Source organism: Micromonospora inaquosa (genome assembly GCF_003857055.1).
Classification (GTDB): domain Bacteria; phylum Actinomycetota; class Actinomycetes; order Mycobacteriales; family Micromonosporaceae; genus Micromonospora; species Micromonospora inaquosa.
Genome location: NZ_QGSZ01000245.1, coordinates 1 through 45,515 on the forward strand (window position 1 = coordinate 1; position 45,515 = coordinate 45,515).

The 45,515-nt window shown below is 71.1% G+C and carries 39 protein-coding genes; 22 read left to right on the forward strand and 17 right to left on the reverse strand.

The window, feature by feature from the left end; translation table 11 throughout:
- Positions 1-9: 9 nt before the first annotated feature.
- Positions 10-1,593, reverse strand: coding sequence for a citramalate synthase (gene cimA, locus DLJ59_RS21550; RefSeq protein ID WP_124774440.1), 1,584 nt, complete (start codon positions 1,591-1,593; stop codon positions 10-12).
- A gap of 303 nt (positions 1,594-1,896) precedes the next feature.
- Between cimA and DLJ59_RS36405 the strand changes: the two genes are divergently transcribed.
- The 4 genes from DLJ59_RS36405 (at position 1,897) to DLJ59_RS21565 (ending at position 3,961) form a co-directional block, all read left to right on the forward strand.
- Complete coding sequence (locus DLJ59_RS36405; protein WP_158630885.1) at positions 1,897-2,073, forward strand: hypothetical protein; 177 nt, start codon at positions 1,897-1,899, stop codon at positions 2,071-2,073.
- Between the two features lie 2 nt (positions 2,074-2,075).
- Positions 2,076-2,606, forward strand: a complete 531-nt coding sequence (gene ahpD / locus DLJ59_RS21555; protein WP_124774441.1) for an alkylhydroperoxidase, AhpD family — start codon at positions 2,076-2,078, stop codon at positions 2,604-2,606.
- Positions 2,607-2,691: 85 nt separating this feature from the next.
- The gene (locus DLJ59_RS21560) at positions 2,692-3,150 is read left to right on the forward strand and encodes a PRC-barrel domain containing protein (protein WP_124774442.1); all 459 of its coding nucleotides are present in this window, start codon (positions 2,692-2,694) and stop codon (positions 3,148-3,150) included.
- A 19-nt stretch (positions 3,151-3,169) separates the two neighbouring features.
- Complete coding sequence (locus tag DLJ59_RS21565) at positions 3,170-3,961, forward strand: tyrosine-protein phosphatase (RefSeq protein ID WP_124774443.1); 792 nt, start codon at positions 3,170-3,172, stop codon at positions 3,959-3,961.
- A 67-nt stretch (positions 3,962-4,028) separates the two neighbouring features.
- On the opposite strand, the gene DLJ59_RS21570 is transcribed toward DLJ59_RS21565, so the two are convergent.
- Entirely contained in the window at positions 4,029-5,126 is a 1,098-nt protein-coding gene (locus tag DLJ59_RS21570) for a branched-chain amino acid aminotransferase (protein WP_124774444.1), read from the reverse strand.
- 163 nt (positions 5,127-5,289) lie between these two features.
- A complete protein-coding gene (locus tag DLJ59_RS21575) occupies positions 5,290-6,321 on the reverse strand; it encodes a 3-isopropylmalate dehydrogenase (RefSeq protein ID WP_124774445.1) in 1,032 nt (343 codons plus the stop codon).
- A gap of 227 nt (positions 6,322-6,548) precedes the next feature.
- Between DLJ59_RS21575 and DLJ59_RS21580 the strand changes: the two genes are divergently transcribed.
- Positions 6,549-7,391: an FAD:protein FMN transferase gene (locus DLJ59_RS21580; protein WP_124774446.1), complete on the forward strand. Its 843-nt coding sequence runs from the start codon at positions 6,549-6,551 to the stop codon at positions 7,389-7,391.
- 309 nt (positions 7,392-7,700) lie between these two features.
- Positions 7,701-8,057: a hypothetical protein gene (locus tag DLJ59_RS21585; protein ID WP_124774447.1), complete on the forward strand. Its 357-nt coding sequence runs from the start codon at positions 7,701-7,703 to the stop codon at positions 8,055-8,057.
- A gap of 75 nt (positions 8,058-8,132) precedes the next feature.
- On the opposite strand, the gene serA is transcribed toward DLJ59_RS21585, so the two are convergent.
- From serA to DLJ59_RS21610, 5 genes are all read right to left on the reverse strand, one after another.
- The gene (serA, locus tag DLJ59_RS21590) at positions 8,133-9,731 is read right to left on the reverse strand and encodes a phosphoglycerate dehydrogenase (protein ID WP_124774448.1); all 1,599 of its coding nucleotides are present in this window, start codon (positions 9,729-9,731) and stop codon (positions 8,133-8,135) included.
- A 400-nt stretch (positions 9,732-10,131) separates the two neighbouring features.
- Positions 10,132-11,145 carry a ketol-acid reductoisomerase gene (gene ilvC / locus DLJ59_RS21595; RefSeq protein ID WP_112582057.1) on the reverse strand — a complete coding sequence of 338 codons (1,014 nt, stop codon included), beginning with the start codon at positions 11,143-11,145 and terminating at the stop codon, positions 10,132-10,134.
- Between the two features lie 93 nt (positions 11,146-11,238).
- Positions 11,239-11,754: an acetolactate synthase small subunit gene (gene ilvN, locus DLJ59_RS21600; RefSeq protein ID WP_124774449.1), complete on the reverse strand. Its 516-nt coding sequence runs from the start codon at positions 11,752-11,754 to the stop codon at positions 11,239-11,241.
- 81 nt (positions 11,755-11,835) lie between these two features.
- Positions 11,836-13,716 carry an acetolactate synthase large subunit gene (locus DLJ59_RS21605; RefSeq protein ID WP_124774450.1) on the reverse strand — a complete coding sequence of 627 codons (1,881 nt, stop codon included), beginning with the start codon at positions 13,714-13,716 and terminating at the stop codon, positions 11,836-11,838.
- Positions 13,717-13,904: 188 nt separating this feature from the next.
- The gene (locus DLJ59_RS21610) at positions 13,905-16,259 is read right to left on the reverse strand and encodes a putative bifunctional diguanylate cyclase/phosphodiesterase (RefSeq protein ID WP_124774471.1); all 2,355 of its coding nucleotides are present in this window, start codon (positions 16,257-16,259) and stop codon (positions 13,905-13,907) included.
- A gap of 129 nt (positions 16,260-16,388) precedes the next feature.
- Here DLJ59_RS21610 and ilvD point away from each other — a divergent pair, with 129 nt between their 5' ends.
- Positions 16,389-18,236 (forward strand): dihydroxy-acid dehydratase, encoded by a 1,848-nt coding sequence (ilvD, locus tag DLJ59_RS21615; RefSeq protein ID WP_124774451.1) that lies wholly within the window; start codon positions 16,389-16,391, stop codon positions 18,234-18,236.
- A 184-nt stretch (positions 18,237-18,420) separates the two neighbouring features.
- Here the strand turns inward: ilvD and DLJ59_RS21620 are convergent, their stop codons facing one another.
- The gene (locus tag DLJ59_RS21620) at positions 18,421-19,248 is read right to left on the reverse strand and encodes a DUF3152 domain-containing protein (RefSeq protein WP_158630886.1); all 828 of its coding nucleotides are present in this window, start codon (positions 19,246-19,248) and stop codon (positions 18,421-18,423) included.
- 176 nt (positions 19,249-19,424) lie between these two features.
- Positions 19,425-20,636 carry an ROK family transcriptional regulator gene (locus tag DLJ59_RS21625; protein ID WP_208648786.1) on the reverse strand — a complete coding sequence of 404 codons (1,212 nt, stop codon included), beginning with the start codon at positions 20,634-20,636 and terminating at the stop codon, positions 19,425-19,427.
- Positions 20,637-20,799: 163 nt separating this feature from the next.
- Here DLJ59_RS21625 and DLJ59_RS21630 point away from each other — a divergent pair, with 163 nt between their 5' ends.
- Genes DLJ59_RS21630 through DLJ59_RS21655 form a run of 6 tightly spaced genes read left to right on the forward strand, consistent with a single transcriptional unit; the run spans position 20,800 to position 25,800 of the window.
- Positions 20,800-21,528: an amino acid ABC transporter ATP-binding protein gene (locus DLJ59_RS21630; RefSeq protein WP_124774453.1), complete on the forward strand. Its 729-nt coding sequence runs from the start codon at positions 20,800-20,802 to the stop codon at positions 21,526-21,528.
- 20 nt (positions 21,529-21,548) lie between these two features.
- Positions 21,549-22,517, forward strand: a complete 969-nt coding sequence (locus DLJ59_RS21635; RefSeq protein ID WP_208648787.1) for a glutamate ABC transporter substrate-binding protein — start codon at positions 21,549-21,551, stop codon at positions 22,515-22,517.
- A gap of 16 nt (positions 22,518-22,533) precedes the next feature.
- Positions 22,534-23,178, forward strand: a complete 645-nt coding sequence (locus DLJ59_RS21640) for an amino acid ABC transporter permease (RefSeq protein WP_030337216.1) — start codon at positions 22,534-22,536, stop codon at positions 23,176-23,178.
- A complete protein-coding gene (locus tag DLJ59_RS21645) occupies positions 23,175-24,044 on the forward strand; it encodes an amino acid ABC transporter permease (protein WP_124774454.1) in 870 nt (289 codons plus the stop codon). Before DLJ59_RS21640 ends, DLJ59_RS21645 begins: the two co-directional genes overlap by 4 nt.
- Positions 24,041-25,000 carry an asparaginase gene (locus DLJ59_RS21650; protein WP_124774455.1) on the forward strand — a complete coding sequence of 320 codons (960 nt, stop codon included), beginning with the start codon at positions 24,041-24,043 and terminating at the stop codon, positions 24,998-25,000. Before DLJ59_RS21645 ends, DLJ59_RS21650 begins: the two co-directional genes overlap by 4 nt.
- A 56-nt stretch (positions 25,001-25,056) precedes the next feature.
- Positions 25,057-25,800, forward strand: a complete 744-nt coding sequence (locus DLJ59_RS21655) for a copper homeostasis protein CutC (RefSeq protein ID WP_124774456.1) — start codon at positions 25,057-25,059, stop codon at positions 25,798-25,800.
- A gap of 102 nt (positions 25,801-25,902) precedes the next feature.
- On the opposite strand, the gene DLJ59_RS21660 is transcribed toward DLJ59_RS21655, so the two are convergent.
- Both DLJ59_RS21660 and DLJ59_RS21665 read right to left on the reverse strand, forming a co-directional pair.
- Positions 25,903-26,430 carry a hypothetical protein gene (locus tag DLJ59_RS21660; protein WP_124774457.1) on the reverse strand — a complete coding sequence of 176 codons (528 nt, stop codon included), beginning with the start codon at positions 26,428-26,430 and terminating at the stop codon, positions 25,903-25,905.
- Positions 26,431-26,571: 141 nt separating this feature from the next.
- Entirely contained in the window at positions 26,572-27,108 is a 537-nt protein-coding gene (locus DLJ59_RS21665; protein ID WP_124774458.1) for a hypothetical protein, read from the reverse strand.
- Positions 27,109-27,524: 416 nt separating this feature from the next.
- On the opposite strand from DLJ59_RS21665, the gene DLJ59_RS21670 reads away from it, so the two are divergent.
- The 4 genes from DLJ59_RS21670 (at position 27,525) to DLJ59_RS21685 (ending at position 30,916) form a co-directional block, all read left to right on the forward strand.
- Positions 27,525-27,785 (forward strand): hypothetical protein, encoded by a 261-nt coding sequence (locus DLJ59_RS21670; protein ID WP_124774459.1) that lies wholly within the window; start codon positions 27,525-27,527, stop codon positions 27,783-27,785.
- A 654-nt stretch (positions 27,786-28,439) separates the two neighbouring features.
- Positions 28,440-28,871 (forward strand): hypothetical protein, encoded by a 432-nt coding sequence (locus DLJ59_RS21675; RefSeq protein ID WP_244236160.1) that lies wholly within the window; start codon positions 28,440-28,442, stop codon positions 28,869-28,871.
- 91 nt (positions 28,872-28,962) lie between these two features.
- Positions 28,963-29,226 carry a hypothetical protein gene (locus DLJ59_RS21680; protein ID WP_124774460.1) on the forward strand — a complete coding sequence of 88 codons (264 nt, stop codon included), beginning with the start codon at positions 28,963-28,965 and terminating at the stop codon, positions 29,224-29,226.
- Positions 29,227-29,518: 292 nt separating this feature from the next.
- Positions 29,519-30,916: a stress response protein gene (locus tag DLJ59_RS21685; protein WP_124774461.1), complete on the forward strand. Its 1,398-nt coding sequence runs from the start codon at positions 29,519-29,521 to the stop codon at positions 30,914-30,916.
- A 71-nt stretch (positions 30,917-30,987) separates the two neighbouring features.
- On the opposite strand, the gene DLJ59_RS21690 is transcribed toward DLJ59_RS21685, so the two are convergent.
- The 3 genes from DLJ59_RS21690 to DLJ59_RS21700 all read right to left on the reverse strand — a co-directional run bounded on the left by DLJ59_RS21690 (position 30,988) and on the right by DLJ59_RS21700 (position 35,563).
- The gene (locus tag DLJ59_RS21690; protein WP_124774462.1) at positions 30,988-32,679 is read right to left on the reverse strand and encodes a SulP family inorganic anion transporter; all 1,692 of its coding nucleotides are present in this window, start codon (positions 32,677-32,679) and stop codon (positions 30,988-30,990) included.
- Positions 32,676-33,014, reverse strand: a complete 339-nt coding sequence (locus tag DLJ59_RS21695; RefSeq protein WP_112604395.1) for an ArsR/SmtB family transcription factor — start codon at positions 33,012-33,014, stop codon at positions 32,676-32,678. The genes DLJ59_RS21690 and DLJ59_RS21695 overlap by 4 nt, the downstream gene beginning before the upstream one ends.
- 107 nt (positions 33,015-33,121) lie before the next feature.
- Positions 33,122-35,563: a glycoside hydrolase family 2 protein gene (locus tag DLJ59_RS21700; RefSeq protein ID WP_124774463.1), complete on the reverse strand. Its 2,442-nt coding sequence runs from the start codon at positions 35,561-35,563 to the stop codon at positions 33,122-33,124.
- 152 nt (positions 35,564-35,715) lie between these two features.
- Between DLJ59_RS21700 and DLJ59_RS21705 the strand changes: the two genes are divergently transcribed.
- Positions 35,716-36,735, forward strand: coding sequence for a LacI family DNA-binding transcriptional regulator (locus DLJ59_RS21705; RefSeq protein WP_124774464.1), 1,020 nt, complete (start codon positions 35,716-35,718; stop codon positions 36,733-36,735).
- 19 nt (positions 36,736-36,754) lie between these two features.
- Here DLJ59_RS21705 and DLJ59_RS21710 read toward each other — a convergent pair whose 3' ends face one another.
- The gene (locus tag DLJ59_RS21710) at positions 36,755-39,127 is read right to left on the reverse strand and encodes a GGDEF domain-containing phosphodiesterase (RefSeq protein ID WP_244236161.1); all 2,373 of its coding nucleotides are present in this window, start codon (positions 39,125-39,127) and stop codon (positions 36,755-36,757) included.
- A 217-nt stretch (positions 39,128-39,344) separates the two neighbouring features.
- On the opposite strand from DLJ59_RS21710, the gene DLJ59_RS21715 reads away from it, so the two are divergent.
- The gene (locus tag DLJ59_RS21715; protein ID WP_124774466.1) at positions 39,345-39,737 is read left to right on the forward strand and encodes a PH domain-containing protein; all 393 of its coding nucleotides are present in this window, start codon (positions 39,345-39,347) and stop codon (positions 39,735-39,737) included.
- Here DLJ59_RS21715 and DLJ59_RS21720 read toward each other — a convergent pair.
- Positions 39,731-40,657, reverse strand: coding sequence for a 2-hydroxyacid dehydrogenase (locus DLJ59_RS21720; RefSeq protein ID WP_124774467.1), 927 nt, complete (start codon positions 40,655-40,657; stop codon positions 39,731-39,733). The genes DLJ59_RS21715 and DLJ59_RS21720 overlap by 7 nt on opposite strands.
- Before the next feature lie 185 nt (positions 40,658-40,842).
- Here DLJ59_RS21720 and DLJ59_RS21725 point away from each other — a divergent pair, with 185 nt between their 5' ends.
- The 3 genes from DLJ59_RS21725 to DLJ59_RS21735 all read left to right on the forward strand — a co-directional run.
- Complete coding sequence (locus tag DLJ59_RS21725; protein WP_124774468.1) at positions 40,843-42,660, forward strand: SpoIIE family protein phosphatase; 1,818 nt, start codon at positions 40,843-40,845, stop codon at positions 42,658-42,660.
- Positions 42,661-42,752: 92 nt separating this feature from the next.
- Positions 42,753-43,925, forward strand: a complete 1,173-nt coding sequence (locus DLJ59_RS21730; RefSeq protein WP_124774469.1) for a PQQ-dependent sugar dehydrogenase — start codon at positions 42,753-42,755, stop codon at positions 43,923-43,925.
- A 60-nt stretch (positions 43,926-43,985) separates the two neighbouring features.
- Positions 43,986-45,515 (forward strand): metallophosphoesterase (locus tag DLJ59_RS21735; RefSeq protein WP_124774470.1); only part of this gene is annotated, 1,530 nt, incomplete at its 3' end.

Genomic DNA, 45,515 nt, shown 5'->3' on the forward strand with positions numbered 1-45,515 from the left:
TGGATGGGGTTAGACGGAGGTGGGGGCTAGGCCGTAGGTCAGGGCGTCTACCAGGGCGTGCCAGCTCGCCTCGACGACGTTCGGGTGCACGCCCACAGTGGTCCAGTCTCGGCCGCTGCTGCCGGAGGTCTCCAGCAGGACCCGGGTGACCGCGCCGGTGCCGTGGCTGCCCTCCAGGATGCGCACCTTGTAGTCGGCCAACTCGAAGTCGCGCAGCTGCGGGTAGTGCCGGGTGAGGCCCACCCGCAGCGCCTCATCGAGGGCGTTGACCGGGCCGTTGCCCTCGGCGGTGGCGATCACCCGCTCACCACGAACCCGGATCTTGACGGTGGCCTCGGAAACCACAGCCCCGTCCTCGCGGTGCTCGACCAACACCCGGTACGACTCCAGGGTGAACGGTCGGGCCGGGCTGCCCTCCGGCAGCTCGGAGCGGACCAGCAACTCGAAGGACGCGTCGGCCGCCTCGAAGGACCAGCCACCCGCTTCCAACTCCTTGACCCGCTTGGTGACCCGGGTCAGGGCCTCCGGGCTGTCGGCCAGGTCCAGGCCGAGCTCGCGACTCTTGAGCTCGACGCTGGCCCGACCGGCCATCTCGGTGATCAGGATCCGCATGTCGTTGCCCACCACCGACGGGTCCACGTGGTTGTAGAGCAACGGGTCGACCTTGATCGCGCTCGCGTGCAACCCCGCCTTGTGGGCGAAGGCGGCGGCCCCGGCGTACGCCTGGTGGGTGTCGGGGGCGATGTTGGCGATCTCGGCGATGGCGTGCGAGACCCGCACCATCTGCGCCAGGCAGCCCTCCGGTAGGACCGGCATACCCAGCTTGAGTTGGAGGTTGGCGACGACCGCGAAGATGTCGGCGTTGCCCGGACGTTCGCCGTACCCGTTGGCGGTGCCCTGCACGTGACGGACGCCGGCCTCCACGGCGGCGATCGTGTTGGCCACGGCGCAGGCGGTGTCGTTCTGGGCGTGTATGCCGAACAGCCCGGGGTCGATCCCCAGCCTTTCGGTCAGGTCGAGGATCACGGCGGTCACCTGGGATGGCAGCATGCCGCCGTTGGTGTCGCAGAGCACCATCCGCTCGGCGCCGGCGGCGAGCGCGGTCTGCACGACGGCCGCGCCGTACGCGGGGTCGTGCCGGTAGCCGTCGAAGAAGTGTTCGCCGTCGACGAAGACCCGCCGGCCCTCGCGGACGAGGTGGTCGACGGTGTCGTGGATCATCGCCAGGTTCTCCGCGCCGGTGGTGCGCAGCGCGCGCTCCACGTGCCGGGTGTCGGCCTTGGCGACCAGGGCCACTGCCGGGGTCTGCGCGTCCAGCAGGGCGCGCACCTGGGGGTCGTCCGCGACCGGAACACCGGCCTTGCGGGTGGAGCCGAAGGCGACGAGTACGGCGTGCCGCAGTTCCAGTTCGGTGCGGGCGCGCCGGAAGAACTCGGTGTCCTTGGGTACGGCGCCCGGCCAGCCGCCCTCGATGAAGCCGACGCCGAACTCGTCGAGCAGCCGGGCCACGGCCAGCTTGTCGACCACCGAGTAGGTGAGCCCCTCGCGCTGGGCGCCGTCGCGCAACGTGGTGTCGAAGACCTGGAACGTCATCAGGATCCTTTCTCGGAGCAACAAAAAGACCTCCCGCGGATGCGGGAGGTCTGCGCGCTCGGCAGAGGGGAGAGCCGGCGCGCTAGGTCGCAATAATCAGGGAGGTGCTGGTCACGACGACCACTCTGCCACCCCGCCGTGGTTTTGGGAGGAACAATCCACATGGCGAGACGATTACTGAGGGTTCGTTCAGCCCGAACCGTCGCTCGTGATCGGCTTCACAAGCCACCAGGGCGCTCACCGGCGGAAACAGCGGTGCGGAAACATCTGGAACTGGCCATGTGCCATTTGCAAGGAGGACCTGTGCTCACCGTCAGTGACCGCTTACCTGAGCACAGACTCACCGCCTGCGCATCGCTGGGCGCCACCAACGCGTCCAAGACGATCAACCACGCGTCCCACGAGGGCAAGTGGCGTGTGGTTTCCGTCGGGCCGAGCGACGTCACCGTCATCGGCCCGACGGAGACCGCTGGCGGCTGACCATGAGCCTCGACGCGATCACTTCAGCCCTGCCGGCGTACGCCAGGGACATCGCCCACAACCTCGGCTCCACCATCGGCACCTCGACGTTGACCCCGGCACAGACCTGGGGCACCGCGCTGGCCTCTGCCGTGGCCGCCCGTAACCCGCTGGTGCTCCGGGAGATCGCTGCCGAAGCACGCGGGCACCTCGGGCCGGAGGGGATCGAGGCGGCCAAGGCCGCCGCGGCGATCATGGCGATGACCAACATCTACTACCGGGCCAAGCACCACATCGGTGACGAGCGGTACGCCTCGATGCCGGCCCGACTGCGGATGCAGATCGTCGCGAGGCCGGGAGTGGACAAGGGCGACTTCAAGCTCTGGTGCCTCGCCGTGTCGGCAATCAACGGCTGCGACGTGTGCGTGGAGTCGCACGAGAAGACGCTGCGCGGCCGGGGTTTCAGCCGCGAACAGGTGCACGATGCCCTACGGATCTCCGCCGTGGTGCACGCCGCGGCGGTCACCCTGGACGCCGAGGCCGCACTCGCCTGAGCACGTACGCCGTTTCCGGCCCCCGACGGCCGGGTAGCTCCTGCCACAGACATGAGTTGATCGGTGACAGGCAGGAGTGAACGGCATGGACAGGATCGATCCGCACGCCACCCACGCCGGGCCGGACCCGCTTCGCGGCGGCGACCAGGGCGCGGTGCCCGGCGGCGCGCCGGCCGGCACCTTCGACCCCTGGCGCTACCGGGACCAGGCCGGGGTGGCCGACGCCGACCTGGTCGGCTACAAGGTCGAGGCCAGCGACGGTGGCGTCGGCAAAATCGACAGCGCCAGCCACGAGGTGGGCGGCAGCTACCTGGTCGTGGACACCGGGCCCTGGATCTTCGGCAAGAAGGTGATGCTGCCGGCCGGCACCGTCAACCAGGTCGACCACGACCAGCGCACCGTCTCCGTCGACCGGACCCGGGACCAGATCAAGGCCGCCCCGGAGTACGACGAGACCAGCCACAGCGACCCGGGCTACCGGGATCAGCTGGGTGGCTACTACGACGAGACGTACGGTGCGCTCCCGCCCGGCACCGCACGCTGACTGTTCGGCCCGACGGCCGGTGGGGCACGATCCCACCGGCCGTTACCGTGTGAACGTGGATGCCACCGAGGAAAACCCCCAGCTCTCGCTCCCCGCCACCTTCAACTTCCGCGATGTCGGTGGCTACCTCGGCCACGACGGCCGATCCGTGCGCCGAGGCCGGCTCTACCGCTCCGACTCGCTGCACCGCCTCACCGAACAGGACCAGGACGCGTTCGCGGCGATCGGGATCCGCACCGTCATCGACCTGCGCCGCCCCACCGAGGTGGAGCGGGACGGCCGGGTGCCCGCGTACCAGGGGCTGGCCTACCGGCACATCCACCCGGAGCACGCCGACTGGTCGGGTACGCCGCACGAGGAGGGCGCGAACCTGGCCCGATACCTCGCGGACCGGTACGCCGACCTGGCCCAGACCGGCACCGCCGGGCTGGCCGAGGCGGTCGGGCTGATCGCCGACTCCGCCAACGCCCCGGCGGTGGTGCACTGCGTCGCCGGCAAGGACCGCACCGGCATCGTCTGCGCGTTGACCCTCGCCGCGCTCGGCGTCGACGACGCGGACATCACCGCGGACTACGCGTTGAGCAGCGAGGCGTCCGCGCGGTACAGCGCCTGGCTGGCCTCTGTGACCCCGGGCGGCGTGGACGTGCCGGCACCGTTCTTGAGCTCACCCGCCGAAGCGATGCAGATCTTCCTGGACGAGCTGCGGGAGGGGCATGGCTCGGTCGAGGCGTACCTGCGCCACGCCGGGGTGACCGACGAGCAGCTCGCCGCGCTCCGCGACCACCTGCTCGACGAGCCCACCGAGGCGTAGGCCGGCGTCGCGCAGGGCCGACTGTGCCGGCCCGTCCCGGTGGACGGGCCGGCACAGCGACGAAAGGTCAGAAGACCCGCTGCACCCAGCCGTGCGGGTCGGCCGCCTCGCCACGCTGGATGTCGACCAACTGCTGACGCAGGGCCATGGTGACCCGGCCGGGCTCGCCGCCACCGATCAGGAACTCGCCGTCCGGGAAGCGGACCCCACCGATCGGGGTGACCACCGCGGCGGTGCCGCAGGCGAACACCTCCTTCAGGCGTCCGCTGGCGGCGTCGGCCTGCCAGTCGGCGAAGCTGATCGGCCGCTCCTCGACCTGGTGTCCGGCCGCGCCGGCCAGCGTGATTACCGCGTCGCGGGTGATGCCCGGCAGGATCGTGCCGGTCAACGGTGGGGTGACCACCGTGCCGTCGTCGTAGACGAAGAAGACGTTCATGCCGCCCAGTTCGTCGACGAACCGGCGCTCCACCGCGTCCAGGAAGACGACCTGGTCGCAGCCGGCCTCAATGGCCTCCGCCTGGGCCGCCAACGACGCGGCATAGTTGCCGCCGCACTTGGCCGCACCGGTGCCACCGGGCGCGGCCCGGGTGTAGTCCGGCGAGACCCAGACGGTGACCGGCTTGACGCCACCGGTGAAGTACGCCCCGACCGGTGAGGCGATCACCATGTAGAGGTACTCGTTGGCCGGGCGGACGCCGAGGAAGACCTCGCTGGCGAACATGAACGGCCGCAGGTAGAGGCTGCCGTCCGCGCCGGTGGGGATCCACTCCCGGTCGATCTCGATGAGCTTGTGCAACGAGTCGACGAACACCTCCGGCGGCAGCACCGGCATCGCCATCCGCTGCGCGGAGGTGGCGAAGCGGGCCGCGTTGGCGTCCGGCCGGAACATCGTCACGCCACCGTCGGCCGTGCGGTACGCCTTGAGCCCTTCGAAGATCTCCTGCGCGTAGTGCAGCACCGCGCTGGCCGGGTCCATCGGGATCGGCCCACGGGCCTCCACCCGGGCGTCGTACCAGCCCTTGCCGTCGGCGTAGCGGACGGTGACCATGTGGTCGGTGAAGACGCGGCCGAACCCGGGGTTGGCCAGCAGGGCGGCCCGATCGGCAGCGGATACCGGCGCGGCATTCGGACGGATCTCGAAGTCGAGCTTGTCACCACCGCTCATCGCGTTGACCTCCCTGCGGAACAACGGCGTGCGGGACCGCACACCGACATGGCTGTGCCAAAAACCTACCCCGAACGGTCGTTCAGCGGGTAGCGCCGGTCGGGCCGGACAGGACTGCCCGGGCAGACCGACGCCCTGCCGGTCGCCGTTCGGGCCGGGACGGTCAGGCTACGACGTGGGCGGCGAGTCGGTCGCCGACCTCTTCGGTACGCAGCGTCACGCCCGGAACCCGGCTGGCCAGCTCGGCGGCGACCGCCGCGTTGACCCGGGCGGCGGACTCGCTGTGCCCGAGCTGGTCCAGCAGCAACGCCGCGGAGAGCACCGCGGCCACCGGGTCGGCGATGCCCTGGCCGGCGATGTCCGGCGCCGAGCCGTGTACCGGCTCGAACATCGAGGGGTACGCCCCCTCGGGGTTGATGCAGCCGCTGGCGGCCAGCCCGATGCCACCGGTGACGGCCGCGGCGATGTCGGTGAGGATGTCGCCGAAGAGGTTGTCGGTGACCACCACGTCGTAGCGCTGCGGCTGGGTGACCAGGAACATGGCCGCCGCGTCGACGTGCTGGTACTCGGTGGCGACGTCCGGGTGCTCGGCGGCGACCGCGTCGAACGTGCGGGCCCAGAGCGACCCGGCGTGGGTGAGCACGTTGGTCTTGTGCACGAGGGTGACCTTGCGCCGCTCCCGGCGGCCGGCGCGGGCGAACGCGTCGCGGATCACCCGCTCCACGCCGTGCCGGGTGTTCAGGCTCTCCTCGGTGGCGACCTCGGCCGGAGTGTCGCGGTGCAGGGAACCACCGGCACCGGCGTAGAGCCCCTCGGTGCCCTCGCGCACCACCACCAGGTCGACCTCGCCCGGCTTCACGTTGCCCAGCGGGCCGGCGACCCCGGGCCAGAGCCGCGACGGGCGCAGGTTGACGTACTGGTCGAAGGCGAAACGGAGCTTGAGCAGCAACCCCCGCTCCAGCACACCCGGGGGAACCGTCGGGTCACCGACCGCGCCGAGCAGGATCGCGTCGTGCCCGGCCAACTCGGCCAACACCGAGTCGGGCAGCACCTCTCCGGTACGGTGCCAGCGGGCGGCACCGAGGTCGTACTCGGTGGCCTGCACGTCGGGCAGCACCGCGTCGAGGACCTTGCGGGCCTGTGCGACCACCTCAGGCCCGATGCCGTCCCCGGCCACCACCGCGATCCGCGCCACGACCGCACTCCTCTGTTCAACGGTTCCGTCCGGGCAACGGTACGTCGCCGTCCCGCCTCCCGGTACGACACGTCCATAATTTGGGACGGGGAATGCACAGCACCCTCTCAGCTGGGACTCATGGGGCGGTCATCTCCGCTGCCTACCGTGGTGCTCAGTGGGTCGCGGGGGCCCGCTGACCAACGGGGTCGCGATGACGCGGCACCACGTGCGAGGGGGCAGATGCGATGCGCATCGATGAGCAGCCACGGACCCGCTGGCCGGACCCGTCCGCGTTCCGCAACCGCCGGCCGGACCTTCGACTCGGCAGCCGCCGGCACCGGATCGACCCGGCCGGCGCCACCGGGGGCCGGATCGCGGTGCAGCACACCGTACGCACCGCGACCGCCGAGTACACCCTGCTGCTGAACGCCCCCGAGTGGCTCGGCCGCCGGGGCGTTGGCGAGGCGCTGCGGGACAGCGTCGCCGAGCTGCGCGCCATCGACCTCACCTACGGCCCCAACCGACCGGAGAGCCTGGTCTCCCGACTGCGCCGCGCCGAGATCAGCCCGGAGTCGTACCCGCCGCTCGCCGATCTGGTGGACCGTTGCGCCGCCATGCGCGCCGCCACCGACGGGTGGTTCGACGCCTGGGCGGTGCCCGGCGGCTTCGACCCGGGCGGCCTGCTCGGCGGCTGGGCGGTGGAACGCGCCGCCGAGCGGCTGCGCGCCGCCGGCATCCACGACTACGCCGTCCTCGCCGGCGCCGACCTCGTCGTCCGGGGCCGCGCGCCGCACGGCGGGCCCTGGCGGGTCGCCGTGCACCACCCGACCGCACCCGAGCGCGCGCCAATGGTGCTGGAGATGACCGCTGGCGCGATCGGCACCTCCGGGGTGACCGGGCGGCAGGGGCACGTGGTGGACCCGCACACCGGCGAGCCGGCCGACCACCTGGTGGCCGCCACCGTCGTGGGCCCCGACCTGACGGTCGCCGACGCCTACGCCACAGCGCTCTACGCCGCCGGCCCCACCGGTCTGGCGTGGTTCCGGGGCAACTCCGACTATCGCGCGCTCTTCGCCCACCGTCGCTGAGCTGCTCGGGCCCGCGATCGGCCCCCACGATCTCGGCAACGACAGTGGGGGCCGGTCAGCGACGAGTGCGCGTGGCTCGCACAACCGAGGGGTGCGGACCGGTCGGGCCGGACGTCGACCGCGCCACCCGAAGACGGGCCGGCGCCTCGAACTCGGCCAGTGACCGCAGTGCGTACGCTAGCGAATCGACGCAACTCGACGCAAGAGTCTCCACACCGGACCGTCGCAACCGGAGGCCGCGGCAATCGATGGTTGACCGGCGGCGAGGCAATTTCGACATGGTGAACGGCGGATGGCACGCTATCCGCCGTGAGTTTCGATCTGAGCGTGTGGGCCCTGGAGGACGGGGCGACGCCCGAGGACGTGCGGACAGCGGTCGACGGTTGCCGGCAGGGACGGCACGTGGACCGCTACCCCGACCCGCGGGTGGTCAGCTTCTACCGGGCGATCACAGCCTCCTATCCGGACCGTCACCCCGGCCCGAACAGCCCGTGGGCGGTGGCGCCGCTGCACGCGGCCCACGACCACGTCGAGTTGAACCTGCACCCGACCTGCGCGGACCAGGTGCTGCTGGACATCGAGCGGCTGGCCGGCGAGCACGGGCTGATGCTCTTCGACCCGCAGGACGGCTCGGTCTACCCGCCCCCGGCGCGACTGCCCGGCTGACCCGACCGGCGGCACGAACGGGAAATGACGAGGGGCCCGGCGAATCGCCAGGCCCCCCACGGTGCTTGTCGTCTACTACTCGTCGCGCAGGTCGGCGGCGCTGGCCGCCGTGGCCCCGATCGACTCGGCGGCCGAGGTGAGCAGGTCGGCGCCGAGCGCCTGGTCGACGGTGAGCGTCATCAGCGTCTCGCCACCCGCCTCCCGACGAGCCACCTGCATGGCGGCGATGTTGATGCCCGACTCGCCGAGCAGGGTACCGACCGTGCCGACCACACCGGGTCGGTCGGCGTAGCGCAGGAAGAGCAGGATGCCCTCCGCGCCGATCTCCACGTCGAACCCGTCCACCTCGGTCAGCTTCAGCACGTCCCGGGCGCCGGTGTGGGTGACCGTGCCGGAGACGCTGACCGTCCGGCCGTCCGGCAGCGCGCCGCGCACCGTGACCAGGGTCGGCTGCTCGGCCGTCTCGGCCAGGGTCGCCAGGGTGACCTCGACACCCCGCTCGGCGGCCAGGTGCGGGGCGTTGACGTAGGTGACCTGATCCTCGACCACGGAGCTGAACAGGCCCTTGGTGGCGGCGAGCTTGAGCACCGACACGTCGTGGCTGACGATCTCACCACGGACCTCGACCGTGACGCTGGCGGCGATCCCACCGGCGACCGCGGTGAACGCGCGACCGAGCTTCTCCGCCAGCGGCAGCAGCGGCCGAACGTCCTCGGCGACCACACCGCCGGCCTGCACGTTGACCGCGTCCGGGACGAACTCGCCCTGCAACGCCAGCTTGACGCTCTTGGCCACGGCGAGACCGGCCTTGTCCTGCGCCTCGTGGGTGGAGGCGCCCAGGTGCGGGGTGGCCACCACGTTGTCGAAGGCGAACAGCGGCGACGAGGTGCACGGCTCCTTGCTGTACACGTCGACACCGGCGCCGGCGACCCGGCCCTCGGCGATCGCGTCCGCGAGCGCCTGCTCGTCGACCAGCCCACCACGGGCGGCGTTGACGATGCGAACGCCGGGCTTGACGATCGCCAGCTCCTTCTCGCCGATCAGGCCCACCGTCTCTGGCGTCTTCGGCAGGTGGATGGAGATGAAGTCGCTCTCCCGCAGCAGCTCCTCCAGCCCCACCAGACGAACGCCGAGCTGCGCCGCACGGGCCGGCTGGATGTACGGGTCGTACGCGATCAGCCGGGTGCCGAACGCGGCGATGCGAGACGCGAAGAGCACCCCGATCCGACCGAGCCCGACCACGCCGACCGTCTTGCCCTGCACCTCGACGCCGGTGTACTTCGACCGCTTCCACTCCCCCGCCTTGAGCGCGGAACTGGCGCTCGCGGTGTTGCGGGCGACGGCGAGCAGCAGCGCGACGGCCTGCTCTGCGGCGGAGACGATGTTGGAGGTGGGCGCGTTGACGACCATGACGCCCCGCGCGGTGGCGGCCGGCACCTCGACGTTGTCCAGCCCGACGCCCGCCCGGGCGACCACCTTGAGTCGCGGCGCGGCGGCGACCGCCTCGGCGTCGATCTGGGTCGCGCTGCGCACGATGACGGCGTCGGCCTCGGAGAGCGCCGAGAGCAGGGCCGGACGGTCGGTGCCGTCGACGTGACGGACGTCGAAGTCGTGGGCGAGCACCTCGATGGCGGCGGGGGCGAGTTCTTCGGCGATCAGTACGACAGGATTCATCGGTCCTCGTAGAGGTCGTGTTTGCGATCGGCGCGGGCGGCCGGGCGCTGCACTGCGCCCTGCGCTGATCCGTGCCGTGGCCGTCAGGTGCCGGCTGCTGCACCTACAGGCGATCGTAGGGGCCCCGCTGGTCGGCGTGTTCCGGTCTTCGGGGTGAGTGCCCTCACACGCCCGGTCGGGCGACGGACATCGGCCGTTCACCGCGCCGACACGGTCGCTCAGGCCGCGCCGAACCCCTGGTGGCGTCGGTCACCCGGCCCTTGCGGGAGCGTGGTGGCCCACGAGCACTGCCGCCCGACGCATCGACGGGCGGCAGCATGCCGGGCAGCCCCGGGGCGGCGCTGGGGAGAGCGCCAGCCCGGGGGCTGTCGGTGAATCGTCGTCCGGACGAGCCGGACGGTCAGGCGGTCTCGGTGATCGGGCGGTCGACCCAGCTCATCATGCCGCGCAGCTTCTTGCCGGTCTCCTCGATCGGGTGCGCCGCACCCTCGGCCTGCCACTTGGTGAAGTTGGGCCGGCCGGCCTCGTCCTCGGCGACCCACTCGCGGGCGAACTCGCCGGACTGGATCTCACCCAGGATCTTGCGCATCTCGTCCTTGACCCGGGAGTCGATGATGCGCGAGCCACGGGAGAGGTCGCCGTACTCGGCGGTGTCGGAGATGCTGTAGCGCATCTTCGCGATGCCGCCCTCGTACATGAGGTCGACGATCAGCTTCAGCTCGTGCAGGCACTCGAAGTAGGCGACCTCCGGGGCGTAGCCGGCCTCGGTGAGCACCTCGAAGCCGGTCTGCACCAGCGCCGACGCGCCGCCGCAGAGCACCGCCTGCTCGCCGAAGAGGTCGGTCTCGGTCTCCTCGGTGAAGGTGGTCTTGATCGCGCCGGCCCGGGTGCCGCCGATCCCCTTTGCGTACGCGAGGGCGAGCGCGAGCGCGTTGCCGCTGGCGTCCTGCTCGACGGCGACGAGGCAGGGCACGCCCTTGCCGTCGCTGTACTGGCGGCGGACCAGGTGGCCGGGGCCCTTGGGCGCGACCATCGCCACGTCCACCTCGGCCGGCGGCTTGATCAGGCCGTACCGGATGTTGAAGCCGTGGCCGAAGAAGATCGCCTTGCCCGGGGCCAGGTTCGGGGCGATGGACTCGGCGTAGATCCCGCGCTGGGCGGTGTCCGGTGCGAGCACCATGATCACATCGGCCTCGGCGGCGGCCTGCGCCGGCGTGACGACCCGAAGGCCCTGCTCCTCAGCCTTGGGTCGGCTCTTCGAGCCCTCCGGCAGACCGATCACCACGTCGACGCCGGAGTCCCGCAGCGACAGCGCGTGGGCGTGGCCCTGGCTGCCGTAACCGATCACCGCGACCTTCTTGGCCTGGATCAGGCCGAGGTCGGCATCGTCGTCGTAGAACACCTCAACGCTCATGAGAACTTCCCTTTCGTACGACGGCCGGGGCGGCCCGTCGTGGTCTGTGCGGATGATTTCCGGGACGGCCCGCCGGGGCCGACCGGCGGCGGGTCAGGCGGCCCGCAGCGCGGGACCGGCGGTGATCGAACGCGAACCGCGCCCGATGGCCACCAGCCCGGACTGGACCATTTCCTTGATGCCGAAGGACTCAAGGTCGCGCAGGAGCGCGTCGAGCTTGTCCGGGGTGCCGGTGGCCTCGATGGTCAGCGTGTCCGGTGCGACGTCGACCACCCGGGCGCGGAACAGGTTGACGGTCTCCAGCACCTGCGACCGCGCGGTCCGGTCGGCGCGAACCTTCACCAGCAGCAACTCCCGGGCAACCGAGACCTGCGGATCCAGTTCAACGATCTTGAGTACGTTGACCAGCTTGTTCAGCTGCTTGGTGACCTGCTCCAGCGGGGACGAATCCGCGTTGACCACGATGGTGATCCGGGAGACGTCCGGGTTCTCGGTCTCGCCGACGGCGAGGCTGTCGATGTTGAACCCGCGCCGGGAGAACAGGCCGGAGACCCGGGCGAGCACGCCCGGCTTGTTCTCCACCAACACGGACAGGGTGTGCATGGTCATGCCACGGCCTCGCTTCGCTCGGTCGTGCCACGACCGTGGACAGGGCTGAGCCTGCTGATTCGTTCGCTGTGCTCACTCATGTCAGATGTCATCCTCGTCGAAGACCGGGCGGACGCCACGGGCGAACATGATCTCGTCGTTGCTGGTGCCGGCGGCGACCATCGGCCAGACCATCGCGTCCTTGCCGACCACAAAGTCGATCACGACCGGCGCATCGTTGATCTCCATGGCGGCGGCGATGGTCTTGTCCACGTCAGCCGCGTTCTCGCACCGCAGCCCGACGCAGCCCAGGGCCTCGGCGAGCTTCACGAAATCGGGGATGCGGTGCTTGTGGGTGCCGAGCTCGGTGTTGGAGTAGCGCTCGTTGTAGAACAGCGTCTGCCACTGTCGGACCATCCCGAGATTGCCGTTGTTGATCACGGCGATCTTGACCGGGATGCCCTCCAGCGCGCAGGTGGCCAACTCCTGGTTGGTCATCTGGAAGCAGCCGTCACCGTCCACCGCCCAGACCACCGTGTCCGGCTTGCCGACCTTGGCGCCCATCGCCGCCGGCACCGCGTAGCCCATCGTGCCGAGGCCGCCGGAATTCAACCAGGTGTGCGGCTTCTCGTAGGAGATGAACTGCGACGCCCACATCTGGTGCTGACCCACCCCGGCCACGAAGATCGCGTCGGGGCCGACGATCTCGCCCAGCCGCTTGATGACGTACTGCGGGGACAGGGTTCCGTCGGACGGCTCGTCGTAGCCCAGCGGGTAACGGTCGCGCAGGTCGTTCAGCTGCGTCCACCAGTCACCGAGGTCGGCGGTGCGCCCCGTCGACCGCTCGGCGCTGACCGCGACGATCAGCTCGTCGATGACGTGCTTGGCGTCGCCGACGATCGGCACGTCCACGTGCCGGTTCTTGCCGATCTCCGCCGGGTCGATGTCCGCGTGGACCACTGCCGCGTCCGGGGCGAACGAGTCCAGTTTGCCGGTGACCCGGTCGTCGAAGCGCGCGCCCAACGCGACGATCAGGTCCGCCTTCTGCAGGCCGTAGACCGCGGCGACAGTGCCGTGCATACCGGGCATCCCCAGGTGCTGCTGATGCGAATCGGGGAACGCCCCGAGCGCCATCAACGTGGTGACGACCGGGATGCCGGTCATCTCGGCCAGCCGCCGCAGCCCGTCGGTGGCGCCGGCCTTGAGCACGCCACCGCCGACGTAGAGCACCGGCCGTCGGGCGCCCGCCATCAGCCGCGCCGCCTCCCGGATCTGCTTGCCGTGCGGGTGCAGGGTGGGCCGGTAGCCGGGCAGGTCCAGCGTGGGCGGCCAGGTGAAGGTGGTCGGCGCCTGGAGCACGTCCTTGGGGATGTCGACCAGCACCGGGCCGGGTCGCCCGCTGCTGGCCAGGTGGAACGCCTCGGCCAACACCCGGGGGATCTCCTCGGCGGTCTGGACGAGGAAGTTGTGCTTCGTGATCGGCAGGGTGATGCCCTGAATGTCCGCCTCCTGGAAGGCGTCGGTACCGATCGACGGGCGGGCCACCTGCCCGGTGATCGCCACCATCGCCACCGAGTCCATGTACGCGTCGGCGATCGGGGTGACCAGGTTCGTCGCGCCCGGGCCGGAGGTGGCGATGCAGACGCCGACCTTGCCGGTGGCCTGGGCGTAGCCAGTCGCCGCGTGGCCCGCGCCCTGCTCGTGCCGGACCAGGATGTGCCGGACCGTCGAGTCGTAGAGCGGGTCGTACGCCGGCAGGATCGCGCCGCCCGGAATGCCGAAGACGACGTCGACGTCGAGCGCCTCGAGGGACCGCACGAGCGAGCCGGCCCCGGAAACCTGGGTCGGTGCGGAGGGCCGTACCGCCGGAACGGCCGGGGTGGCCGGGCGCGTGGTGGCCTGATCGACGTCGAGGGTCGGGTCGGCGGCCGCGCGGGCCCGGCGGGCGGTGTGGGCGAGGGTCTCGGGCGTGGGTCTCGTCATGGCGGTTCTGGCCTTCGGCTGGAGTGGCTGGTGGCTAGTCAAGCGATGCGACGCAGGCGGGGCCCGCTTCGCCAGGTTCCGATGGCAATAAAAACGGCCCTCGTGCAGATGCACGGGGCCAGCGCACTCTCGGTGAGGGAGAGTGCGCTCAGGTAAGTACTCGCAGCGACCGGTACGACGACATGTGGCTAAGCCTTGCGCATCTCACGCGATGAGTCAACTGATCCCACATGTTGGTTAACGGAGGCCGGCGCGTCGGTCGGCGACGCGCCATCGGCAGCCGGGCTGAGCTGCCCGGACCCGCCCGGAGCGCGACGTGGCGCGGGCACCGGAGCGGGACGCGCACCCGGGGACGTGGCCGCCTCCAACATCGCCTCCAGGTGCTCGGCCGGCACCCCCCAGCCGAAGAGCGCGCCCTGGCCGAACCGGCAACCGGCGGCCACCACCGCGGCCAACTCGGTCGGGGTGGTCACCCCCTCGGCGATCACCTCCAGCCCCAACTGGTGGCCCAGTCGCATGACGATGTCGACCATCGGGGCGAACGCCGGGCCGTCCTGGTCGACGGGGCGGACCGGCTCGTGCTCGGCGACCAGACTGTGGTCGATCTTGAGGATGTCGATCGGCAGCCGGCGCAGCTGCCCCAGCGACGAGTAGCCGGCCCCGAAGTCGTCCAGCGCGATCCGGACACCGGTCAACCGCAGCGCGGTGAGCCGCCGGATCAGCTCGTCCAGATCGGTGGCGACCGCGTGCTCGGTGACCTCCAGAACCAGCCGCTGCGGCGGCACATGGTGGGCGCGCAGCGCCTCGGCGACCTGGACCACGTACGCCGGGGCGTGCAACTCGCGCGGGGAGACGTTGACCGACACCCAGACGTCGTGCCCGTCCGCCAGCCACCGGGAGAGCTGGTAGCAGGCCTGATGCAGCACCCACGCGCCGAGCGGAGCGATCATCCCGCACTCCTCGGCGAGCGGGATGAACTCGTCCGGACGGACGTTGCCCAGCTCAGGATGGTGCCAGCGGAGCAGCGCCTCGGCGCCGACCGGCCGCACCGACGGCAGCGACGCCACCGGCTGGAAGGCCAACCGCAGCTCGTCGCGGTCGATGGCCCCGCGCAGCTCGTGCTCCACCGTCGTACGCCGGCGCAACAGCTGGTCGTACGCGGCGTCGTACCGCTCGATCCGGTTCTTGCCACGCTGCTTGGCGTAGCGCAGCGCCAGGTCGGCGTGGCGCAGCAGCAGGTCCACGTCCGGCTCGTCGGCCCAGTCGGCCACCCCGATGCTCACCGACAGGAAGACCGGCCCCTCCGGCTGGTCGTACGGCCGGTTGAGCACCCCGAGGAGCCGTTCGGCGACCCGGTCCGCCTCGACCGACCGGCCCTGCATGAGTACGGCGAACTCGTCGCCACCCAGCCGGGCGGCCACGTCGCCGGGGCGCAGGTTGCCGCGCAGCCGCCGGCCCACCTCGGCCAACACGGCGTCGCCCACGTCGTGGCCCCGCATGTCGTTGACGTTCTTGAACCCGTCCAGGTCGAGGCCGAGCAGCACGCAGGGGTTGTGGTCAGCGGCGTTGCGGTGCAGCGCTCGGAGCAGCCCGCGCCGGTTGGCCAACGACGTCAGTGGATCGGTGTGCGCCAACTCACGAAAGTGCGCCTCCCGCTCGACCAGGCGGCCCGCGTAACCGCGGACGTCGCGAAGGGTGAGGTACTGACGTGCCACCAGGGCGAAACCCTCCACGCTGCCGGCCACGATGCCGGCCGCGTTGAACCGGCCGTCCTGGGCGAGGTGGTACATCGCCGAGGCGGCCATCGCCAGCATCGGGGCGATGGCGTACTCGCCGTCGCGACCGACCAGGTCCAGGTCGACCTGGCCCGGCCGGTCGGCCCGGTACATCGCGAGCGCGACCGTCAGCAGGCCGGCGGCGAGCATCGCCGCGCCGGTCAGCGCCATGGTCGGCCCGGCCTGGCAGAGCCCGGCACTCAACCCCAACCCGCCGCAGCTCACCGCTGTGATGCCGGCGCCCAGCGCGGCGAGCCGTCGACGTGGGGCGGCGGCCCGGAAGACGACGATCACGGCCAGCCCGGCACCGAGCGCGGCACTCACCGTGGCCACCAGAATCGCCGGGCAGGCCATCGGGGTGGAGGCACCGAGCAATCGGGTGGGCTCGGAGAAGAGCACCCAACCGACGAACCACAGCGCCGCCGCCATGACCAACCCGTCCAGGGCGAGTCGGGCCGTTCCCGCCGCGGTGGCGGCCACCCCGGGCAGTCGGAGCAGACCAGCGGCGAAGGCCAGCCCGCTCAGCGCCGTGCCGATCGCCACCACTGTCGCCCAACCGGTGCGTTGCCCCTGCTCGTGGGCCCAGTGTTCGTTCGCGCTGAGCGCGGCGACCACCCCGGTCAGGAGACTGAGCAGGGCACCTCCGGCGGCCGCCGCGAGCAGCATGTGAGCCGGTCGACGCGGCCCCGTCCGCCGTCGGGCCACGACGGTCAGCAGTACCACGGCCACCGCGGCGACGAGCCCGCTGAGCGCCGCGACAGCGACCATGCCCGATGGAAGATGCACATCTCCAAGAGTGCCGGATGGGCGCACGCCGTGGGGGGCTGAGTGTGCATCTGTTGGGACACGGCAGATACCCGGGTGGGTCGGCGTACCGACGGTGTCATGCTGGTACGCATGCCTGAGCTGCGATCGAGGACTTCCACACACGGTCGGACGATGGCCGGCGCCCGGGCCCTCTGGCGGGCCACCGGGATGACCGACGACGACTTCGGTAAGCCGATCGTCGCCATCGCCAACAGTTTCACCCAGTTCGTGCCTGGTCACGTACACCTCAAGGACATGGGTGGCCTGGTCGCCGACGCCGTCGCCGAGGCCGGTGGAGTGGGCCGGGAGTTCAACACCATCGCGGTCGACGACGGCATCGCGATGGGCCACGGCGGCATGCTCTACTCGCTGCCCAGCCGTGAGCTGATCGCCGACGCGGTCGAATACATGGTCAACGCGCACTGCGCGGACGCCCTGGTCTGCATCTCCAACTGCGACAAGATCACCCCTGGGATGCTGCTGGCCGCGTTGCGGCTCAACATCCCGACCGTCTTCGTCTCCGGCGGCCCGATGGAGGCCGGCAAGACGATGGCGATCGAGGGCGTCGTGCACAGCAAGATCGACCTGATCGACGCCATGATCGCCTCCTCGAACGAGGCGGTCACCGACGAGCAGCTCGGTGAGATCGAACGTTCCGCCTGCCCGACCTGCGGCTCCTGCTCCGGCATGTTCACCGCCAACTCGATGAACTGCCTCACCGAGGCGATCGGGCTCGCGCTGCCCGGCAACGGTTCGACGCTGGCCACCCACGCCGCCCGCCGGTCGCTCTTCGTCGAGGCCGGCCGGACCGTCGTGGATATCGCCAAGCGGTGGTACGACGGCGACGACGAATCGGTGCTGCCGCGCACCGTCGCCTCCAAGGCCGCCTTCGAGAACGCCGTCGCCCTGGACGTGGCGATGGGCGGCTCCACCAACACGGTGCTGCACCTGCTCGCCGCCGCCCGCGAGGCGGAGATGGACTTCGGCGTCGCCGACATCGACGCGATCTCCCGGCGGGTTCCGTGCCTGGCCAAGGTCGCGCCCAACTCGCCGAACTACCACATGGAGGACGTGCACCGGGCCGGTGGCATCCCCGCGATCCTCGGCGAACTGGACCGGGCCGGGCAGCTCAACCGGGACGTGCACGCCGTGCACTCCCCCTCCCTCGCTCAGTGGCTCACCGACTGGGACGTGCGGGGCGGCTCCCCGACGCCGACGGCGGTCGAGCTGTTCCACGCCGCCCCCGGCGGGGTGCGTACCGTCGAGCCGTTCTCCACCACCAACCGGTGGTCGTCGCTGGACACCGACGCGGCCGGCGGCTGCATCCGGGACCGCGAACACGCGTACTCCGCCGACGGCGGGCTGGCCATCCTGCACGGCAACCTGGCGCCCGAGGGCAGCGTGGTGAAGACCGCCGGCGTGCCGGACGACTGCCTGACCTTCCGCGGCCCGGCGAAGGTCTACGAGTCGCAGGACGACGCGGTGACCGCGATCCTCGCCAAGCAGGTGGTCGCCGGGGACGTCGTGGTGATCCGGTACGAGGGGCCCAAGGGCGGTCCCGGCATGCAGGAAATGCTCTACCCCACCTCGTTCCTCAAGGGACGCGGGCTGGGCCGCTCCTGCGCGCTGCTCACCGACGGCCGTTTCTCCGGTGGCACCTCCGGGCTCTCCATCGGGCACGTCTCCCCCGAGGCGGCCTCCGGCGGGATGATCGCCCTGGTCCGCGACGGCGACGAGATCGTCATCGACATCCCGGGCCGGTCGATCGAGCTGAACGTGCCCGCCGAGGAGTTGCAGGCGCGACGGGTGGCCGAGGAGAAGCGCGACAAGCCGTACACCCCGACCGACCGGCAGCGCCCGGTGTCGGCGGCGTTGCGCGCGTACGCCTCGATGGCCACCTCGGCCAGCGACGGCGCCTACCGCCGCGTCCCGGAGTAGAGGCAGTCCGGTTCGGCGGGCCGACCGCCGAGCCGGCGGTCGCAGGCGGGCCCGCCCCGTCGACTCCGTCGAGATCTTGGACAGTTTCCGTTCGCGCAGAACGGAAACTGTCCAAGATCTGGAGACGTGATGCCGGAAAGGCCGGACGGCCGTCGTGGGGCTTCGAGGTACCTGGATCACCGGGTCAGGACGGCGCCCACGGTCCGCTGACGAACTGCCCGTTCCCGACGAACGGGCTGACGTTCGGCAGGCACCCGCCCAGGTCCATCGTCTGGGTCATCATGACCGGGCCCGGCTTGCCGCGACCGCCACACTTCATGTGGGCGAAGCCGAGGAAGTGCCCGAACTCGTGGTTGATCACGCCGGCGTGGTACTCGTCGATGCTGACCGGGTAGCCCGGTGAGCAGTGGAGCCAACGCCGCAGATTGATCATGATGGTCTTGCCGTACTTGCAGGAGTAGACCCCCTCGGTGTCGACGCCGCTCGCACCGCAGAGTCTGTCCACCGTCCTGGGTGTCGCGAGCCGGACGTCGACGTCGACCTTCGAGGTGCTGACCCGCTGGAAGGACCACGAGGCGCGGGTCAGGTCCACCGCGGCGTTGGTGACCGGGTGCTGCGCCGAGGTGGCCCATCCGTTCGGTGCCGCCAACACCTGCTCGATGCTCGCGGCGAACCGGTCCGGCTTCCAGGCGGGGATGTCACCCCAGGCGATGCCCTTCTCCACCGAGACGCTGTAGCGCACCCGCGTCTTGCCGGCGCCGATCACGCGACCGGTGCCGGTGGCCGTGGTGAAGGTGCCGGCGGCCCTGGTGGGGATCTGCGCGTCGGCCGGGATCTCCGGCGTCGGGCTGGAGGTCGGCGTATCGCCGGGGCTCCGCTCTGAGCTTTGGGCAGTCGAGCCGGACGGTGGGTTTTCGGCCTGCCCGGAAGCCGGTGTGGACAGGCCACAGGCGGCGGTCGCCAGCACCACCGCCAACGAGATCGGCGCGAGCAGCCGTCCGTTGATCCGCACGTCGAAACCTCCAGGAGCGAGCACTGGTGAGTGAGAAGCACCGGAAGGCTATGTGACTGCCTGTAAGGAAAATGTCAAGGCAATCGGAGGCTGGACGCGACCAAAGAGCTATATTCCGGGCACATCGCACCAAGGCAAGGCACCCTGGGTAATCATCGGAGCCGGTTTGAGCGAGGTCAGGCGGCCGCTACGACGTGGTCGATCACCAGGTGGGCCGCGCCCGTGATGCCGATGTCCTGGCTGGTGGCGACCCGCTCGATGAGCAGGGTCTGGGTGGCCAACGGCAGGCACCGCTCGTAGAGGGTGGCCCGCATACTGGCCAGCAGTGGTTCGCAGTCGGCGAGTCGGCCGCCGATGGCGACCACCTGCGGGTTGAAGAAGTTGACCACGACGGCCAGGATCTCGCCGATGGCCCGGCCGGCCTGCCGGGCGAGCGCGGTGGCGTGCCGGTCGCCGTCGTCGATCAGGCGGATCACGCCGGTCAGGTCGGAGACCGGCACGCCCTGGTCGCGTAGCGCGGTGACCAGGGCCGCGCCGCTGGCCACCGCCTCCAGGCAACCCGCGTTGCCGCAACTGCACAGCGGCGCGGGATCAGCCACCACCCGGCAGTGGCTGATGTCGCCGGCAGACCCCTGCGCGCCCCTGTGCAAACGTCCACTGGAGATGACACCGGAGCCGATCCCGGTGCCGGCCTTGATGTAGACGGCATGGTCCAGTTCGGAATGTGCGGTGCGGTGCGCGCCGAGCGCCATCAGGTTGGCGTCGTTGTCCACGATGATCGGCACGTCGACCCGGCCGGCGCAGAACGCGGCGACGTCGAAGCCGTTCCAGCCGGGCATCCGGGACGGGCTGACGATCCGCCCGGTGGCGTGCTGCACCGGGCCGGGAATGCCGATGCCGATACCCCGCAGCACGCCTGCGGCGTTGTCCGCCGTCGTCGAAGCGGTAGGTGACGAGACGAGGCCGGAGGCCGTCGATGCGCTGGGCGCGGCCAATGCCGCGACCTCGGCCAGCAGCGCGCCGAGCACCTGCTCCGGGCCGTCCTCGATGCGGACCGGCAGGGTGCGGCCCTGGACCACCCGCCCGGAGAGGTCCAGGGTGCCGACGCGCGCGTGATGCGCGCCGAGGTCGATGGCGCCGACCACGGCCCCGCCGGTGGGCACCGCGAGCTGGCGCGGTCGTCGTCCACCTCGGGACCGTCCGGCGCCGGTCTCCTCCAGCAACCCCTGGTTGATCAACGTCTCGACCCGCTGGGAAACCGTCGACGGAGACAGCCCGGAGAGTCGGGACAGGTCGGCACGACTGACGGCCGCTCCGGTGGCCACCCAGCGCAGAAGCTCCCGAGGGCCGCCCCGGAGGGCTTCGCGTGGCGCGTCGTCAATCGTCACGTCAGCTTCTTAGCACCCGGAGTTTGTTCAAGCAACTGGTTGACTTAGTTTCCTGGCTACCTTTAGATGGCGCTGTTGGTTCGATATGAAGCCGACTTGATTCGGTGATCGAAGAAAGTGGGGCCGTCTGGTGGCACCGGGGACGACGGGTGCGGACCGACCGATGGTGTCGGTACGCGGCCTGCACAAGTGGTTCGGCCCGCTGCACGTGCTCAAGGACATCGACCTCACGGTGGCCGCCGGCGAGGTGGTCGTCGTGGTGGGGCCGTCCGGCTCCGGCAAGTCGACCCTGTGCCGTTGCCTCAACCGTCTGGAAACAGCCGGGCAGGGCAGCATCGAGATCGACGGCGAGCCGCTGCCGGCCGAGGGCCGCGCGCTGGCCCGGCTGCGTGCCGACGTCGGCATGGTCTTCCAGTCCTTCAACCTCTTCGGCCACAAGACGGTGCTGGACAACATCACCCTCGGCCCCACCCGGGTCCGCAGGATCGCCCGGCCCGAAGCACGTCAGCAGGCGATGACCCTGCTCGACCGCGTCGGTATCGCCGACAAGGCGAACCACCACCCGGCCCAACTCTCCGGCGGGCAACAGCAGCGAGCGGCGATCGCCCGCGCGCTGGCGATGCAACCGAAGGTGCTGCTCTTCGACGAGCCGACCTCGGCCCTCGACCCGGAGATGGTCAACGAGGTGCTCGACGTGATGGTCTCCCTCGCCGCCGAGGGAATGACCATGATCGTGGTCACCCACGAGATGGGCTTCGCCCGCCGCGCCGCCGACCGGGTCGTCTTCATGGACGACGGCCGCATCGTCGAATCCGGCGCCCCCGACGACTTCTTCGCAGCTCCGCGCACCGAGCGGGCCCGCGACTTCCTGTCCAAGATCCTCCAGCACTAGCCCCCAAACGGGAGGGTGTCATGTCAATCCTCAAGATGAGCTTCACCGGGCGGCGTTCGCTCGCCCTCACCGCCACCGCGGTCGCGGTGGCCCTCGCCGCGACCGGCTGCGGCGGTGACAGCGGCAGCAGCGCACCGACGCTGCCCGGCAACCCCGGCCTGGGCGGCGACGGCGTGGTCGCCCAGTCGGTGTACGACGCCGCCCCGGTCGCCACCGACGCGGACATCCCGGCCGGCTCGACCATGGACGCGATCCGCAAGCGCGGCTACCTGAACATCGGCGGTTCCCTGGACGCGCCGCTGCTCGCCCAGCAGAACCCGGTCAGCGGCACCATCGAGGGCTTCGACGCCGACATGGCGAAGCTGCTGGCGAAGTACATCATCGGCAAGCCCGAGGTGAAGACGACGACCATCGGCACCCAGACCCGCGAGGCCATGCTCCAGGCCAAGTCGGTGGACGCGGTCTTCCAGACGTACACGATCACCCCGCAGCGGGCCACCCAGGTCGCCTTCGCCGGGCCGTACCTCACGTCGGGTCTCGCCGTCGGGGTCCGCAAGGACGACACCTCGATCAAGAGCGTCAAGGACCTCGCCGGCAAGACCGTCATCGTCGGGGCGAACACCCCCGCCGTCACCGCGCTGCCCTCCGCCGCACCCGGCTCGAAGCAGATCGCCTTCGGCACCGACCCGCAGGCGCTACAGGCCCTGCTGCAGAAGCGCGGTGACGCGTACGTGCAGGACTTCACGCTGCTCGCCTCGGGCGCCAAGGCCAACCCGGGGATGAAGGTGGTGGGCGAGCCGTTCACCACCGAGGCGTACGGCATCGGCCTCAACCGGGAGGACACCCAGTTCAAGGAGTTCGTCAACAACTGGCTGAAGAAGATCCAGGCCGACGGCACGTGGGCGAAGGTCTGGGAAGGCACCCTCGGCTCGGTGGTCGAGGGTGGCGCGCCCACCCCGCCGGCCCTCGGTTCCGCCGACGGCTCCTGAGCAACCTCTCGTACCGATGGAAGCCCTCACCGCCCACCTGAGCCAGCTGGGCCACGGCCTGGTCACGACGGTCGAACTGACCGTCGTGACCACCGTCGGCGCGATGCTGCTCGGCATCGTCGTGGCCACCCTGCGGATCGCCCCCGTCCCGCTGCTGCGCGCCATCGGCACCGCGTACGTCGAGGTGTTCCAGAACCTGCCGCTGCTGGCGCTGCTGGTGCTCTTCGTCTTCGCGCTGCCGACCATCGGCATCACGTTCCCGCTGTTCACCTCCGCCGCGATCGTCATCGCGGTCTACGAGGGGGCGTACCTGGCCGAGGCGATCCGCGCCGGAATCAACACGGTCGGGGTCGGCCAGGCCGAGGCGGCCCGTGCCATCGGGCTCACCTTCGGCCAGTCCCTGCGGCACGTGATCCTGCCGCAGGGACTCCGGGCGGTGATCCAGCCGATCGGCAACATCTGCATCGCGCTGCTGATGAACACCTCACTGGCCGCCGCCGTCGGCGTGGTCGAGCTGACCCAGGCGGCCAACAACGTGAACCTGGTCGAGGCCCAACCGATCGCCGTCTTCACCGGTGCCGGCCTCGCCTACATGCTGCTGGCGCTGATCATCGGTCAGGTCACCGGCCTGCTCGAACGAAGGCTGGCGATCGTCCGATGAACAAGACGCAACAGATCCTCTTCGACGAACCCGGCCCCCGCGCCCAGCGACGGATCCGGATCGCCACCGTGGTGGGCGCCATTCTCCTGGCCGGCGCCCTGGTCGCGGCCGTCTACCAGTTCGCCAGCCACGGTGAACTGGCCGCCTCCCGGTGGGAACCCTTCACCACCTGGCCCATCTGGCGGTACCTGCTCAACGGCCTGTGGGCCACGCTGCGCGCCGCCGCCGCGACCGCCGTGCTCAGCGCCGCGCTCGGACTGCTCCTGGCGCTCGGGCGACTGTCGACGCATCGACCGCTGCGGTGGCTGGCCGGCGCGTACGTGGAGATCTTCCGGACCGTCCCCACCCTGCTGCTGATCTACGTGACGCTGTTCGCCCTGCCGCAGTACGGGCTGAACTTCCCGCTGTTCTGGAAGCTCGTGGTGCCGTTGGTGGTCTCCAACTCGGCGGCGTTCGCGGAGATCTTCCGGTCCGGCATCCTGGCGTTGGACCGTGGGCAGACCGAGGCCGGCCTCGCGGTCGGGCTGCGTCGCAGCCAGGTGATGGCGCTGGTGGTCCTGCCACAGGCGCTGCTCCAACTCGCCCCGTCCCTGGTCAGCCAACTGGTCGGGCTGCTCAAGGACACCTCGCTCGGCTTCGTGGTCAGCTACACCGAGCTGCTCTACAGCGGGCAGGTGCTCTCCTCGTACACCCACCTGCTGATCCAGACGTTCCTGGTGGTGGCGCTGATCTACCTGGTGGTCAACGCCTCGCTGTCGAAGTTCGCCCGCGTACTCCAGGCCCGCAACGGCCGTTTCGGCGGCCGGCGCGGACGGCGGACCGCCGAACTACCCCCGCCAATCCTCGAAGGGAACACTCCCCGGTGACCGTTTTCCGCTACGCCGAACTGGCCCGGGTCGTGCGCAACGGCTTCGTCGAGAGCCGGCACTACGGCAGCGTCGTGGTGCTCGCCCCGGACGGGACTGTCGCCCTCGCCGCCGGCGTACCCGACGAGCCCGTGCTTCCCCGCTCCACCCTCAAGCCGGTGCAGGCACTGGCCTGCCGGATCGCGGCGGGCGACAAACTGGCCGGCCCGGCGCTGGCCCTCGCCGCCGGCAGCCACACCGGCGACGACCGGCACGTCGAGGTGGTGCGGGCGATGCTGGCCGGGGCCGGCCTGACCGAGGACGCGCTCGGCTGCCCGGAGGACTGGCCGGAGGACGAACCGACCCGGGAACGACTGATCCGCGCCAGCGGACAGCGCGAACGGATCCGGATGAACTGCTCCGGCAAACACGCCGCGATGCTTGTCGCCTGTGTGGCCCGGTCCTGGAGCACAGCCGACTACCTCGACCCGAACCACCCGCTCCAACGGGAAACCGCCGCGACCGTCGCCCGACTGGCCGACGCACCGATCGCCCACCACGCGGTCGACGGCTGCGGCGCACCGCTGTTCGGCCTGCCGCTCACCGGCCTGGCCCGCACGTTCCAGGCGCTGGTCACCGCACCCGCCGGCAGCGACGAGGCGCTGGTCGCGCAGGCCATGCGTCAACATCCGGAGTACGTCGGCGGCTGGCACGGGCACCCGAACACCGACCTGATGCGGGCACTGCCCGGCGTCCTCGCCAAGGGCGGAGCCGAGGGCGTGCTCGCAGTAGCCGCACCGGACGGTCACGCGGTGGCGGTGAAGGCGATCGACGGTTCGCCCCGAGCCACCACCGCCATCGCCCTCGCCGCCCTCGACGCCGTGGGCGTACCGGTGGGCGGGGCCGACGCGCTGCGCCAGGTGCCAGTGCTCGGCGGCGGCGTACCGGTCGGCGCCCTCACGGCCGTCATCGACTGAACCACGGCACCGTCTCGGACCGAAGCGCCACCGCCTCGCACGGAAAAGGAAGAACCATGAACACATTCGAGATCTGCATCGACAGCGTCGAGGGAGCGGTCGCCGCCGAGGAGGCCGGCGCCGACCGGGTGGAGCTGTGCTCCGCGCTCTTCGACGGCGGGCTGACCCCCAGCCTGGGCACCATCGAGACGGCCCTGCGCGCGGTCAGCCGGATCCGGGTACACGTGATCGTCCGTCCCCGAGCCGGCGACTTCATCTACTCGCCGTTCGAGATCGAGGCGATGGAGCGCGACGTCCGGGCCGCGGTGGCGGCCGGCGCGCACGGCATCGTGATCGGCGCGCTGACCGCCGAGGGTGACGTCGACGTGCCGACCACCCGCCGGTTGATCGCCGCCGCGGGCGACGCCAGCACCACCTTCCACCGGGCGTTCGACATGACCCGCGACCCGCACGCGGCGCTGGAACAGCTGATCGAGCTGGGCGTGCACCGGGTGCTCACCTCGGGTCAGGAGGTCAGCGTGCTGGAAGGTGCTCCGCTCATCGCCGACCTGGTGCGTCGGGCCGCCGGTCGGATCGTCATCATGCCGGGCGGTGGGATCACCCCGCGCAACATCGCCCGGATCGTCGAGGCGACCGGCGCCGACGAGTACCACTTCGCGGCCCTGGTCAGCTCGGACAGCCCGGCCGTGCACCGCAACCTGGCGCCGCTGATGGGCGGCAGCCTGAACCGGCCCGAGTACGAGCGCTCCGGCACCTCGGGCGCGCTGGTCGGCCAGGTGCTCGCCGCCGCACGCGCCTGACCGTCCGCCGCTGTCGACGAGCGGTGGTCCCGGGGGACGTTTCCCGTTCCTCCGTGACCACCGCTCGCGCCGCGATGGGGCCGGTCGATCGGGCTACTCCGGTCACCCGGTGGCGAGGTTGATGGCGACGCCGATCGGGATGGACGCCGCCAGCCCGGCGACCAGCCACCATAGCTGTTCCCGCCTGGCCTTTCGCTGTGCCGACTGAAGCCCGCCCTGGATCTGGGTCAGCGTGTTCGCCACCATCGTCAGGTCCTTGGCACGGCCGGCGTCGTCGCCGCTGAAGGAACGCCGCATCACGGAGCGGCGAAGCCGGCTCGTCGTCGACAACGTCAGCTGATGCCGACGAACCCGACGCGATGCGAATACCGTGGACCCCGGGTCCCCGAAGTCGGTGCCGGCCCTGTCCGGATACTCCCCGGGCTCCGGGCCGCGGTAGTAGCCGCTCGGGAACAGGCGCGTCCGGATGTCCCCCCACCACCAGAGGCCACCGCCGGCGGCGAGCAGAACGAGGTTCGCGACGATCGCGCCGATCGCCCACCCGTCGGGGACGAAGAAGCCGACGGCGCCGACGGGGACAGCCGCCAGGATGAGTGCCTTCGCTGCCGCCCTACCGCTGATCCCCCACATACCCGCCATTGAACCGGCCGCGCCCGGCCGACGGGATCCCTGCTATCCGGAAGGCGACAGCAAGGTCCTCTCGGGACAGTCCATCGTCAAACCGGAGAGTGCGCCAGGCGCAGGGCGGGCAGCCGCCCCTGCCCCCCTGGCTCAGTAGGCCAACAGGGCAATGAGCAGCGAGGACACCGCGGCAACCAGGAGCACTCCGCCGGTGCCGAGCCCGACCACCGCGCTTACCGCCACGGCGCGGGCCCGGGCCACCGGTACCGCCGCGAGCGCCACCACGGTGACGAGCACAGCGACCAGATGAATCAACGGGTAGTCGATCAGCGCCGCAACCGGGAAGAGGTGCACGCCCACGACGAGGGCGACCCAGGGGGCGGCCAACTCATTACGCCGCAGCAGAGCGAGCAGCCCGGCACCGATCGCAGCGACGCCGAACTCGATGCCGACGACGATGCCGAAGGTAGGGCTGGTGTCGGCGTCGAATGCCGTGCCGTCCGACCAGTGACGCCCGGCGAACACGGCCCCGGCGGCCGCCGTGAGCACTGAAAGAACCGACCCGGCGATGAGCACCGGCCGCCACCGCTTGGGGGGTGCCTCCTGCGCCCAACCGAACCAGCTGGTGGCGAAGAAACCGAAGACGAACGCCGTCGCCGCCGCGTCCCGGACATGTTCAGTGATCATGGCTCCCCGCGATACCGCTGGTTTGACGTCGGACTTCGCTGCTGTCGGCGCTGTCACCACCGGGCGACGACGCGGTAATACTGCCCTGAGAGGTGTGCTCGATGACAGCGGGTTGTGGTGTTCACGACGGGCACGGGCGGTCCCGACACCGCCGGGCAGCGCAGTCACCATCGTGCTCGCCGTGCCGCACACATCGCCGGCCACCGTCGAGCGGCAGGTCGCAAAGACCCGATGACGTACGCCCTGAGCGTCCGCGACGGACACCGTGGTTTCACCGGCTTCGAGCTCAGGCTGGGAAGCACCCGCAGTGCGGGAAATGGCGGTGAGTGCGTCGAGGTTGCTTCCTCGGCCGTCGCCGCGACACCCACCCATCTGCGGGGCTGCGCTTCACAACCGGGGTCCGCTACCGTGCGACAGTGACCATCGGCGATGTCAAGGTGACCATCCGGAGAGGTAGCCAGTCGCTCGACGAAGCCCAGATGAGCATCGAGAAGGCCAGTGCGAGACTTGCCGACGCGTCCGCGTTGGCAATCGCCACCCTGCGCGACAGCAAACGCGGGGAGGCGGCGGAGTCGCGCAAAGCACTCCGTGAAGCTGTGGACGAGGTCGCGCTGGTGCTTCGCCGCATCAAGGCCGCCAAGGATCATGCCGCCGCCTACCTCGCCGTGATCGGATGAGCGAAAGTCTCGGCGAGGTCGTCGCCCAGCTACGAAGCGTCATAAACACCCTCCACAGTGCGGCCGTCGTCGCCCAACGCGCTCAGGCGGAGGCGGAGGAAGCCCACGCGCACTACAGCCGCGCGGCGCGGGGCAGCAGACACCCCCAGCTCACAGGCGCTCTGACAGAAAGCAGAACTGCTGCTGAGAAAGCCGGCAGACTCGCCCGCCTGATCACTGAGGCGGCCGACCACGTTGGCGCCTACTCCAACGCGGTCGCTCCCGGGTCAGCCTCCACCGGGCAACAGCCCGACTCAGCCATGCCGTCCGGCGAGGGTCTGCTCGCCGAGGCTGTTGAGCGCGAATCCGCACGACGGAATGTCGCCTCGTTCCTGAGTACGATGACCAGGAAGGCTGAGGACATCCAGGACAACACTCAGAAATCCGTGGCTGCGGCCAGGGAGGCATTCGAGATTATTCGAGGCCCCCATGGTCCATCCGGGGTTCAGCAAGCCGGCACCACGTCGCCAGCGGTCGGATCTACCGTGGGGCAGCGCCTACTCAACGAAGCACCGGATGCGGCGGGACACCTCGTCGTGGTGGGGCTGGTGGCGGGCGTTGCCGTACACCGCTCTATTCAGTCGATCCGCAAGGGAATAGCGAGGTTACGAGATCGTGAGCGTACGGACCGAGTTCGGCGACCTGATCCGCGCGATGGCACGACGTGACTGGGGCGCTGTAGACCAACTCCTGGACGGGTTGGAAGCCTCGGGGTGGCACGGGGGAAACCAGGTGATCGGCGCGGCGTTCGCCATCACGGTCAACGACCGCTTCGCCACCACTCACTCCCCTACCGACGTCGCCCGCTTCGTCGCCGAGACGCGCGCGCAGTTCCCCGCTGCTGACTCGCTGCCCACTCTGGAGATGGAAGGGCTCGTCCGCGCGGCCCTCGGTGAGGTGGGGCTGATCGACAATCTCAGCCCTGAGACCGCTCTGCAGATGCAGATCGTGTTCCTCGCCAAGCTGCTCGAAGAGCGCGATCTCAGCGAGACGCAGCTTGAAGAGTTCGTCGCCGACGTGGAACGAACGGCAGCCGAATACCTGTAATCAGCGGGGCTGCGTGCCGCCCTCATCTCCTATAGTGTCCGTCCGACCACGCAAACGTGAACTCGTCGCGCGATCGGCAGACGGAGGGCGCATGGCCAGCATTGAGGAAGTCAAGGCGGCGCTCATGCAGGCGGCCGAGCAGGGCAACGCCACCATCAACCAGATCCGGGCCGCCGCCGACAACACCGAACAGATGTTGACCCGGCTCCGCGCCATCGCCGCCGGCACCGGCCACCCGACGATCACTGAAGCCATCGCCCGAGGCGAACAGAGCAAGCAGCGCCTGGCCGAAGCCATGACCCTCGTGCAGGGCAGCTCGGAAGCGGCACGCCGCTACATCAGCGTCCTCGGCTGAGGAACATCGCTGCCGTCAAAGCACCCAGCTCCACTACGGTCCGACTCCATGCGGGCCGTCAGTAGCGATCGCGGAAGCAGAGTGACCCGCAGTCAGCCACCAGACAGAATCGCTGACAACGGCCGAACTGCTGACGTCGACGTCTCCGACAGGCAGGCGAAATCGGCCAGGTGGGTCCCCCGACATCCAATTGGGCACCTCTTTCCGTTCGGACGTGCCGGCGGTCACGCCGCTTTCCGTCCCGGATCGGGAGTAACTTCTCGTACCAACGCCTTCACGAGGAGTCACTTGCATGTCTGAGGAGACCTGGCTCGCTGCCCGCCTGATCCCTACGTCGGGCATCAACGGAGCGGAGGAACAGGAGCGTCGAGCGACCTCTGCCCTCCTGGCGGTAATGAGCGCAGTCCGGGAGTTCGGGCGTGTCCTGACCCAGTCCCTCGGCGCACCGGCCGGATCGGTGGAAACTTTCATCGAAGTTCCATTCAAGCTCGGGAATCAGCAGTACTTTCCGGACGGTCTCATCCGCGTCACGCGAGGACAGCGGCAGTGGACCGCGCTGGTGGAGGTAAAGACCGGCAGCAACGCGCTGAAGACCGAGCAGTTGGAGGCATACCTGGACATTGCCCGTGAGCAGGGCTTCGACGCCCTCGTCACGATCTCCAACGAGATCGCCCCCGTCCCGGGTCAGCATCCGGCCACGATCGATCGCCGGAAGTTGCGCAAGGTCGCCCTGTACCACCTGCCCTGGACAGAGATCCTGACCCAAGCAGTGATCCAGAAGGAGTATCGCGGCGTCGCTGATCAGGATCAGGCGTGGATCCTGGGCGAGCTGATCAGGTATCTCGAGCATCCCCGCTCCGGTGCGCTGGAGTTCAGCGACATGGGCCCGGCCTGGGTGCAGGTGCGCGACGGAGTGTCAGCAGGAACGCTGCGGGCCACCGACAGCGGAGCGGCGGAGGTGGTCGGACGCTTCGATGCCCTGATCCGTTACGCCTGCCTGCGTCTCGGCCGGCAATTGGGTACTGATGTCACCCCTGCGCTGAGCCGCCGCGAACTTACCGATCCGGCCGCACGTAGCCAGGCGTTGGTCAACCAACTCTCCACTACCGGGACGCTGACCGGCAGCATCAGGATTCCTGGCGCGGTCGGCCCTCTCCAGGTCATGGCCGATCTGCGGGCCGGGCAGATCGTCTGCCATGTCGATGTGGACGCCCCTCGCACCGGTAGACCCACCACGAGGGTGAACTGGTTGATTCGCCAACTGAAGGACGCGCCGGACACGGTTCGCATCGAGGCGTTCGTCATGCATGCGCGAGGCGGTGGCGCGACCGATCTCCTGCGCCAGGTCCGCACCGAGCCAATGACGCTGATCATCGACCCTACCCGCGAGCTTCGGGCGTTCCGGGTTGCCCAGAGCACAACTGCGGGATCGAAGCGCGGCAGCGGGCGAGGGGCTTTCATCGATTCGGTATTGCAGGCGATCGACGATTTCTACGAGCAGATCATCCAGAACCTCAAGCCGTGGATGCCCGCGCCGCCGCGCCTGCGTACGCCCGAAGATGTGGCGCCCGTGCAGCCGGTCGCGGCCAGCCTCGTCTCCACCGCCATCTCGTCCCAGGACAGCCCGGAGTTCGATACGCCGGCGGCGCGGGACAGCAGCTCTGCGGTTGGCAGTCACTCGGAGCAGTGATCCGAACCCGGTGAACCCCATACCTCAGGCCTTCGGCGCGAAGCACGACCTGAGCCGAACGGCCGTAACGCTCAGTCGGCGGGTACGACCCTCGGCTGGCCTACCGCGGAAAGCGCGACCGCGCGGGCGTACCGGATGGCGGCGGGGGTGTCCGGGAAGAGCAGTTCCTCGCGACGTAGGTCGTCAGCGACTCCGAGGGTGGCGAGGACCTGGTCGTGGGCGGGGGTGATGCCGGAGAGCAGGACGATGATTCCGCGTCCGCGTAGCCGCCGGATCGCGTCGCCGAGGACGTGCGCACCGGTGGCGTCCATGGTGGTCACCCGGGACATCCGCAGGATGACGACACGGACGTCGGTGACCTCGGAGAGTTCGAGGAGGAAGGTGTGGGCGGCGGCGAAGAAGAGTGGTCCGTCCAGCCGGTACGCGACGATGTGTTCGGTGAGCAGCGCGTACTCCTCGGCGCTGTGCTCCCCTGGGTCGAGGGGCACCTGTTCCAGCCGGGCGCTGCGGGCCACCGCGCGCAGGGCGAGCACCACGGCGACGCCGACGCCGACCGCGACGGCGGTGACGAGGTCCCAGATCACGGTGACGGCGAAGGTGAGTACCAGCACTACCGCATCACCCCGGGTGGCCCGGGCCAGCGCCCACAGCGAGCCAGCCTCCACCATGCGGACGGTGGTGGCCAGCAGCACCCCGGCCAGGGCGGCGAGCGGGATCCGGCCGACCAACGGCGCGGCGGCCAGCACGATCGCCGCGAGGGCGACGGCGTGGGTGAGGGCCGCCAACTTCGACGCGGCCCCGGCGCGGACGTTGACAGCTGTCCGGGCGATGGCGGCGGTCGCCGGGATGCCGCCGAAGAGCGGGGCGGCGAGGTTGGCCAGCCCTTGACCGAACAACTCCCGGTCCGGGTCATGCCGCTGGCCGACGGTCATGCCATCGGCGACGGTGGCGGAGAGCAGGCTCTCCAGGGCGGCGAGCGCGGCGACGGCGAGAGCGCTGGGCAGCAGCACGCCCAGCGCGTCGAGGTCGAGGAAGCTGAGCGAGGGCGCGGGCAGGCCCTGCGGCAGCGCGCCGATCCGGGCCAGATCGACCGGGATGAGCTCGGCGAGGGCGGTGGCAGCCCCGACGCCGAGCAGGGAGAATGGCAGGCCGGGTCGCCACCGGGCACCCAGCAGCATCAGCGCCGCGACGGCGAGGGCCACCGCGAGCGCGGCCGGCCGCGGGTGTACGACGAAACGGGCGACCGCGTCGAAGGCGACGGCCCAGACCTTCTCCCCGTGCGCGTCGCTGACGCCGAGTGCGGCGGGTACCTGTTGCAGTGCGATGACCACGGCGATGCCGGCGGTGAAACCCTCCAACACCGGGGTGGGCAGGTAGCGGACGTACCGGCCCAGGCGGGCCAGGGCGAGCGCGATCAGCACGAGGCCGGCCATCGCCCCGACCATGAGCACGCCGGTGGCTCCGAACTGCTGCACCACCGGCACCAGCACCACTGTCATCGCCCCGGTCGGCCCGGAGACCTGGAGGTTGGAGCCGCCGAAGACAGCGGCCACCGCGCCGGCGATCACCGCGGTGATCAATCCGGCCTGGGCGCCCAGGCCGGAGGTGACGCCGAACGCCAGGGCCAGCGGCAGCGCCACCACTGCCACGGTGAGCCCGGCCAGCAGGTCGCGACGCGGTGAGCGGTGGACCGCTGCCCAGTCGGCCCGGCCGGGCAGCAGGCCGAGAAGCCGCTCTCGGGCCACCGGGATGGCGCCGCTCACCTGTCCGCGCCGGTGGCGCGCAGCTCACCGAGGAGTCCGTCCCGGTCGGTGAGGACCGCGCCGAGGATCCGACGCCCGGCGGCCAGCAGGTCCGCCACGTCCGGGGTGCTGAGCGCGTACATGACGAGGGGACCGTCGCGGTGTGAGGTGACCATCCCGGCGCGGCGCAGCACGGCGAGTTGCTGGGAGAGGTTGGAGGCCTCGACCTCGATGACGGCGAGCAGGTCGCGGACCGGCTTCGGGCCGTCCTGGAGCAGTTCGAGGACCCGGATGCGCACCGGGTGCCCGAGGGTGCGGAAGAGTTCCGCCTTCGCCTGGTACAGCGGGACCGACATGAACACCCTCCCCGATCGATACGAAGACTTTAGCACTTGAAGAAGTCTTCAATCGGTGGGTGCGACGGTGCGACCGTCCGCCCACGTCGTCGGCGGGGAGTCCCCCGTCAGATGTCGTTGACGCAGCGCAGCACCGGGCGGGTGGTCAGCGCCCGGTCGTCCAGCGGCGCGTCCGCCTGCACGGTGAAGGTGGTCGACTCGCCGGGCAACAGGGTGACCAGCGCCTTGTCCGCGGATGCCGCCGGATCGAGGCGGTCCGGGAAGAGCGTCAGGTCGCGCAGCACCGTGCGGGCCGTGACCCGGACCCGCTGACCGCCGTCGACCGGCTCGACCGTCGCGTCCCAGGCCGCCGCCGGCCAGTCCACGTCCCGGTCCTCGGCGAAGAACCACAGGGCGCGCTCAGCAGTGTCACCGGCCTCCGCGACCAGCAACTCGCGACGACCTTCGTCCGGCCGCGTCAGGTCCGCCGGCAGCGCCAGCACCACCGAGGAGTACGCCGGGACGTCGAGGTCCACCGAGGTCTTCGCCCTCGGCTCCCCGGTGAGCGTGAACCGGGTGACAGCAGCGGGCGCGGCCCATGCCTCTGCGGTTTCGTTGACCGCGACCAGCGCCAGGCCGCCGTCGCGGGGCTGCACGGTGAGGAGCCGGTCGGCGTACGCGTGGCGCAGCGCGTACCACAGGGGTTTGCGGCGGCCGTCGCCGTCGACTGCCGACCAGGAGGTCACCGGCCAGCAGTCGTTGAGTTGCCACACGATGGTGCCGGCGCAGACGCCCCGGTGGGAGCGGAAGTGTTCCACCCCGAGCTGGATGGCGCGGGCCTGGTTGAGCTGGGTGAGGTAGTGCCAGTCGTCGAAGTCCGCGGGCGACGGCAGGTGCGCGTCCAGGCCGCGTTGCAGCTTCGCGTCCCCGTCGGCCGCCTTCTGGTGGTGTGCCATGCCCGGTGAGTCGTGGGCCAGCGGTTCGTCCGAGATGGACCGGCGCAGCGTGGCGTACGCCGGTGGGGCCTGGTAGCCGAACTCGGCGACGAAGCGCGGCACCCACTCCCGGTATTTGGTGTAGTCGTCGGTGTTCCACACGTCCCAGATGTGGGTGGTGCCGTGCGCCGGGTCGTTGGGGTGGATCGTCTCGCTGCCCGACCAGGGGCTGCCCGGCCAGTACGGGCGGGTCGGGTCCAGTTCGCCGACGATCCGGGGCAGCACGTCGAGGTAGTAGCCACGTCCCCAGGTGCGCCCGGCGAGGGCCGGCTGCCAGTCCCAGTCGTGCCAGCCCCAGATGTTCTCGTTGTTGCCGGTCCAGAGCACCAGCGACGGGTACGGAGCGAGCCGGGTCACCTGCTCGGCGGCCTCGGCGGCGACCTCGGTGCCGAACGGTTCCTCCTCCGGGTACGCGGCGCACGCGAAGAGGAAGTCCTGCTGGACGAGGAGTCCGCGCTCGTCGGCGAGGTCGTAGAAGTCCGCCGACTCGTACCGGCCACCGCCCCAGACCCGCAGCAGGTTGACGTTCGCGGCGACGGCCTGGTCGAACCGCTCGGCCAGCCGGTCCCGGGTGACCCGGGTGGGGAACGCGTCGTCCGGGATCCAGTTGACGCCGCGGACGAAGACAGGGGTGTCGTTGACAACCAACGAGAACGGGGTGCCGTGCTCGTCGGGTGTGGTGTCCAGGCGGACCGAGCGGAAGCCGATCCGGTGCGACCAGCTGTCCAGGATGTCGCCGTCCGGTGCGTGCAGGGTCACGTCGATCGGGTGACGCGCCTGGTCGCCGTACCCCCGGGGCCACCACAGCGCGGGTTCGCGGACGGTGAGGGTCAGCACGGCGGTGCGCTGCCCGGCCGGGACGACCACCTCGGCGCGGGTGCCGGCCACGGCGGCGCGGACGGTCAGCGGGACGTCCACCACCCGCTCGACCTCGACGTGCAGCTCGACCCGGCCGTCGCGACCGTCCATGGTGACGAGTGGACGGACGGTGTCCAGCCGGGCGGTCGACCAGGCGTGCAGGCTGATCTCCTGCCAGATGCCGGCGGTGACCACTGTCGGCCCCCAGTCCCAGCCGAAGTTGCAGGCCATCTTGCGGATGAAGTGGAACGGTTCGGGGTAGGCGTTCGGCCGGTCGCCGAGCCGCGCCTGCTGCGCCTCGGCGTAGCGGTACGCGGAGTCGAAGGTGACGACCAGGTCGTTGTCACCGTCGCGCAGCAGCGGTCGGACGTCGAACCGGTAGCCGCGGTGCATGTTCGCGGTGCGGCCGACCTCGACACCGTTGAGGGTGAGGGTGGCGACGGTGTCCAGGCCGGCGCAGACCAGGTCGACGCGGTCGTCGTCGCCTGCCCGGTGGACGACTGTGGACTGGTAGACCCAGTCGGCGCGCCCGATCCAGGCCACCGCCCGTTCGTTGTCGTCGAGGTAGGGGTCTGCGATCAGCCCGGCGTCGAGCAGGTCGGTGTGCACGCAACCAGGCACGGTCGCCGGCACTGACCGGCCGGCGACCTCCTCGGGCACCTGCGCTCCGGGGGCCGCTCGCAGGGTCCAACCGTCGTAGAGTGCCTGTCGGCGCAAGACCTCACCGCACCTTCCCGCATCGAAGGACGTTTACTGAACCGGATAAGCTAGGCAACCGTACGTTTCGGCCTCCGCACTGTCAACGGCCGGTTGACGCCCGCGGCAGCACGTCCGCAGCAACACGTTTGCAGCAGCAAAGGAGCACGCCGGTGAAGCGGCCGACCATTGCCGACGTCGCCCAGCGCGCGGGGGTGTCCAAGGGTGCCGTGTCGTACGCGTTGAACGGGCAGCCCGGTGTCTCCGAGGCCACCCGGCAGCGCATCCTGGCCATCGCCACGGAGATCGGGTTCAGCCGGAGCAGCGCGGCCCGCGCCCTCTCCGCCGCCACCGCCGGAGCGATCGGCCTGGCCCTGTGCCGACCGGCCCGGACACTCGGCGTCGAGCCGTTCTTCATGGCGCTGATCAGCGGCGTGGAAGCCGAACTCTCCGCCCGCTCGTACGCGCTGACCCTGCAGGTGGTGGCCGACCACGACGCCGAGATCGCGGTCTACCGGCGCTGGTGGGGCGAACGACGGGTCGACGGGGTGCTCGTCTGCGACCTGCGCACCGACGACCATCGCATCCCCGCACTGGAACAGCTGCAACTGCCGGCGGTGGTGATCGGCGGCCCCGGCGGCACCGGTGAGCTGGCGAGTGTCTGGTCCGACGACGCCGCCGCGCTGACCGAGACGGTGGAGTACCTGGTCGCGCTCGGGCACCGGCGGATCGCCCGGGTCGCCGGCCTGCCCGACCTGCGGCACACCGAGATCCGCACCGACGCCTTCACGGCGGTCCGCCAACGACTCGACCTGGTCGACGCGGTCACCGTGTGGTCCGACTACACCGGCGAGGAGGGCGGCCGGGCCACCCGCCGCCTGCTCAGCTCGGCCCAACGGCCCACCGCGGTCATCTACGACAACGACGTGATGGCCATCGCCGGGCTCTCCGTCGCGCAGGAGATGGGCCTGACCGTGCCCGGCGATCTGTCCATCGTGGCCTGGGACGACTCACCGCTGTGCCGCCTGGTGCACCCGCCCCTGACGGCGCTGGGTCGGGACATCCCCGCGTACGGCGCGCACGCCGCCCGGCAACTGCTCGCCGTCGTCGCCGGGCAGCCGGCCGGCCGCGTGCAGGATGAGACGCCCCACCTCACCCCGCGCGGCAGCACCGCACCACCGCGGAGCAGGTGAACCGGTTAACCTACGCGTTTCAGCGGGACGCTGAGGGAAACTCCTCGAAGTACGCCTCGACCCGCTCGGCCGTCGCCGGACGGGCCAACGCGAACCCCTGCCCGTACCGGCAACCACCCCGGCGTGCCCCCTCGACCTGGGTCGACGACTCCAGTTCCTCGGCGACGACCTCGACGCCCAGCCTCTCGCCCACGTTGACCACCACATCGATCAGCGGTGGCTGCCCGTCCGACCGTGCGCCCACCAGCTCCGGGCCCACCTTGAGCAGGTCGATCGGCAGGCGGCGAAGCTGAGCCAGGGAGGCGTGCTCAGCCCGGAAATCGTCCAACGCGGTGCGCACGCCCAGCGACCGGAGCCCGGCCATCCGAGCCACCACGGTCGGCAGGTCACCGGCCACCCTCGGCTCGCTCACCTCCACCACCAGCCGCTCCGGCGGCACCCCGTACGCGGCCAGCACGGCCGCGAGGCGCTGGACGAAGTCGGGAGTGGTCAGCTCCCGGGTCGTGACGTTGACCGCCATCCACAGCTCCCGGGCACCCACCGACCAGTCGGACAACTGCCGGCAGGCCCGGTCCAGCACCCACCACTCCAACTCACCGACCAGGTCCAGATCCTCGGCGACCGGCAGCAACTCGCCCGGAAGCACAGTGCCGAGCACCGGGCTGCGCCACCGCAGCAGCGCCTCCGCACCCACCGGCTGCAAGTCGGCCAGGTCGACCACCGGCTGGTAGACGAGATCCAGTTCGCCGCGCGCCACCGCACCGGGCAGCTCGCGCTCCAGGTCGAGCCGGCGCACCAGCTGTTCCTCCAGGAACGCGTCGTACCACTCCACCCGGTCCCGGCCCAGCTGCACGGCCCGCCGCCGGGCCAGCTCGGCCTGCCGGAGCACGTCCGCCGGCCCGGCACCGCTCACCTCGGCCAGGCCGATGCTCGTCTGCACGCGCAGCATCGCGCCAGCCAGCCGGTAGGGCGGACTGAGCGCGCTCAACAGTCGGGTGCCCAGCGCGTACGCCAGCACCGGGCCGGCGGCGGTGACCACCGCGAACCCGGTACCCGCGCACCCGGCGACCAGATCGTCGGGGGCGATGACCGCGCGAGCCCGGTGCACCGCCTCGGCCAGCACGTCCTCCCGGGCCGCCGGGCCGGCCCCTTCGGCGCCGTGCAGGTCGACCAGGAGCAGCGCGCCGGCCGGCACCGGAACGTCGCCGATCGCGGCCAGGGCGTCCAGCAGGGCAGCCCGGTCGCCGGGCGTGCCGCCCGCCGCCGCGACGGGCCGGCGGTCGAGCCCCGGCCACGCGGGATTGTGATCAGGCGACCAGGTCGAGCCGGCGCCGGTCGCGGGGCCCGCGCCGTCCGGGGAGTCGGGGCCACGCTCGGGCGGCTCCGGCGTGCCCGACCAGCCTGCCGGGCCCGCACGGCGGTGCCGCAGCGACCGACCGGGCGGCCGGCGATGGGCGGCCCGCCGAACGGACGTGGGCGTTTCACCCGCGCGCAACAGCTCGCGCAGCACCAGGGGCGGCACCGCCGCCAGGGCCAACAGCACGCTCGTCCGGTCCGGTGCGCGGCCGGCGCCCAGGTGCAGACCCGACGCCAGCAGCAGCACCGCCGCGGGGAGCACCGCCCGAGGCCAGGCCGCCGCGACCGGCTCGGCTGGCTCCGCGTGGTGCGCCGCAGCCGCGGCGCCGACCGCGACGAGCAGCATTCCGAACACCAACGGGGGTACGGCCAGCAGGGCCAGCCGCCCGGCCGGTGCGGACGGCAACGCGGCCAGCAGCACCAGCCCGCCGAGGGTGAGCAGGACGCCACCCCGGCAGACCGCCGCACCCGAGCGCCGCCGCGGCCCCGCGAACGCGTTCAGCGCGGCCATGCCCAACCCGCCGAGGGTCAGCGCGCAACCCAGCCGAACCGCAGCCGGCAGGCCGTCCTCGGGCAGCAGCAGCCAGCCGGCGAGGGCCAGACCGACGGCCGGGCCGGTCGAGTCGACCAGCCCGCGCAACCAGACGGAGGTCGCCGGCCACGAGCGGCCGGGGAGTCGGTACAGACCGCTCGCCGCGAGGGCCGCCACGATCAGCGACCCGATCAGCACGGCGCGGGTCTGCCCGATGTCTGCCAGGGGCAGCACGACGGCGGTGAGACCGGCCGCCACCACCGCCGCGTCGAGCAGCACGCCCGCCGCACGCGGTGTCGGGTCGGTGCCGCGCCGGGTGGCCAGCCGGGAGAGTCGCAGCCCGGCGAGCGTGGCGCCGGCACCGGCGGCCAGCGCGATCACCACCGAGGCCGGGACTAGGTCGGCGGCACCGGCGAGGAGGAGCAGCGCCACCGCCGCGCACGTGGCGGCCTCCGGTGCCGCACGGCGGGGAATCAGGACGCGGAGCGGGTACGCGAGGAGCACGGCGGGCGCCTTCGTGAGGGGGCACGGGGGCGGTGCGGCGGTGCGGGACATCGGACGTTGCGAATCCGCTGTCCACGATTGACAACGATGGACGGCCAAACTGGTTACTTGCCGGTTACTCAGGGAAAACAACGACCCGTGTCACTGTACGGTGTGCCCCAGGCTGCTGGCACCGCCCGCCGCGAGTCGAAACGACCGGAAGTGGGATCATCGGAGGGTGAGTAAGCCCGACACGGTCCGCTTCCGGTACAACCAAGCCATCCTGGTGGCCGCGATCATCGCCTTCGTCGGCGCCCTGCCGCTGGCCAACGCCCGGGCCTACCTGCTGCCGGTGCTGCTCGTCCCGCTCGCCGTCGCGGTGTGGGCCTGGCGGGCCGGCACCGACGCCGACGCGCGAGGGCTGCGCCTTCGGGCGTTGGTTGGGCAACGACGGATCGACTGGGACCAGGTCCTGGAGCTGAGCACCGACCAGCGTGGGCGCGCGGTCGCCCGGCTCGACGACGGCCAGCAGGTCACCCTGCCGGCCGTCCGTGGGGCAGATCTGCCTCAGCTGGTCGCGGCAACCGGCCAGCCACTGCCTGACGCTGGGCTGGACGCGCCCGGTCAGTAGCCGTCGACCACCCTGTTGATCAGCGGTTGCCCGGCGGCGAACCGGCGTACCTGGTCGCCCACCAGTCGGTAGGCCCGCGGCAGCAAACCCCGCACCGACCCGGCCACGTGCGGGGTGAGCAGCACGTTCGGCATGGTCCAGAGCGGGGAGTCGGCGGGCAGCGGCTCCGGATCGGTGACGTCCAGCGCCGCCGAGATCCGACCGGTGCCCAGCTCGGCGACGAGCGCCTCGGTCTGCGCCACCGGCCCCCGGGCGGCGTTGACCAACAGGGCCCCGTCCGCCATCGCGGCCAGGAACGCCTTGTCGATCAGCCCACGGGTCTGGTCGGTGAGCGGCACCAGCACCACCACCACGTCCGCCTCGGGCAGCAGCCGGGGCAGCTCCTCGACGGCGTGCACCCCCTGCTCCGGCCGGGCCGTCCTGGCGACCAGGGTGAAGCTCACGTCGAAGGGGGCGAGCCGGTCGCGCACCGCGGTGCCGATCGAGCCGGCGCCGATGATGAGCACCCGCTTGCCGGTCAGCTCGTCGGTCGGGGCGTTCTCCGCGTTCGCCCAGCGCCGCTCGGCCTGGGCGCGGACGAACGCCGGGAACGCCCGGAGCTGGGCGAGGATCGCGGTGACGACCCACTCGGCGGTGGAGGGGTCGTGCACGCCCCGGGCGTCGCAGAGCGTGACAGCCGGCGGGGTCCGACCGGCCCAGGCGTCCGCCCCGGCCGAGAGCAACTGCACCACCGCCAGGTCGGGCAGCTCACGCAGCACCGCCGTCCCGTCCGAGCCACCCAGGAACGGCGGCACCCAGAAGCGGACATCCGCCGCCTCGGACGGCATCCGGTCGGTGTGCTCGAAGACCTCCACGGTCACGTCCGGGGGCAGCTCGCCCAGGAGGTTCAGGCCGGCCTGGTGCGGAATCCATACCTTCACGTCCGCCGACGATAGTCCCCGTCGGCGCGGAGGGTGCGGGCACGGCGGCGAACCGGCACCCCGGGCGATGGCGCACACGGCCGCGGCGGGCGAGACTCAGCACAGCGATGTTCCAACCAGTCCCCCGCGAGGTATAAGGAAGGGTCGGAGGGCCGGTCCGCCTCCGCCCGGCAGACAGGTGCACGATGATCGACGGCTCCCCCGCCTCCGCCCGGCGTTCGATTGCGCCCCCCTCGGTGCTCGGCGACCCGGCGCGGTTGCGCGCGCTCGCCGACACCGGGCTGGACGCCGCTCCGGACGAAGCGTTCGACCGGTTCGCCCGGCTGGTCAGCGATCTGTTGGACGTGCCGGTCGCGCTGGTCTCGCTGGTCTCCGCCGACCGGCAGTTCTTCCCGGGCGCGGTCGGTCTGCCGGAGCCCTGGTCGGAGCACCGACAGACCCCGCTGAGTCACTCGTTCTGTCAGCACGTGGTGGACATCGAGGTGCCGATGGTGCTGCCGGACGCCAGGCTCTACCCCCGCGTCCGGGACAACCTGGCCATCGACGACCTCGGCGTGGTCGCGTACGCCGGGATGCCGCTGACCGACCTCTCCGGCCGGGTGCTCGGCTCGCTCTGCGCCATCGACAGCAAGCCCCGCGACTGGACGGCTGCGCAGCTGCGGACCTTGGCCGACCTGGCCGCCGCCTGCTCGTCGGAGCTGCGACTGCGGATCGCCCTCGACGGCGCGCAGGAGGCGCGGCGGCGGGTCGTGCAGGCGCATGAGCGGTTGGAGCTGCTGGCCGGGGTGAGCGAGACGCTGGCCGACACCCTCGACGTGGGCACCGCGCTGCGCCGGCTCGCCGCCACCATGGTGCCGTTGCTGGCCGACTGGTGCCTGCTCACCCTGATCGGGCCGACCGGTCTGCCCCGCGAGGTGGTCTCGGTGCACCGGGACCCGGCCCGCGCGGTGGACGTCGACCGCTTCGCTGAGCTGCTACGCACCGGGCTGAGCCCTGATTCGATCATCCGAGCGGTGCTCCGGACCGGCCAGCCCCGGCTCGGCAGCGTGGCGTCCCTGGCCGACGTGGAGCGGGGCACCACCCATCCGGAGATGGCGACGATCGCGGCCCGGCTGGGCATCGCCTCCTACCTGAGCGTTCCGGTGCGGGGCGTCGGCGGCACGGTGCTCGGGGCGATCACCCTCGTCAACGGCGGCCAACGTCAGCAGTTCGACGACCGGGACCTGCTCACCGCTGTCGACATCGGCCGCCGGGCCGGCCAGGCAGTCGGCAACAGTTCGATGTACGGCGAGCAGCGGCACGTCGCCGAGGTGCTGCAACACAGCATGTTGCCCCGGCTGCCGGTGGTGGCGGAGCTGGAGCTGGCGGCCCGCTACCAGCCGGCAGCCGACCGGGTGGAGGTGGGCGGTGACTGGTACGACGCCTTCATGCAGCCCGACGGCGACCTGATCGCGGCGATCGGGGACGTGGCCGGGCACGACATCGAGGCTGCGGCGACCATGGGCCAGCTGCGCAACCTGGTGCGGGGCAACGCCTTCGGCCGCCCGGACGCGGTCGGGTCACTGCTGAGCGACCTGGATGGCGCCATCCGAGGCCTGCGGCTGCCGATCGCCGCCACCGCGACGCTGGTCCGGATCTGTCCGCAGCGCGCCGGTGTGCGCGAGGTGACCTGGTCCAACGCCGGGCACCCGCCGGCCCTGGTGGTCCGCGTCGGCGGGGCGGTCGAGGTCCTGGCGGCGACGCCGGAGCCGCTGCTCGGCCTGGCCCGCCCGTCGCGGCGGAGCAGCCACTCGACCAGCCTGGCCACCGGTGACACCCTGCTGCTCTACACCGACGGGTTGATCGAACGACGGGACCGCTCCATCGACGACGGGTTGGTCGAGCTGATGGGCCGGCTGTCCGGCACCCACACGCTGCCCCTCGACGACCTGTGCGACCTGCTGCTCGCCTCGATCCGGCACCGTGAGGACGACACCGCGTTGCTGGCCGTACGGGCACGGTGACCGGCCCACCGGGGCGCGTCGAGCGGGTCCGTTGGCACCCGTTGGATCTCGACGGGCCCGGCCGGGCCGCCCGGCGGGCTACCCTGGGCCGGGTGAGCGCCCGTCCCCCGTACCCTCGCATCCGCCGCCTCCGGGTGGCCGTCGCGGCGTCCTGCGCGGCTCTGCTGTTCACCGCCGGTTGCAGTTTCGGTGAGCCGGAGCCCGACCCGGCCGGCGAACCGCCCAACCTGCCGACCCCGTCCGTGGCGGCGAGCCCCGGCGGTGCCAGCCAGCAGGCGGTGGCGACCGTGCTGGCCAAGGGTCTGCGGGTGCCCTGGGCCATTGCCTTCCTGCCGGACGGCGGCGCGCTGGTCACCGAGCGGGACAACGGCCGGATCCTGCAGGTCGGGCCCGAGTCCGGGCCGGACGGGCTGCGGGTCCGACCGGTGCAGACCATCCCCGACGTGGCGGCGGCGGGCGAGGGTGGCCTGCTCGGCATCGCCGTCTCCCCCGACTACGCCCGGGACCGGACGCTGTTCGTCTACTACACCGCCGAGCGGGACAACCGGGTCGCCCGGCTGCAACTCGGCGGGCCGGCCACCCCGATCCTCACCGGCATTCCCAAAGCCAATGTGCACAACGGCGGTGGGCTGGGCTTCGGCCCGGACAAGCAGCTCTACGTCAGCACTGGTGACGCCGGTCAGCGCCCGCTCTCGCAGGATGTGAAGAGCCTCGGCGGCAAGATCCTCCGGATCAACCCGGAGGGCAAGCCCGCCGCCGGCAATCCGTACCCCAACTCGCCGGTCTGGTCGATGGGGCACCGCAACGTGCAGGGTTTCGCCTGGGACGCCGCGAAGCGGATGTACGCCGTCGAGTTCGGCCAGAACACCTGGGACGAGATCAACCAGATCACCAAGGGCGGCAACTACGGCTGGCCGGAGGTCGAGGGTCAGGCCGGCGACAAGCGGTTCACCGACCCGATCGCGCAGTGGGCGACCTCGGACGCGTCCTGCTCCGGTCTGGCCGCCACGGAGAGGCTGCTGGTCACCGGTTGCCTGCGCGGCAAGCGCCTCTGGGTGATGGAGCTGACCGACACCGGCACGCTGCTCGGTCAGCCCAGTGAGCTGCTCACCAACCGCTACGGTCGGCTACGCGCGGTGGCCGCGGCACCGGACGGGTCGCTCTGGGTGAGCACCTCCAACCACGACGGGCGGGGCAACCCGGCCGGCGACGACGACCGGCTGCTGCGGGTGGTCTTCGCGGGCGGTGACGGCGGGCGCAGCTGATTTCGTCACCATCCGTTCAGGTTTATCAAGATCTTCTGATGGGCAGGTCAGACTTTCAGCATGGACGGCCAACACGACGACCGGCACGACGACGCCGATGACCGGGACGACCCGGTGACCGGCGAGGACCAGCCGCGCCCGACGGGTTGGTGGGCCGGTGCCGCCGGCCCGCTGCGCCGCGTCGGGCTGATCGTCGCCGTCCTCGCCGTGGCCCTCGCCGGAGCGGTGCTCGGGGTGCTGGCCGGTGGCCAGGTGAGCACCGACATCGGCCCGTTCCGGGCCAACCTCAGCATCTCCCCCGCCCGGGACGGCGGCACCACCGTCGACATCCCGCCGCTCGGCGCGCTGCTGCTCGACAGCCATGACGGGCCGACCCACCTCACCGTCCGGCTGGGCGCGCTCGACCAGGGGCGCACCGAGGCGCTGATCGACGACCCGGCCAGCATCAGCCGGGCCAGCCAGAGCGCCGTGGAGGACGTGCGCTCCGGGGTGATGCGCCTCGGCCTGCGTACCCTCGGCGCGTCAGTGCTGGTCACGTTGATCCTGGCCGGGCTGATCTTCCGCAACGTTCGGCGTACCGCCTGGGCGGGTGGGCTGGCACTGCTGGTCACCGCCGGCAGCCTCGGCACGGCGGCGGCGACCCTTCGTCCGCAGGCCATCGAGGAACCACGCTACGAGGGGCTGCTGGTCAACGCGCCGGCCATCGTCGGTGACGCCCGCCGGATCGCCAACGACTACAGCAAGTACGCGGAGCAGTTGCAGCGCCTGGTCGGCAACGTCAGCCAGCTCTACACCACCGTCTCGGCGCTGCCACTGTTGGAACCGACACCGGGCACCACGCGGGTGCTGCACGTCTCCGACATGCACCTCAACCCGACCGGCTGGCAGCTGATCCGGACGGTGGTGGAGCAGTTCGGCATCGACGTGGTGATCGACACCGGGGACATCACCGACTGGGGCAGCGAACCGGAAGCCTCCTTCGTCGCGTCGATCGGCCTGCTGAAGAAGCCGTACGTCTTCATCCGGGGCAACCACGACTCCGGCAAGACCGCCGCCGCGGTGGCCCGCCAGCCGAACGCGATAGTGCTGAACAACACCACCACCACGGTCGCCGGGCTGACCATCGCCGGCATCGGCGACCCGCGCTTCACCCCCGACAAGAACACCTCCCCCGCCGGCAGCGGCCTGACCCAGCAGGTGGCCGACCAGGTGATCGGGGCCGGCAATCAGCTCGCCGCGACGATCCGCAGCTCACCCCGACCGGTCAACATCGCCCTGGTGCACGACCCGGCGTCGGCCGGGCCACTCGCCGGCACCTGCCCGCTGGTGCTGGCCGGGCACACCCACGCCCGGCAGATCTCCAAGCTGCCGGAGACACCAGGGCAGCAGCCCACCACGCTGATGGTGGAGGGGTCCACCGGCGGTGCCGGGCTGCGCGGCCTGGAGGGCGAGAAGCCCACCCCGCTGTCGATGAGCGTGCTCTACTTCGACGAGCAGAAGATGCTCCAGGCGTACGACACGATCACCGTCGGCGGCACCGGGCAGGCGCAGGTCAACCTGGAACGACGCCTGGTGGAGAACCCGACCGCC

What these genes read in the sequence shown, in the direction of transcription:
- cimA (WP_124774440.1), bottom strand. Translation starts at nt 1,593, where the DNA reads ATGACGTTCCAGGTCTTCGACACCACGTTGCGCGACGGCGCCCAGCGC.
- ahpD (WP_124774441.1), top strand. Translation starts at nt 2,076, where the DNA reads ATGAGCCTCGACGCGATCACTTCAGCCCTGCCGGCGTACGCCAGGGAC.
- DLJ59_RS21560 (WP_124774442.1), top strand. Translation starts at nt 2,692, where the DNA reads ATGGACAGGATCGATCCGCACGCCACCCACGCCGGGCCGGACCCGCTT.
- DLJ59_RS21570 (WP_124774444.1), bottom strand. Translation starts at nt 5,126, where the DNA reads ATGAGCGGTGGTGACAAGCTCGACTTCGAGATCCGTCCGAATGCCGCG.
- DLJ59_RS21580 (WP_124774446.1), top strand. Translation starts at nt 6,549, where the DNA reads ATGCGCATCGATGAGCAGCCACGGACCCGCTGGCCGGACCCGTCCGCG.
- serA (WP_124774448.1), bottom strand. Translation starts at nt 9,731, where the DNA reads ATGAATCCTGTCGTACTGATCGCCGAAGAACTCGCCCCCGCCGCCATC.
- ilvC (WP_112582057.1), bottom strand. Translation starts at nt 11,145, where the DNA reads ATGAGCGTTGAGGTGTTCTACGACGACGATGCCGACCTCGGCCTGATC.
- ilvN (WP_124774449.1), bottom strand. Translation starts at nt 11,754, where the DNA reads ATGACCATGCACACCCTGTCCGTGTTGGTGGAGAACAAGCCGGGCGTG.
- DLJ59_RS21605 (WP_124774450.1), bottom strand. Translation starts at nt 13,716, where the DNA reads ATGACGAGACCCACGCCCGAGACCCTCGCCCACACCGCCCGCCGGGCC.
- DLJ59_RS21610 (WP_124774471.1), bottom strand. Translation starts at nt 16,259, where the DNA reads ATGGTCGCTGTCGCGGCGCTCAGCGGGCTCGTCGCCGCGGTGGCCGTG.
- ilvD (WP_124774451.1), top strand. Translation starts at nt 16,389, where the DNA reads ATGCCTGAGCTGCGATCGAGGACTTCCACACACGGTCGGACGATGGCC.
- DLJ59_RS21630 (WP_124774453.1), top strand. Translation starts at nt 20,800, where the DNA reads ATGGTGTCGGTACGCGGCCTGCACAAGTGGTTCGGCCCGCTGCACGTG.
- DLJ59_RS21635 (WP_208648787.1), top strand. Translation starts at nt 21,549, where the DNA reads ATGTCAATCCTCAAGATGAGCTTCACCGGGCGGCGTTCGCTCGCCCTC.
- DLJ59_RS21640 (WP_030337216.1), top strand. Translation starts at nt 22,534, where the DNA reads ATGGAAGCCCTCACCGCCCACCTGAGCCAGCTGGGCCACGGCCTGGTC.
- DLJ59_RS21645 (WP_124774454.1), top strand. Translation starts at nt 23,175, where the DNA reads ATGAACAAGACGCAACAGATCCTCTTCGACGAACCCGGCCCCCGCGCC.
- DLJ59_RS21655 (WP_124774456.1), top strand. Translation starts at nt 25,057, where the DNA reads ATGAACACATTCGAGATCTGCATCGACAGCGTCGAGGGAGCGGTCGCC.
- DLJ59_RS21660 (WP_124774457.1), bottom strand. Translation starts at nt 26,430, where the DNA reads ATGTGGGGGATCAGCGGTAGGGCGGCAGCGAAGGCACTCATCCTGGCG.
- DLJ59_RS21665 (WP_124774458.1), bottom strand. Translation starts at nt 27,108, where the DNA reads ATGATCACTGAACATGTCCGGGACGCGGCGGCGACGGCGTTCGTCTTC.
- DLJ59_RS21680 (WP_124774460.1), top strand. Translation starts at nt 28,963, where the DNA reads ATGGCCAGCATTGAGGAAGTCAAGGCGGCGCTCATGCAGGCGGCCGAG.
- DLJ59_RS21685 (WP_124774461.1), top strand. Translation starts at nt 29,519, where the DNA reads ATGTCTGAGGAGACCTGGCTCGCTGCCCGCCTGATCCCTACGTCGGGC.
- DLJ59_RS21695 (WP_112604395.1), bottom strand. Translation starts at nt 33,014, where the DNA reads ATGTCGGTCCCGCTGTACCAGGCGAAGGCGGAACTCTTCCGCACCCTC.
- DLJ59_RS21725 (WP_124774468.1), top strand. Translation starts at nt 40,843, where the DNA reads ATGATCGACGGCTCCCCCGCCTCCGCCCGGCGTTCGATTGCGCCCCCC.